The organism is Bradyrhizobium sp. HKCCYLRH2060, assembly GCF_051168135.1.
Taxonomy (GTDB): Bacteria; Pseudomonadota; Alphaproteobacteria; order Rhizobiales; family Xanthobacteraceae; genus Bradyrhizobium.
Genome location: NZ_JBNPUK010000012.1, coordinates 228,926 through 279,731 on the forward strand (window position 1 = coordinate 228,926; position 50,806 = coordinate 279,731).

Below are 50,806 nucleotides of genomic sequence, written 5' to 3' on the forward strand. Positions count from 1 at the left end.
GCGCTCGACGGCTTCCAGATGGCGAAGCAGGGCCGTGCCGGTCCGGCGCTGGCGATCGCCGCGATCGGCTCGTTCTTCGCCGGCTGCGTTGCCACCGTGCTGATTGCGATCCTCGGCGCGCCGTTGACCAAGCTCGCGCTGGCGTTCGGCCCGGCCGAGTATTTCTCGCTGATGGTGCTGGGCCTGATCTTCGCGGTCGTGCTGGCGAAGGGCTCGGTGCTGAAGGCGATCGCGATGATCGTGCTCGGCCTGCTGCTGTCGATGGTCGGCTCGGACATCGAGACCGGTGTGTCGCGCATGGCCTTCAACATTCCCGAGCTCGCCGACGGCCTCGGCTTCGCCACCGTCGCGATGGGCGTGTTCGGCTTCGCCGAGATCATCCGCAATCTCGATGCCGGCGCGGAGATGGACCGCGACCTCGTGCAGAAGAAGATCACCGGCCTGATGCCGACCAGGAAGGATCTGAAAGACTCCACGCCGGCGATCCTGCGCGGCACGCTGCTCGGTTCGATCCTCGGCATCCTGCCGGGCGGAGGCGCGGTGATCGCCTCGTTCGCGGCCTATACGCTGGAGAAGAAGCTCGCGCGAGATCCGTCGCGGTTCGGTCGCGGTGCGATCGAGGGCGTCGCGGCGCCGGAGAGCGCCAACAACGCGGCGGCGCAGACCTCCTTCATTCCGCTGCTGACGCTCGGCATTCCGCCGAATGCGGTGATGGCGCTGATGGTCGGCGCGATGACCATCCACGGCATCGTGCCGGGCCCCCAGGTGATGCAGAAGCAGCCTGATCTGGTCTGGGGCATGATCGCCTCGATGTGGATCGGCAATCTCATGCTGATCATCATCAACCTGCCGCTGGTCGGCATCTGGGTGCGGCTGTTGCGCGTGCCATACCGGCTGATGTTCCCGTCAATCGTGATCTTCTGCGCGATCGGCATCTATTCGGTGAACAACGCGCCGGTCGACGTGGTCCTGGCGGGCGCGTTCGGCCTCGTCGGCTACTGGCTGATCAAGCATGATTTCGAGCCGGCGCCGCTGCTGCTCGGCATGGTGCTGGGCCCGCTGATGGAGGAGAACCTGCGCCGGGCGCTGCTGATCTCGCGCGGCGACTGGTCGGTGTTCCTAACGCGGCCGCTGTCGGCCGTGCTGCTCGCGATCGCGGCGGGGCTGCTCGTGCTGGCGGTGCTGCCGACGCTGCGCCGCAAGCGCGATGAGGTCTTCGTGGAAAGCGAAGGCTGACCAGCGTCGGCGGACCGGACGCCGGAGGCGCTCGGGACCCTGGTCAAGGGCGAGATCGTCAAATGGTCCGCGGTCCTCAAGCCGGCGAGCTGGTACGGAACGGCCATGGATCGGGAGGAGGGCGGAACGTGCGGTCCCGCCCTTGTCAATTGCGGCTGCGGCCGACATTTTTCGGGGTATAATTGGCGACCGGGCCGAGTCGAGGCTAGGGCCGGGCGATCCCTGCCGTTACATTCGCCGCCTTCCGCGAAAGGCCGCCAGCGCGCACCATGCACCAGTATCACGACCTGCTCGAACGCATCCTGTCCGACGGCGCCGAGAAGCACGACCGCACCGGCACCGGCACGCTGTCGGTGTTCGGCCACCAGATGCGCTTCAACCTTGCGGCCGGCTTTCCGCTGGTGACCACCAAGCGGCTGCCGCTGAAGGCGATCGTGCATGAGCTCTTGTGGTTCCTCAAGGGCGACACGAACATCAAATATCTGCACGATCACGGCGTGACGATCTGGGACGAGTGGGCCGATGGCAATGGCGATCTCGGCCCCGTCTACGGCTATCAGTGGCGCTCGTGGCCGACGCCGGACGGCGGCCATATCGACCAGATCGGAGGCGTGATCGACATGATCAGGCGCAATCCGGATTCGCGCCGGCTGATCGTGACGGCCTGGAACCCGGCCGACGTCGAAAAGATGGCGCTGCCGCCGTGCCACTGCCTGTTCCAGTTCTATGTCGTGAACGGCAAATTGTCGTGCCAGCTCTACCAGCGCTCGGCCGACGTCTTTCTCGGCGTGCCCTTCAACATCGCATCCTATGCGCTGCTGACGATGATGGTGGCGCAGGTGACGGATTTGAAGCCCGGTGAATTCGTGCACTCCTTCGGCGACGTGCATCTCTATTCCAATCACATCGAGCAGGCCCGCCTGCAGCTCACCCGTGCGCCCCGTCCGCTGCCGACCATGACGCTCAATCCGGACGTCAAGGACATCTTCGGCTTCCACTACGAGGACTTCGCGCTCGCCGGCTACGATCCGCATCCGCATATCAAGGCCGAGGTCGCGGTCTGACGCATGCCGGTTTCGATCCGTAGCGCCGGGCCTGACGACATCGGAAGCGTATTCGCGCTGATCCGGGAGCTCGCCGACTACGAGAAGCTCTCGCACGAGGTCGGCGCGAGCGAGGCCGACATCGCCGGCGCGCTGTTCTGCGAGCATCCGACGCTGTTCTGCGATCTTGCCGAATGGAACGGCGCGGTGGCGGGCTTCGCGGTCTGGTTCGTCAACTTCTCCACGTTTGCCGGCAAGCCAGGGATCTATCTCGAAGACCTGTTCGTGCGGCCGGTGTTTCGCCGCAATGGCATCGGCCAGGCCCTGCTCGGTCACCTCGCGCGCACCTGCGTCGAAAAGGGCTGGGCGCGGCTGCAATGGTCGGTGCTCGACTGGAATGCTCCTTCCATCACTTTCTACAAATCGCTCGGCGCCGAGTTCATGGACGAGTGGACGCTATGCAAGGTGACCGGCGAGGCTCTGGCTCAACTGGCGGAGAGGGCGCCGTGATCGAGATCGTGCTGATCGTCGCGGTCGCCGACAACGGCATCATCGGCGCCGCCGGTGCGATCCCGTGGCGGCAGAAGAGCGACATGCAGCGCTTCAAGGCGATGACCATGGGGCGCCCGATCGTGATGGGCCGCAAGACCTTCATCTCGTTTCCGCGCCGGCCGCTGCCGGGCCGCACCAACATCGTCGTCACCCGCGATGCCGGGTTTCGCGCTGACGGCGCGATCGTGACCCATACCGTCGATGGAGCGCTCGGCATCGCGCGTGGTGATGCGCTGCGGCGTTCAGCCGCGGAGATCGCGGTCATCGGAGGCACCGAGCTCTTTGCTGCGACGATGCCGATCGCCGACCGGCTGGAGATCACCGAGGTGCATGCGAGCCCGCCTGGCGATACCGTGTTTCCGGCGATCGACCCGGCCCGATGGGAGGAGGTGGCGCGGGAGCGCCATGCCTCGGGGCCCGACGATCAGGCCGAATTCTCTTACGTCACCTATCGCCGGCGGCGGTGAGCGTTTCACCGGTGGGACCTGCGCGACGGCCCGTCCAAGACCATCCGTTAATGATGAAGTCGCGCAGTTTGGCCGTGTGGCGGAGCTGAGGCCGCGGCAAACCGGCGCTTCCGGCCCTGTTTACATTGACAAAACCCGGTTCGGGCTTAGCTGGAGCGCTACGTTGTAAGGGGCGGGGCCGTCCCTTATAACCCGGCGACCGTCGGGGCCGGCGTTGGTGTACACTCAGCCTCTCGGAGGAGATCGATCGATGGCGTGGAAGAATCAGGGCGGAGGCCCGTGGGGTCAGGGTCCGAAGGGGCCCTGGGGCTCGGGACCGCAACCGGTCGGTCCAAGGCCGCCCGACCTGGAAGATCTTCTGCGGCGCGGCCAGGACCGGCTGCAGCAGTTCGTGCCGGGCGGCGGCTTCGGCACCGCGGGCGTGCTCCTGATCGTGCTCGGCGCCATCATCATCTGGCTCGCCTCCGGCATCTACCGTGTGCAGTCCGAGGAGCTCGGCGTCGTGCTGCGCTTCGGCAAATATGTCCGCGATGAGCAGCCGGGCCTGCGCTATCACCTGCCTTATCCGATCGAGACCGTGCTGCTGCCCAAGGCGCTGCGCGTCAACTCGATCTCGATCGGCATCACCGCCAATGATGATCCCGGCCGGCGCGGCCGCAGCGGTCGCGATGTCCCGGAGGAGAGCCTGATGCTGACCGGCGACGAGAACATCGTCGACGTCGACGTCACCGTGCTCTGGCGCATCAAGCCGAAGGGCGCGGCCGACTTCCTGTTCAACATCCAGAACCCCGAGGGCACCGTGAAGGCGGTGGCCGAGAGCGCGATGCGCGAGGTGATCGGCCGCTCCAACATCCAGCCGATCCTCACCGGCGCCCGCACCGTGATCGAGCAGAACGTGCAGGAGCTGATGCAGAAGACGCTCGACAATTACGGCTCCGGCATCCAGATCACCCAGGTGCAGATGCAGAAGGTCGATCCGCCGGCCCAGGTGATCGAGGCGTTCCGCGACGTCCAGGCGGCGCGTGCCGACCTCGAGCGTCTCCAGAACGAAGCCCAGACCTACGCCAACAAGGTGGTGCCGGATGCGCGCGGTCGTGCCGCGCAGATCCTGCAGGTCGCCGAAGGCTACAAGGAGCAGGCGATCGCCGAGGCCAAGGGCCAGAGCGCGCGCTTCCTCAAGGTCTATGACGAGTACAAGAAGGCGCCCGACGTGACCCGCGAACGGATCTATCTCGAGACCATGGAGCGCGTGCTCGGTGGTTCGGAGAAGCTCGTGCTCGACTCTGGCGCCACCGGCGGCCCTGTGCCGCTGCTGCCGCTCGGCGATCTCTTGCCGCGCCGTCCGGCGCCGGCCGCTCAGCAGGGAGGCGTCCGATGAGGTCCCCCGTTGCAGGCATCGTCGCGCTCGTCGCCGTGCTCGTGCTCGTCGTCATCGGCTACAGCTCGCTGTTCACCGTGAACCAGACCGAGCAGGCGCTGGTGGTGCGGTTCGGCAAGCCGGTCGACGTCGTCACGGAGCCCGGCCTGAACTTCAAGGCACCGTTCATCGACAACGTGATCTCGATCGACAAGCGCATCCTCGACCTCGAGAACCCCTCGCAGGAGGTGATCGCGTTCGACCAGAAGCGGCTCGTGGTCGACGCCTTCGCGCGCTACAAGATCAAGAACGCGCTGCAGTTCTACCAGAGCGTCGGCTCGATCCAGACCGCCAACGTCCAGCTCGGCACGCTGCTGAACGCCGCGCTGCGCCGCGTGCTCGGCGAGGTCACCTTCACGCAAGTCGTGCGCGACGAGCGCGAGGCGCTGATGCGCAAGATCCGCGATCAGCTCGACAAGGAGGCCGACGCCTATGGCATCCAGGTGGTGGACGTCCGCATCCGCCGCGCCGACCTGCCGGAGGCCAACAGCCAGGCGGTGTACAACCGGATGAAGACCGAGCGGCAGCGTGAGGCCGAGGAGTTCCGGGCGCTCGGCGGCCAGAAGGCCCAGGAGATCAGGTCCAAGGCCGATCGCGAGGCTACCGTGATCGTCGCCGAGGCCAACTCGCAGGCGGAGCAGACCCGCGGCGCCGGCGATGCCGAACGCAACCGGCTGTTCGCCGAGGCCTACAGCAAGGACCGCGACTTCTTCGCCTTCTACCGCTCGATGACGGCGTATGAGAACGGCCTCAAGTCCGGCGACACCCGCTTCCTGCTGCGGCCCGATTCGGAGTTCTTCCGCTACTTCGCCAACCCCTCAGGGAAGCCGGCGGGGGAGACGCCGTCCACCGCCAGTAGCTCGACCGCGGCGGCCGCGGTGCCGGCGCCCAAGCCCTGATGCATCGGCCCCGATGACCAGGGCGGTTGATCCGGGTGAATAAGAGTTGACATGGACGGGGCGAAGCCGTTGCTTCGCCCCGTTACATATCAAGAAGATCGAACGGGAGGTCCGGGTCCGATGAGGTCCATTGCGTTTTCCGATTTCCTCATCGGATTAGGTATCCTGTTCGTGCTCGAAGGCCTGTTGTTCGCGGCCAGTCCGGAGTGGATGCGGCGGGCCATGAAGACCGCCATGACCACGCCCGACAACGTGCTGCGCGCGGTCGGCATCGGCTCGGCGGTGGCCGGTCTGGTCCTGATCTGGGTGATCCGGCGGCCGATCTGAGGTGTGCATCGCCGTCTGCCTGCGCGCCGCCGCACAGGAACGAGGTCCGGCCGCGGCAATGACCGTCAACCGCCCGGCCAACGCCATTGTGAGGCGATGGCTGCGCCATTTTGCCGTATTAGGTCGCCCTCAATGATGAATCTGCGGTCCGATCCGGCGTGCTTGCGTCCTCCGCCGGTTCCGGCGCACTGTAACGGTTGAATTTGCCGACTTTTCTGGAGATCCGCCCGATGACCGCGACCCCTGCTTTCAGCCGTCGACTGCGCCCGATCCTGACCGCGGCGGTTCTTGCCGCGGGCTGGGCGCTCGCGCCGGCCCCGGCCTCGGCGCGGGGGCCGGAGGGGATCGCCGATGTCGCCGAAAAGGTGATCGACGCCGTCGTCAACATCTCGACCTCGCAGACCGTCGAGCCCAAGGGCGGCTCGTCCGAGAACCGCAACGCCAATCCGCAGGTGCCGCCGGGATCGCCGTTCGAGGAGTTCTTCGACGATTTCTTCAAGAACCGCCGCGGCGGTCCGGGCGGCCGGGGTGGTGCCGACAACTCGCCGCGCCGCACCAACTCGCTGGGCTCCGGCTTCATCGTCGACGAGTCCGGGGTCGTGGTCACCAACAACCACGTCATCGCCGATGCCGACGAGATCAACGTGATCATGAACGACGGCACCAAGATCAAGGCCGAGCTGGTCGGCGTCGACAAGAAGACCGACCTTGCGGTGCTCAAGTTCAAGCCGCCGCGGCCGCTGACGGTGGTCAAGTTCGGCGATTCCGACAAGCTGCGGCTGGGCGACTGGGTGGTCGCGATCGGCAACCCGTTCAGCCTCGGCGGCACCGTGACCGCCGGCATCGTCTCGGCCAAGAACCGCGACATCTCGTCGGGGCCCTATGACAGCTACATCCAGACCGACGCCGCCATCAACCGCGGCAATTCCGGCGGCCCGCTGTTCAATCTCGATGGCGAGGTCATCGGCGTCAACACGCTGATCATCTCGCCGTCGGGCGGCTCGATCGGCATCGGCTTCGCGGTGCCCTCGAAGACCGTGGCCGGCGTCGTCGACCAGTTGCGCCAGTTCGGCGAGCTGCGCCGCGGCTGGCTCGGCGTCCGCATCCAGGGCGTCACCGATGAGATCGCCGAGAGCCTCAACATCAAGCCGGCGCGCGGCGCGCTGGTCGCCGGCGTCGACGACAAGGGACCGGCGAAGCCCGCCGGGATCGAGCCGGGCGACGTCGTCGTCAAGTTCGACGGCCATGACATCAAGGAGCCGAAGGACCTGTCGCGCATCGTTGCCGACACCGCCGTCGGCAAGGAGGTCGACGTCATCGTCATCCGCAAGGGCCAGGAGCAGACGCTCAAGGTCAAGCTCGGCCGGCTCGAGGACAACGAGAAGGTGCAGCAGGCGGCGATCAAGAAGGACGAGCCGGCCGAGAAGCCGGTGACCCAGAAGGCGCTCGGGCTCGATCTTGCCGCGCTGTCGAAGGACCTGCGTACCCGCTACAAGATCAAGGACAGCGTCAAGGGCGTCGTCGTCACCGGCGTCGACCAGGCCTCCGACGCCGCCGAGAAGCGGCTGTCGGCCGGCGACGTCATCGTCGAGGTCGCCCAGGAGGCGGTGACCTCCGGCGCCGACATCAAGAAGCGCGTCGACCAGCTCAAGAAGGACGGCAAGAAGTCGGTGCTGCTGCTGGTGTCGAACGCCGACGGCGAGCTGCGGTTCGTGGCGTTGAGCCTGCAGTAGGGACCTGCTGCGGTCGCAATCGTCAGGCTCCGCACCGTAGCCATGAGCAAGAGCGCGGTGCGCATGAATGCGCCCTCTCCCCTTGTGGGAGAGGGCATGTACGCTGGTGCGTCAAGCTCGGTCGGGTGAGGGGTCTCTTTCAACGAGCGACGTCCGCGGAGAGAGACCCCTCACCCGAGTGCGCACGTGGATAGGACGGCGATGCCCTCTCCCACAAGGGGAGAGGGCGCTGTATCTGACAGCGCCGATGACCTCGCGTAGTAGCTGTAGGGTGGGCAAAGGCGCGCCCCACCTCGCGCTAGAGATGACGCTCCATCGCGCGCCGTGCCCACCACATCTGGCTCCGAGCTCGCGGCACGACGGTGGGCACGCGACCGCCCTGCGGGCGGCTGCTTTGCCCACCCTGCGGCAGCTACAAACTCCGCTGTCGTCCCGGCCTTGCGCCGGGACCCATAGCCACAGGGAGTGGTTTGAGGCAGGCGAGCCGTTATCAGCTCGCCCATGACCTCCGCCGCGGAGTATAGGTCCCGGATCGGCGCCGTGCCGCGCTGGAGCGCGTCACGGCTTGTCCGGGACGACGGTGGAGAAACATCCGATTTACATCTCAAACAGCGCAGGCGACGCTATCGGCATGAGGACGTAAGATCACATTCCCGCGGCGCATGGCGCCCGAGGTCTGCGATCAGTTCGTCCCTCTCGAAATGCAGAGGGCGCAGGGAATGCCGGGTGAAGGCCTCACCCATGGCCCGCCTGCGAAAAAAATGCAGGCGGCAGGTACCACAGGTGGTGCCGAACACTCCGGCATTCCCTGCGCGACGGTCTTCACGCTTATACGCAGTCTCCCTGGTGCGCCGGGCTTGTTGGCCACCATCACCACGCGGCGCATCAGCACCATCGCGGCTTGATACCAGCGTCGGGGTATCAGGACGCTGCGATTTCACGTCCGCAGCAAAGCCGTTCGTCGGCGTGCCCGAAGACACGCTGCGGCTTCATCGCGGCCATCGCATCCCCGCCTCGCGTGTCGTGACGATCGCGCGCTACGCCCCTCAGCGGTGAGGCGGGATGCGCGGAGATAATCATGATTTCAGATAAAGCGCAAGAAGATTATTTTTTTCAGAAGCTCCTGCAACGCCTCCGCCGGCCGGCGACGACGTTCCGGGCTGGGTGGAGCGCGCGGCCGGAGCCTCACAGCGATCGCTGGTTGACCCGCGTCGACAGCGCCTCGGCATTCTCCTTGCGCTCGGAATAGCGGTCGACCAGATACTCCGCCCGGTCGCGCGTCAGCAGCGTGAACTTGACGAGCTCTTCCATCACGTCGACGACGCGATCGTAATAGGGCGACGGCTTCATGTGGTCAGCGTCGTCGAACTCCGCGAAGGCCTTCGGCACCGAGGACTGGTTCGGAATGGTGATGAGGCGCATCCAGCGGCCGAGCACTCGCAGCTGATTGACGGCGTTGAACGACTGCGATCCGCCGCTGACCTGCATCACGGCCAACGTCTTGCCCTGCGTCGGCCGGACGGCCCCGAGCGACAGTGGGATCCAGTCGATCTGGGTCTTCATCACGCCGGTCATCGCGCCGTGCCGCTCCGGCGAGCACCACACCATGCCTTCGCACCAGGTCACGAGATCGCGCAGCTCGCGGACCTTCGGATGATCGGGCTCGGCGTCGTCGACCAGCGGCAAGCCATGCGGATCGAAGCTCCGTGTCTCCGCGCCGAAGCGTACGAGAATGCGCGCCGCTTCCTCGGTCAGCAGCCGGCTGAACGAGCGCTGCCGGAGCGATCCGTAGAGCAGCAGGATTCGCGGAGGGTGGGAGGAGAGAGCGGGCTCCAGCAGCTTCGCGCGGTCGATGGGATGGAAGGAGGTTTCGTCCAATTGAGGCATCGTGTCAGACAACGCGGTATCCTCCGGCAAAATGATCGGCGTCGGCCGTCCTCGTTCGAGATCCGCCGGCAGAAGCGCTCGGAACGCCAAGCCGCCCAGAACGCCAAGAGCTCAGAATGCGATGTCCGCGGCGACCGCTTCGATGCCGGCCTTCGCGCAGATGTCGTCGTTGTCGCCTCCGGGCGCACCGGATACGCCGATCGCTCCGACCTGCTGGCCAGCAGCCTCTATTGGCATGCCGCCGCCGACCATGACAACGCCGGGAACGTTGACGATGGCCCGCTCCGCGGCGTCCGGTCGTGCCAGCCGGGCTGCGAGCGTGCTCGTCGCCTCGCGCCAGCTCGCCGCCGTCCGCGCCTTGCCCGTCGCGGCCTCCAGCGTATGCCAGCCAGCGAAACGGTCGCGCAGGGTGACCAGCGCAAGCCCCGACGGATCGCTCACGGTCACGGCAGCCTGCCAGCCGCGTTTGCGGCACTCGGCGAGCGCCGCCTGTGCCGCCTTGAGCGCCGTGTCCGGCGCGATGATCCGCCGCGTCCACGTGGGCTCATCGGCGCGCGCAACGACAACCGGGCCGAGCAGGAGGACGGCTGCGAGCAGCAGACGCAACATCACGTCGACAGCCATTTCGCCATGTCCTCTGGTTTCGGCAGGCCGCCCGCATGGACGACCTTGCCGTCGATTACCACGCCCGGCGTCGAGGCGATGCCGAACCTGGCGATGTCGGCGAAGTCCGTGATCTTTTCCAGCTCGATCTCGATGCCGAGCTTGCTTGCTTCCGCGGAGACCATTGCTGCGGTCTGAACACATCGCTTGCAGCCGGAGCCGAGGATCTTGACGTTCTTCATGGGGCTTGTCCTTTCATCAGAACAGGGCGTTGAAGAGATAGCCGACGGCGACGATGCCGGCGGCGACGACGCCCGCGAAGACGGCGATCAGCCGGAGCGTCAGCACCTTGCGCAGAATGAGCATCTCGGGAAACGAAAGCGCGATGACGCTCATCATGAAGGCGAGCACCGTTCCCAGCGCCGCACCCTTGCCGAGCAGTGCCTCGACGACCGGAATGATGCCCGCAGCGTTGGCGTACATCGGCACGCCGATCAGCACCACGGCCGGCACGGACCACCATTGGTCCTTGCCCATGATCGAGGCGAGCAGGTCGTTCGGGACATAGCCGTGAATGAATGCGCCCGCCGCGATGCCAATGATGATCCAGGCCCAGACGCGGCCGACGATGTCGCGCACCGCGTCGATCCCGGCCCGGATCCGATCGGCGACGGTCTGTGAATCCGGCTGCAGCTCCGCCTGTCCTGCGCGCACGTTGCGAACCCATTCCTCGAGCCAGCCTTCGAGACGCAGTCGCCCGATGATCCATCCCGCCACGATCGCGACCGCCAGGCCGAAGGCCAGATAGATTGCGGCGATCCTCCAGCCGACCAGCGCGAACAGCAGGCCGAGCGCGACCTCGTTCACCATTGGCGCCGCGATCAGGAACGAGAAGGTCACGCCGAGTGGGACGCCAGCCGAGACGAAGCCGACGAAGAGCGGCACCGCCGAGCACGAGCAGAAGGGAGTGAATACGCCGAGGATCGCAGCCGCGACATTGCCGAGGCCCTCGCGCTTGCCGGCGAGCAATGCGCGAGTTCGCTCGGCTGAAAAAAAGCTGCGCACGACGCCCATGCCGAACACGACCAGCGTCATCAGCATCAGGACCTTGGGCGCGTCGAACACGAAGAACCGCGCGGCTTCTTCCAGATGGCTGTCGCGGGGCACCGGCAGCGACGACACCAGCCATGCCGAGAACGCTTCCAGCTGCCAGTAGACCGCAAACCACATCGCGACCGCAGCGGCCGTCGCGACGATCCAGATCACAGCCGATGCCGACCCGTCAGGATAGGTTGAAATTTCGGTTTTCATGCTGCGTTCCTGTTCGGCTCAGCCATGGCCGCCATGACGGCGTTGACGATGGCGCGGCGATCGGGCGCCAGGTCAGGGTTCAGCCGATACCGGACCCACTGGGCGTCACGCCGGTCGACGACGAGACCGACGGCCTTGAGGGCGGACATGTGCCGGCTCATGCGCGATGCGCTGGCTCGGAGCTGCCGCATGAGCTCGCAGACGCAATGCTCGCCGCCATCCCACAGGATGCGCAGGGCTGCGAGGCGGGTCGGCTCGGCCAGAGCGGCGAGCAGCGCGACGGGATCGGACATGGCGGCGATATATGCGTATTTTCGTATTTGCGCAATAGCGCATATGATATCCTTTGTCTTGGCACGCCGCTGCCGGCGATGACAATTCCCGGACCCGTCGAGGGGATGATGCAAACTGGGCTCAGCGGCTTGCGGGCTGTATGTCTGCGCGCACCGGCGATGCCGGATCAGGCGAGCTGAGTGATGTCAGGCCAATGCACGCGCAGGACGGTCTTTCCGTCAGCCGCGGGAATGCTGGAGGGCTTGGTGTCGACGATGCGGCCGCCAAGCCGCCTGTAGAACCGGAGGCCGGCGACATTGGCCTCGAAGACCCAGAGGTGCAATCCAGAGTGTGACGCGCCTGCCGAAAGCAGGCGAGCCGCGCCGCGAAGCAGCCGCTCTCCAAGCCCCGAGCCTCTGGTCTCGGCCGCGACGTGAAGATTGTCGACCAGATGTCCCCACACCGGGTCGGCGTCGCGATAGCAGCAGATGAAGCCGCGCATCAACCCGGCCGGGTCGCGTGCGACGTTGACGAGTTGATCCACGGCCGGCGTGCCGAGCCGCTGCGTCCAGACCGCGCGCCGGTCGGCGTCGATGGCGCTGCTGAGAAACTCCGGCGCGAGGATGTTGGCATAGGCGTCGCGCCAGCTCGCCGCATGGAGCGCCGCGACGGCCGGCGCGTCTTCGCTGGTCGCGGCGCGGATGATGATGTCACTCAAGAAATCTTCTCCATATCCTGTCTACGCATCACTCACTATCGGAGAGCAGCGCTGCTTCGCTCGCGAGCCAGTTCGTGAAAAACCGGACGCGCGTATCGCTGCTGAGCACGGCCGGCCAGCGCACGACATGCACCTTGCTGGACGGCACGTCCCATTCGGCCGAAACGACGCGCGTCAGGCGGCGCTCGGCCAGTGCGTCATGCACGAGCAGCGATCGTCCCAGCGCCACGCCGGCGCCCTCGATCGCTGCGGCGAGCGCCAGGCTGATCGTATCGACCCGAATGCCGACGGGAGCCTCCGCGCCGAGGCCGAGCCTCTCGAACCATGCGGGCCATGACCATTCAGCGCCGTCGTCGCGGCCGGCGCGCCCCTTGTGAATGATGGAGTAGTTCGCGAGATTGCGGACATCGTGCAAGGCGCGGCCGCGCGGCAACAGGCGCGGCATGGCGACCGGAAAGACGCGCTCTCTGAACAGCAGCCGTTGCGTCGAGCTCGCGCGCGCCGCAGCCTTCGGCAACCACAGCACCTGGAGATCGACATCAGCTGCGCGCGCCTGAGCCTCGCTCTCGGCGACGACGAGTTCGACGCCGACATCGCCGTGTCTGGACAGAAAGCCGGGCAACCGACGCACCAGCCAGTAGTGCGACAAGGCTGCGCTCACGCCGACCTTCAACACCGCGGGCTGCGCGGCGGCGCGGTAGCGCGCGCGCAGCAGCGCCATCTCGTCGAGCAGACCAACGATCTCCGTGAGCAGCGAGGTGCCGGCCGTCGTCGGCGACAGTCCGGTCCCGCTGCGGTGGTTGAACAGCTTGGCGCCGAGATAGGTCTCGAGCTTGCGCAGCCGGTGGCTGACAGCACTCTGCGTCAGCCCGAGCTCCGTCGCTGCCAAGGTCATGCTACGGTGGCGGGCGGTGGCCTCGAAGGCAACGAGACCGTCGAATGGCGGAAGAGATCGCATCGGCCAAGTATGAACGAGATTCATGCTGACGTGAATGGGTGCGCCGGCCATATCTTTGGCCCGTCCCTCTCCATGACGAAGGCCGCCAAATGCCGACAGCCCGTTCCACGTCATCGTCGGCCGACGTCGCAACGGCGCCGTCCATGTGGCCGGCGCTCGCCCTGAGCCTGGCGGCTTTCCTCACCAATTTCGATGTGACCGCCGTGGTGGTGGCCTTGCCCACCATCGCGGACGAGCTTGGGCTTGGGATCGCCGGCCAGGCCTGGATGATGGACGGCTACAGCCTCGCCTTCACGGCGGCGCTTCTGGTCGCGGGCGCTCTCGCCGACAGCCTGGGCCGTCGCCGAGCGATGCTCGGCGGCAACCTCGTTTTTGCCGCCGCATCGGTCGTGTGCGCGCTGTCGGCCGACGGCCTGACCCTCGGGCTCGCGCGGGTGTTGCAGGGACTGGGCGCGGCTTTCGTGATGACCGGCGGCATTGCGCTGATTGCCGCTCTCTATCCGCAGGCCGCCTTGCGCACGCGCGTGTTGGGGGGGCTCGGCGTCGTCTCGGGCGTTGCGATGGCGGTCGGACCGAGCATCGGCGGCGGCATTTCCGCGTGGATCGGTTGGCGCTGGATCTTCGCCGCCAATCTGCCGGCGTGCCTGCTGGCGGCCTGGAGCATTCCCCGGCTCGTTCCCGAAATGCGCAGTTCGGCGCGGCGTCCGCTCGATTATCTCGGGATGGGTCTTCTTAGCGCGGCGCTCTGCATGCTGATTGCAACCCTGCTGCACGGTCACGGCGGACCGGAACTGATCCTGGGGGTCGTGCTGGCGGCGCTTTTTTGGGCGACTTTCCTCTGGCAGCAGCGGCGCCGCACGCAGCCGATCTTCGATCCAGCGATCTTCCTCAACCGCGCGATGGTTGCCGTCGCGCTGCTGTTGAATGCCGTATCGCTCGGCTACTGGGCCGTGCTGGTCTTCCTGCCGGGTTTTCTCCGTGCGACGTTCGGCTGGACTGCCTCCGAATGCGGGTTTGCGATGCTCGCGGCGACGTTGCCGATGCTGGTCTTGCCGCCGCTCGGTGCAAGACTGGTCGTCCGGTGGGGATGGCGGCGGCACTTCACGGTCGCGCTGGCTATCATCGCCCTGGGCAATCTTGTCTTCGTCGGCGCGCTGGCCATGCCCGATCCGGCGCTCCGGTCGTGGCTCGTGCACATCGCAATGGCCGTGATCGGAAGCGGAGCCGCGCTGGCCCATCCGCAATTGTCGGGGGCCGTGGTTGCGCTGGTCCCGGCCGATCAGGCTGGGATGGCCGCGGCTGTGACGGTCGTCATGCGCCAAGCCGGCTTTGCGATCGGCATCGCGGTGCTCGGCGCGGTGTTGGGGAGATCAGGCGAAGTACCGAACTACGCGTGGGTATTCTGGGTCGCTGCGCCGGTCTGCGCGGCGGCGAGCGCATCAGCACTCCTGCTGCTGCCCTCGGCCACGGTCGCGCCGACCTGCGGGGAGAAGCAGCAGCAAGTTGCCTGATGGCGGAGACGGCCTGTCGATCAGTTGCGAACGCTGCCGACGGTCGCCGGCACGGCGAGAGCGGCGCTGCGACGATGCTGGGTGAGCACAGAGAGCTGGACCGGGGTGGCGGTGCTGTCCGCATTGATCGCAACGGTCTGCTGCGCGGCGGATGCACCGACGACGGAGAGCTGGTGCGGGGTGGCCGGCAGCGCGCCGACTTCGTAGCTCGGCAGCTCGCCGGCTACGGCAGCGCCACTCAGCAGCGCGAGGGCAAGGAGAGAGCCGGGAAAGATGTGCTTGATGGTCATCGGGAGGTCCTTTTGTGACGATGATCGATTGCATCACCTGCAATCGCTTTCGCTTCCTTGGACACTCCCTAGCGTTGTCAGCTTTATATGCGCTGCAGCATGATTTGACAATTCATGGATTGGTGATGCGGTTAAAATGGCAGTTCGCGTGCCGCCTTGATGCGGAAGGTGAATGATGTGATTTGCGATCTGAAATGAGATTGGAATGGAGTTGCGTGCGAGTGCGCTGGATTGAAACAAAATCCTGATGATGCGCTGATCGAGAGCCGATGAAGGCAGGGCTTTGGTAACGGCTTTGCTTGGGCGGCGATTCGCCCATGGACAATACGACTGCAATCTTCGAGCGTTCGCAAAACCATTGATTAATGGCCTGCCGCGCGGCCGCAGTCTCGTCAGTCCACGAACTGATCGCGCGTGTAGCCCTGGGCATAGAGCAGGGCGGTGAGGTCGCCGTGGTCGATGCGGGCCGAGGCGGCGGCCGAGACCGCGGGCTTGGCGTGATAGGCGACGCCGAGGCCGGCGGCCTCGATCATGCCGAGGTCGTTGGCGCCGTCGCCGACCGCGAGCGTGTCGATCGCGTCGAGATCGAACGCTTCGCGCAGCTCGATCAGGGTGGCGAGCTTGGCGTCGCGGCCGATGATCGGCTCGCGCACCTCGCCGGTGAGCTTGCCGCCGTCGACGACGAGCTCGTTGGCGCGGTTCTCCTGGAAGCCGATCTTGGCCGCGATGGCGCTGGTGAACAGCGTGAAGCCGCCGGAGATCAGGCAGGTATAGGCGCCGTTGGCGCGCATGGTCATTACCAGATGACGGCCGCCCGGCGTCAGCTTGATGCGCTTGGTCAGGACTTCGTCGACGACGCTCACCGGCAGGTCCTTCAGCAATGCGACGCGTTCGCGCAACGCCGGCTCGAACGCGATCTCGCCGCGCATGGCGCGCTCGGTGATGGCGGCGACGCGCGGCTTCAGCCCGGCGAAGTCGGCGAGCTCGTCGATACATTCCTGGCCGATCATGGTCGAGTCCATGTCGGCGAGAAAAAGCTTCTTGCGCCGGACCGCTTCCGCCTGCACGACGATGTCGATCGGCATGTCGCCCCGCAGGTCGCGCAGGCGCGCCTCGAGCTTGTGGACCTCGCCGTCATGGGCGAACGGGATGTCGATCGCGACCTCGTCGAACAGCCAGCGCGGCGTGCCCGGCTGTGGCAGTACGGCCAGGAAGGCCTCCACGATCGTGGTATCAAGCGCGGGATCGGCAGGATTGCAGATGAAGGTGGCGACGAGAGACATCGGGTGACTTTGCCAGGGATCAACAAAGCGGTGCTTATCGCAGGGCCGACCGCCAGCGGCAAGTCGGCGCTGGCGATGGAACTTGCGCAAAAAGCGGGCGGGGTCGTCATCAACACCGATTCCATGCAGGTCTACCGCGACCTGAGGGTGCTGACGGCAAGGCCGACCTGCGACGAAGAGGCCACCGTGCCGCACCGGCTCTACGGCCATGTTGATGCCAGCGTGAACTACTCGGCCGGCCATTATGTCCGGGATGCCGCGGAGATCCTGGGCGAGGTGCAGCGGGCCGGACGGCTGCCGATCTTCATCGGCGGCACCGGCCTGTATTTCAAGGCGCTGACATCAGGGCTTTCTGCGGTGCCGTCTGTGCCGGATGAGGTGCGCGACGCGGTGCGCCTCAGGCTCGATCGCGACGGCGTCGAGGCCTTGCATGCCGAGCTGGCGCGACGCGATCCGGCGGCGGCCGCGCGGCTGAACGTCCGCGACCGCACCCGCGTGGCCCGCGCGCTGGAGGTGATCGAGGCCACCGGTCGGCCATTGGCCGACTGGCACGCCGAGACCACGCCGCCGCTGCTGCCGGCGGGTAGCACTCGGGCGCTGTTCATCGCGCCGGACCGCGAGGCGCTCTATGCGCGGATCGACGCGCGGTTCGATCTGATGCTGGAGCGCGGCGCGTTGGAAGAGGTCGAGCGGCTGGCCGCGCGCGGCCTGGACCCGCTGCTGCCGGCGATGAAGGCCCACGGCGTGCCGGCGCTGATGCGCTATATCAGAGGGGAGATCACGCGGGAGCAGGCGGCCACCATCGGCAAGGCCGACACCCGCCATTACGCCAAGCGGCAGTTCACCTGGTTCCGGCACCAGTTGCCGGAGTTCGAGTGGATGAGCCCCGAGGCGGCGCGGGCGTGGGTGGCATCCCTCTGATCGTCATCGCGAGGAGCGCAGCGACGAAGCGATCCCGAGTTGTCGAGTGGGGCCCCTGGATTGCTTCGCTTCGCTCGCAATGACGGCGTGATGGCCAAATTACCGCTCGCCGAACGGAAAATTCCGCGTTAACATCCATAAATCGCGCAGCAGAGCCGGCTTTGCCTTGACATCGAGGCAACCATGGCTATGTTTCGCGCAACCTTTGGGAAGCTTGCTCGGCATCATGCGCAACTTTATTGCCCTCCTTATCGTAGTCGTACCCAGGCGCATCGCCGGGGATGGCTAGCGGCCATCCATGATCCGAGCGGTGCGCAGGGCCTTCCAGGGCCCTTTTTTATTGCCCGAAGCGACCCGACCACGCTGAACCAACAGAAAACCAGCCGACCGAACCGACCGACCAAAACGACAAGCCGCTGAGACCCAGCGATCCGGAGCCCGCCATGACCGACAAGAGCCACGATCCGAACCAGATGACCGGCGCCGCGATGATCGTGCGCGCGCTCATCGACCACGGCGTGCAGCACCTCTTCGGCTATCCTGGCGGCGCGGTGCTTCCGATCTATGACGAGATTTTCCAGCAGAGCGAGGTCCAGCACATCCTGGTCCGCCACGAGCAGGGCGCCGGCCACGCCGCCGAAGGCTATGCGCGCTCGACCGGCAAGCCGGGCGTCGTGCTGGTGACCTCGGGCCCGGGCGCCACCAACATGGTGACGCCGCTGGCGGACGCACTGATGGATTCGATTCCCCTGGTCTGCATCACCGGCCAGGTGCCGACGCACCTGATCGGCAACGATGCCTTCCAGGAATGCGACACGGTCGGCATCACCCGGCCCTGCACCAAGCACAATTGGCTGGTCCGCGATGTCAACGACCTCGCCAAGGTGCTGCACGAGGCGTTCTACGTCGCCACCACGGGCCGTCCCGGCCCGGTCGTGGTCGACGTGCCGAAGGACGTGCAGTTCGCGACCGGCACCTATCATCCGCCGCGCAAGTCGGACGTCCACGTGTCCTATTCGCCGCGCGTCAAGGGCGACGCGATGCAGATCCGCAAGGCCGTGGCGCTGCTGGCCTCGGCCAAGCGGCCGGTGATCTATTCCGGCGGCGGCGTCGTCAATTCCGGACCCGACGCCTCGAAGCTGCTGCGCGAGCTGGTCGAGGTCACGGGCTTCCCGATCACCTCGACCCTGATGGGGCTCGGCGCCTATCCGGCCTCTGGCAAGAATTGGCTGGGCATGCTCGGCATGCACGGCACCTACGAGGCCAACATGGCGATGCATGATTGCGACGTCATGCTGTGCGTCGGCGCGCGCTTCGATGACCGCATCACCGGGCGCACCGATGCGTTCTCGCCCGGCTCGAAGAAGATCCACATCGACATCGATCCGTCCTCGATCAACAAGAACATCCGCGTCGACGTGCCGATCATCGGCGATTGCGGCGACGTGCTCGCCGACATCCTGCAGGTGTTCAGGGCCGAGGCGAAGAAGCCCGACATCAAGTCGTGGTGGCAGGAGATCGCCGTCTGGCGTGCGCGCAACTCGCTGGCCTACAAGCCGAACCGCGACGTCATCATGCCGCAATATGCGATCCAGCGGCTGTTCGAGCTGACGCGCGGGCGCGACACCTACATCACGACCGAGGTCGGCCAGCACCAGATGTGGGCGGCGCAGTTCTACGGCTTCGAGGAGCCGCACCGCTGGATGACCTCGGGCGGTCTCGGCACCATGGGCTACGGCCTGCCGGCCGCGATCGGCGTCCAGGTCGCCCATCCCGACAGCCTCGTCATCGACATCGGCGGCGACGCCTCGGTGCAGATGACGATGCAGGAGATGTCGACGGCCGTGCAGTACGAGCTGCCGGTCAAGATCTTCATCCTGAACAACCAGTACATGGGCATGGTGCGCCAGTGGCAGCAGCTGCTGCACGGCAACCGCCTGTCGCATTCCTACTCGGAGGCGCTGCCGGACTTCGTCAAGCTCGCCGAAGCCTATGGCGGCGTTGGTCTGCAGGTCAGCAAGCCCGGCGACCTCGACGGCGCGATCAAGGAGATGATCTCGGTCAAGAAGCCGGTGCTGTTCGACTGCCGCGTCGCGGCGCTGGAGAACTGCTTCCCGATGATCCCGTCGGGCAAGGCGCACAACGAGATGATCCTGCCGGCGGAAGCGTCCGATCCGGCGGCGGCGTTCGCCGGCGGCAAGGCGCTGGTGTGAGTTCGACAGGAGTGATGGTGCGGTGATGGCACGCGCGTTCGGCAGTCTGGCTCTCAACCTCTCCCCGCTTGCGGGGGCGCGACGAGCTTCGCTCGCGCTGAGAGGTCGGATCGCATCGCCAGATGCGATCCGGGTGAGGGGGTACAGGTCTCACCACGCGCAAGTCCCGTGCGTCTGCCCCTCACCCCGACCCTCTCCCCGTAAGAACGGGGAGAGGGAGCGCAGCGGCGCCTGGAGCTGTCCGCTTCTGACAAATGAGCAATTCCATGTTCACGCTCGCTGAGCTCGAAGCCGCCCACGCCATCGTCGCCGCCGCGGTGCCGGCGACGCCCGCGCATGCGTGGCCGTTGCTGGCGCAGCGGCTGGGGACGCACGTCGTCGTCAAGCACGAGAACCACACCCCAGCCGGGGCCTTCAAGGTGCGCGGCGGGCTGGTCTATGTCGACAGCCTCAAGCGCACGCAGCCCGATGTCCGCGGCCTGATCACCGCGACGCGCGGCAATCATGGCCAGAGCATCGCCTTCGCCGGCCGCCGCAACGGCCTGCCGGTGACGATCTACGTGCCCCGGGGCAACTCGGTCGAGAAGAACCGCGCGATGGCGGCGTTCGGCGCTGCGCTGATCGAGCATGGCAGCGACTTCCAGGAGGCGCGCGAGGAAGCCGGGCGTCACGCTGCGCGCGACGGCCTGCACATGGTGCCGTCGTTCCATCGCGATCTCGTGCGCGGTGTCGCCACCTACGCGCTGGAGCTGTTGCGCAGCGCCCCCGATCTCGACGTGCTTTACGTCTCGATCGGGCAGGGCTCCGGCATCTGCGGCTGCATCCTCGCGCGCGATCTCCTGGGCCTGAAGACCGAGATCGTCGGCGTGCAGTCGACCGAGGCGCCGTCCTACGCGCTGTCGTTCGCCGCGCGGACGGTGGTGACGACCAACAGCGCCGACACCCACGCCGATGGTCTCGCCACGCGCAGCCCGGATGCGGATGCGCTCGCGATCATCCTGAAAGGCGCCTCGCGGATCGTGCAGGTCAGCGACGCCGAGATCGCCGAGGCCGTGCGCATCCTGTGGACCGACACGCATAATCTCGCCGAAGGCGCTGGTGCGGCGTCGCTCGCAGCCGCCTTGCAGGAAAAGGGCAGGCTGGCCGGCAAGCGCGTCGGTCTGGTGCTGACCGGCGGCAACATCGATCTCGATTTGTTCAGGCGCTGGGTGCTGCCGGCAGCAACCGAAGAAATGGCGGAGTTGTCGTAATGGGCACTCCGCTCACTCCACATACCGCCGTCATGCCCGGGCTTGACCCGCCTGCGCGGCCGAAGCCGCTTCGGCGCGGCGAAGGCCCGGGCATCCACGATGCCGCACGCGCGACGCTCGACGTGGATGGCCGGGACAAGCCCGGCCATGACGGATGAAATTCTAAGGGGACACCAATGAACCAGCCAGCCTCCGCCTATTTCATCGAAGACCGCCACGATCCGAACGAAACGCACACGCTTGCCGTGCTGGTGCAGAACGAGCCCGGCGTGCTGGCGCGGGTCATCGGCCTGTTCTCGGGGCGCGGCTACAACATCGAGAGCCTCACCGTCTCCGAGACCGAGAGCCAGAAGCACCTGTCGCGCATCACCATCGTCACGACCGGCACGCCGATGGTGATCCAGCAGATCAAGCATCAGCTCGACCGCATGATCCCGGTCTATCGCGTCGTCGACATGACGCTGACGAAACGCGCGATCGAGCGCGAGCTGGCGATGGTCAAGGTGCGCGGCATCGGCGAGCCGCGCGTCGAGGCGCTGCGGCTGGCGGATGCGTTCCGCGCCCGCGTGATCGACGCCACGACCGAGAGCTTCGTGTTCGAGATCACAGGCAACACCGACAAGATCACGCAATTCATCGATCTGATGCGTCCGCTGGGCCTGGTGGAAGTCGCCAGGACCGGCATTGCGGCGATCGGGCGGGGACCGGAAGGGATGTGAGCCATGCTGGCGCGCGACTGGTACTACAACGAACGCAACCGGATCGGTCTCGATCATGCCGTGGCCTCGATCTACGGTTCGGGCGACGATGCCGACGAGCGTGCGCGCGCCGCGTTGAAGATGCTCGGTGTCAAGCCGGGCTGGCGGGTGGCCGACATCGGCTGCGGCAATGGCGTGCTGGCGACGGAAGCGGCGCTGATGGGGGCCGTGGTGGACGCCATCGACATCTCGCCGGCGATGCTGGCGCTGACCAAGATCTACACCCGCGACCGCCGTACCGCGGTGCGGATGCATTCGGCGGGGCTGCTGTCGTTCGCCTATGAGCCTGCCACCTATGACCTGATCGCCAGCGAGTTCACGCTGCACCACCTGCCGGATTTCTGGAAGGCGGTGGCGCTGGCACGGATCTTCGCGGCGCTGAAGCCGGGCGCGCAGTTCTTCCTGCGCGACATCGTCTATGTCTCCATGCCCGACGGCGCGGAGCGCTCGGTTGAGCAATGGGCGGATTTCAACATCAAGAACCACGACCTCGCCCGCGACAGCGTCATCACCCACATGCGCGACGAGAACTCCACCTTCGCCTGGGTGATGGAGCGCATGCTGACCGAGGTCGGCTTCGTCACGGTGTCCGCCGACTATCACGCCCCGATGCACGCGACCTACGTGCTGCAGAAGCCGGCGGGGCAGGGCTAGCTATGAGCGGCAGATTGGTGAGTCTCACTTTCGCGCAGGCGACGGTGCGCTCCCTCTCCCCGTTCTTACGGGGAGAGGGTCGGGGTGAGGGGCAGCCGCACGGGGAGCGTTCGCCGTTAGACCTGTACCCCCTCACCCGGATTGCATCTGGCGATGCAATCCGACCTCTCCCCGCAAGCGGAGCGAGGTTGCACTGCCCGCGCCGCGACAGGCGCGGCCGCCATGCGCAGGTGACCGCAAGTCAGTGCTTGCTTGCGGCGAGAACGTCCTGATGTCCCAGCAGCTCCTCATCGCTTTCGTCACCTTCGCCTTCGTGATGGCGTTCACGCCGGGTCCGAACAACATCATGCTGCTGTCGTCGGGCGTGACCCATGGCTTCCGCCGCACGGTGCCGCACATGATGGGCGTCAGCTTCGGCTTCGCCTTCATGGTCGGCGCGGTCGGCTTTGGGCTGGCCACGGTGTTCATCCGCTATCCCGTGCTGCAGGACGTGCTGAAATATCTCGGCGCCGCCTATCTGATCTACCTCGCGGTCGCGATCGCCTTCTCCGGATCGGCCAAGCCGGAAGATACCAAGCCGCGCGGCCCGATGTCGTTCTGGGGCGCGGCGCTGTTCCAGTGGGTCAATGGCAAGGGCTGGGTGATGGTGATCAGCACCATCACCGCCTATGCCGCGATTGCCAGCTTTCCGGCCAATGTCGCGCTGCAGGTCGCGATCAGCTTCGTGATGGCGATCGGCTCGACCATCACCTGGACCCTGTTCGGCACGGCCTTGCGGCCGCTGCTGAGCTCCGAGCGTGCGGTCCGCGCCTTCAACATCCTGATGGCCGCGCTGCTGCTCGCCTCGCTCTATCCCGTGTTCATGGACGCATGAAAGGCGCCGTCGCCATGCGAGATCGGGGTTTCCAAGCGGGGCCAAAATGCTCTAGACACGGGCCGGATTTCGTCCGGGCGCAGCCGCCCGTGCCTCACCCAAGCGTCTGACTTTTCAGCCAATTCCGGCCATCTCAAAGAGGAAACGACAATGCGTGTCTACTACGATCGCGACGCCGATCTGAACCTGATCAAGGGCAAGAAGGTCGTCATCGTCGGCTATGGCAGCCAGGGCCATGCCCACGCGCTCAACCTGAAGGATTCCGGCGTCAAGGACGTCGCGATCGCGCTGCGCAAGGGCTCGGCCTCGGCCAAGAAGGCCGAAGGCGCCGGCTTCAAGGTGATGGAAGTCGCCGAGGCCGCCAAGTGGGCCGACCTCGTGATGATGCTGACCCCGGACGAGCTGCAGGGCGACATCTACCGCGAGCACCTGCACGACAACATGAAGCAGGGCGCCGCACTGGTGTTCGCCCACGGCCTGAACGTCCACTTCAACCTGCTCGACCCGCGCGCCGATCTCGACGTGCTGATGATCGCGCCGAAAGGCCCCGGCCACACCGTCCGCTCCGAGTACCAGCGCGGCGGCGGCGTGCCCTGCCTGATCGCGATCGCCAAGGATTCCTCGGGCAACGCCCATGACCTCGGCCTGTCCTACGCCTCGGCGATCGGCGGCGGCCGCGCCGGCATCATCGAGACCACGTTCAAGGAAGAGTGCGAGACCGACCTGTTCGGCGAGCAGGCGGTGCTGTGCGGCGGCCTGGTCGAGCTGATCAAGGCCGGCTACGAGACCCTGACCGAGGCCGGCTACGCCCCGGAGATGGCCTATTTCGAGTGCCTCCACGAGGTCAAGCTGATCGTCGACCTGATCTATGAAGGCGGCATCGCCAACATGAACTACTCGATCTCCAACACCGCCGAGTACGGCGAGTACGTCACCGGCCCGCGCATCATCACGCCCGAGACTAAGGCGGAGATGAAGAAGGTGCTCGGCGACATCCAGTCCGGCCGCTTCGCGCGCGACTGGATGCTGGAGAACAAGGTCAACCAGACCTCGTTCAAGGCGACCCGCGCCAAGCTTGCCCAGCACCCGATCGAGGAAGTCGGCGCCCGCCTGCGCGACATGATGCCCTGGATCAAGAAGGGCGCGCTGGTCGACAAGAGCAAGAACTGAGCTCTTGCGACGACGATCGGATATGAGAACGGCGGGCCGAGGCCCGCCGTTCTTGTTTGGTGGCTAGGAGATGGCCGCCGGTCAGGAGGCCGCGCGGCGCGAGACCAGCGGGGTCAGCAGGCGGACGATCTCGCTGACGGCGACGAGGCCGACCAGCCAGGCGGCGCTGGTCAGGCCGAGGCGGGCGACGATCGGGAGGGCGAAGCTCGTCGCACCGCCGAGCGCGGGCGTGGCGGCCAGCAGCACCAGCTCATAGGCGGCGTAGGCACTGAGGAGCGCGACGGCAAATGCGAGCGGCGCTGGTGCCGTGCGCAAGGTCGCCAGCGCCAGGCGGGCCACAACGGTGGCGCTCAGCGCCGCGACGCCGATCATGGCGCCCCAGGCCAGCGTGTTGGCATCCACCGGATAGTGCAGCGCGCCGAAGCCGATGCCCTGGTTGACCAGCCAGGCGCCGAGCATCGCCGGCAGCGCCGAGCGCAGCGGCAGCATGGCGGCGGCGATCACGGCGAAGGCCGCAAACGGCGTCGCGCAGGCGAACACAAAGCTCGCCAGCGCGCAGGCCGCTGTCAGCAGCGCAAAGCAGAATGTCGCGGCATGCGCTTGCGGGACGGGCGCAAGGCGAACTTCGGAAGGGGAGCGGTCGAGAGTGTCTAGAGCCATGGAACATCTCCTGTTGGTGGAATTGTAGTCCAGTTTCGCGGTGGCTGTCAGCCGCCGCGGTATGCCGTCAGTGCACGCCTGATGTCGCCACCCGGATGCCGCCGAACACACCGAAGCCGGGCGCCAGGAACCCGGTCGGGTTCTGGTACTGGCGGTTGAATAGATTATCGATCCGGCCGAACAGCTTGACCTGGTTGGACAGCGCGTAGTCGCCGCGCAGGTTCACGACCGTGTAGCCGGGCGCGACGAGGCCCGTGGTCATGCCGTCGCGGCTGACGTCGAGCCAGTTGCCGATGCGCAGCACGGTGGCAGACAGCGTCAGCGCATCGAGTGGTGTCCACACCGCCGTGGCGCTCCATTTCTCCTTCGGCCGCCGCAATAGCTGCTGGCCGGTGGCCGCATCGACCGCGCGGGTGAAGGTGTAGTCCGCACGCAGCGAGATCCGGTCGGTCAACTTCGCCGCCACAAAACTCTCGGTGCCTTCGGTGGTCGCGAGGCCGACATTGGCATAGGAGGTGAAGGTCGCGTTGAAATTGATCAGGTTGGTGATGCTGTTGTGGAAGTAGGTCGCGCCGAAGCGGATGCGATCGGAAAACAGCGGCTGTTCGAAGCCGGCGTCGTAGCCGGTGCTCTGCTCCGGCTTCAGGTTGGGATTGGCGAAGAAGTTGAACGCCGGAAAATCCTGGTGCAGCTGACTCAAGGTCGGTGCCTTGAAGCCGGTGCCGTAGCTGGCCTTCATCTTGGTCCCGGTGAGCGGCAGGATCACCGCCGGCGCGATGCGGTAGGTGCCATGGCCGCCGAACTGGTCGTTGACGTCGTTGCGCAGGCTCGCGACCACAAACCAGCGTTTCGCGAACTCCGTCTGCAGCTCGATGAAGCCGGCCTTGTTGCCGTTCTCGGCGGAAAGATCAGTTGTTTTCAGCCGCTCGGTCTGCCGCTCGAGGCCGACGACGAGATTGTTGTGCGGCGCCAGTTCGGTCACCGCGTGCCAGTCATATTTGATGCGCTCGCCGGTTGCGACCGCGGCCACGGGATTGCCCGCCGTCAGATCGGACGACCAGTTGTTCACGTAGTTGACACCGAAATAGTTCCTGATGCGGCCGCCGAGCAGCGACCACACGGCTTCCTCGCGCGTCCCCAGCTGGTGGACGGTGTGGTTGCTCCTGATAGCATCGGGAACGCCGGGAAAGCCGCTGTCGCCGGTGAACAGCAGGGTGGCGTCGGTGTATCGAATCACCGAGTTCAACGTCCAGGCCTCGTTGAGATCGACGCCGAGCTTGGACGAGGCGGTCACGTTGTCGTAGGCGTTGCCGATCGCCTTCTGCCCGGCCGGGAGCAGTTGCCATGGCGTCACCGGCACATCGCCGGCGTGCAGATGCGCGACATTGACCGCGTAGTTGACATTGTCTTGTGAGCCGCTGACGCCGGCCGACTGGTTGAAGGTCTTGAACGACCCGCTCTCGACCGAGGCGGTCGCCCGCGCCGGGCCGTCGCCCTTGCGCGTGATCACCGAGATCACGCCGCCGATCGCATCGGAGCCGTACAGCCCGCTCTGCGGCCCGCGCAGCACCTCGAGCTGCTGGATGTCGGCAGCGAGCAGATGCGCGAAATCGAACGCACCGTTGCCGTTGGTGACGTCGCCGACGTCGATGCCGTCGATGATGAGCTTGGTGTGGTTGGCATTGGTGCCGCGCATGAAGACGTTGGTCTGGCCGCCCGGGCCGCCGGCCTGCACGACGTTCAATCCGGGGACGGTGCTCAGGATGTCCGGCACGGTGCGGGCCTGCTGCGCGGCGATGTCCTTGTCGGTCACCACCGTGATCGCATTCGCGACGTTGGCGACCGGCGTCACGATGCCGGCCGGGCTGACCGCGACGGGCGGGCTGGCCGGCGATTCCGGCTTTGCCGCCGGCATCTGTTGATGCGCGGCGTTGCCGGCTCTGCGGGGGATGGCCGGTTTCGGAGCGATCGGCCGGTGCGGCGGGTCGACCTCGACCGGCGGCAGCAGATCGGGCGAGGCGGATTGCTGCGCCGTTGCGGGGGAGGGACCGAGCAGCGCGAACGACGAGAGGAGGCAGAACGACGACAGAAGGGCGCGACGGCGCCTGGCATGGGGAACGGGAGACACGAGTGACCTCGGCATGACGTCAGTGGCACGTCACCGCGAACGAGGTCTCATGCACGCCTTTGCAGGCCTGCCTGAAAACGATGCCAATAACGCCCCGACCGGCATCCTCGCGTGTGACCACGGCTGACGGCAGGTCTCCTGGCTCGCGGGTCGTCACCTCCACGTCGCCTTCCCGGGACCGAGATTTCCCAGTGGCCTCTGACGCGAGATTCGCCGCTTACAGTTGCGGGGGCAGCTGCGGCCTTCGGTCACGTCCCTTGCGAGACGTCTCCGGCACCGCATTCCCTATTGAGCCCCGGTCGAGGGGCACCGTCGCCGTCACCGTAGGAGTGCGGGCGCACCAAAGTCAATCCGGCGCCCGGTGATCTCCTGGCGATAACGCGCTGGCGTGGATTGCGTGTGGCGAACTCTCTCGGCCGCCGCGTTCGGCGTGAGATACCCGGCGCCCGCGACGCCCCACAGCTGTCGTTCGCAGGGACGACAGCGGGATGTGAGGCGCGAATCAATTCCGGCGCGGATCGCTTGCGAGCGCCGCTTACTTCTCGACCTTGTTGTGCACCATCCAGAACCGCAGGGTGCGCTGGGCGGTGTCGAGGGACAGGCGGGAATAGTCGCGTTCCGCGAGCTTCAGCGTGTCGCTGTCGATGGCGTGCTTGATCGGCCGGTGGGTCAGGATCTTCGCCACCACCGACCAGGCCAGCCCGGCGGCACGGCAGGGGATCAGCACGATGTCGGTGCGCGGGCCCTCCAGCACCTTGGCCATCATCTCGGTCGGGACGTTGTTGAGCAGGCCGAGTGCGGCGGACACCTCGCCGAAGCGGCGGGTCTCGGCGAAGAAGGCGATGGCGGCATCGTTGAGCTCGTTCAGCCCCTTCATGCGCTTGACGGCCTCTTCGGCCAGCGTGAAGTCGCGCCCGATCAGGCCGCCGTCGCTGCGCGCAACGTCGGCGATCGCCTTGAGGATCTTCTTGATCTCCTGCTGCAACGCCGGCGGCGCCGAGGCCATCAACTTGGCGCGCACGGCTTCGGTTGCGCGGCGCAGGAGGTCGCGCAGATGCTTGGTAGGCAGGTCGATGCGCAGCCCGATGATCTCGGACAATTCGTCGTCGTCCTCGGCATGCGCCATCATCCCGGAATAGCCGGTCTCGGAGAAGCGCGCGGTCTGGTTGTTGGCGAGCTTGCGGATGACCCGGCGCTCGCCGCGGTCGACGATGATGTCGGTCACCGCCTCGGTCAGATGCGGGCGGCTGGAGATCGCCATCAGGTGATCCTGGCCCTTGGTCGCCGCGACCTCCACCAGCGTATGCTCGGTGAGCCGGCTCGAGTGCATCAGCACGTTCTCGGCCACCGAGATTTCATCGTCGCGGGCGAGCTGCTGGATCAATTCGACGGGCGCATAGTCGACCGGCGCGAGATGCTTGCTGAGCTCGGCCCGCGCGCGGGTCTCGACCCGCGAGACCAGCATGCACAGCACGTTGTCGAACACCTTGATCTGGTCCTCGCTGAGGCGTTCGCCGTCATGCAGGAACAGGTTGGTGACCTGGCGCAGCGTGTTGACGCGCTTCGCCGAGGAGCCGCTGCGGACGGCTTCTTCGAGTTCGGTGATGATGGAGTTTTCTGAAAGCGGAAGCTGTTCTGGCTGTGACACGATCGCGCTCGTTGGTCCGGATTGCCGGAGCGACAGCAACGCGTGTGGGATCCGCTGCAAGGCTTTCGGCCGGGGCAGTTTTCGGCACGGGCGATAACAATGCGTTAGGGGCGGAGGGCGTAGTACTCCGGAGAAACACGGATACGGAAAATTAAGACGATACGCATAGAGGGGAAGACGGGTCGGAGCCCGGCCTTTCGGAGATTCGCCGGACAATCGATGGAATGAGGTGCGATCACCTCCTTGCAGACCCGGCGAAGACAGGCGAGCGAGGCGGAAAGGTTAACGATCTCATAAGGTCACAAACCTTCCTTCATCCAGTTTGGCCGCTGCCCTCGATCTCACGTCAGCTCTCATCCTCCCAAGCATTGAAAGCTAAATCCCATTCTTGCCACGGTCGGTCTCGCCGATGCGCCGTGCAAAGCGTGCCGTCGCCCGGTGTTCCCGGGACAGGCTCGGCATGCGATGACCTCGCGCGAAAAATCAGCGCCAGCATCCTGCCGCATCCCGTGCGATAATCGCCGCGCAAATCGTTGAGGTCCCCATGAAATCCGTCGTCGTCACCGGCGCATCCACCGGCATCGGGTTCGCCTGTTCGAAGCTCATGCTCGCGCGCGGCTTTCGCGTGTTCGGCAGCGTTCGCAAGCAGGCCGATTCAGACCGTCTGCGCAGCGAGCTCGGCGCCAACTTCACGCCGCTGCTGTTCGACGTGACCGACGAGGCGGCGGTGAAGGCGGCCGCGCAGGAGGTGCGAGCGGCCCTCGCCGGCGAGGCGCTCGCCGGCCTGGTCAACAATGCCGGCATCGCCGTCGCGGGGCCGGTGACGGAGCTGCCGATCGCGCAGTTCCGCCATCAGATGGAGGTCAACGTCATCGGCCCGGTGATCGCCACCCAGGCGTTCGCGCCGCTGCTCGGAGCGGATCCGGCCATGAAAGGGGAGCGGGGCCGGATCGTGATGGTCAGCTCGGTGGCCGGGCGCAACGGCAACCCGCTGTTGGCGCCGTATTCGACCTCGAAGCACGCGATCGAAGGGCTGTCCGAGAGCCTGCGCCGTGAGATGATGCTGTTCGGCATCGACGTCATCATCATCGCGCCGGGCGCGGTGAAGACTCCGATCTGGGCCAAGGCCGACGACGTCGACCTGTCGCCTTATCGGGCCTCGCCGTTCTTCCCGGCGCTGCAGAAGATCCGCGCCTTCATGCTGAATCTCGGCAAGTCCGGGCTGCCGGCCGAGACCATCGCCGCGCGGGTGGCCGACGCCTTGACCTTGCCGGCGCCCAAGGTGCGCTACGAGATCGCGCCCGACGCCATGAGGCAATGGATCGTGCGGGTGCTTCCGAAACGGACCGTCGATCGCATCATCGCCAAGCGGCTCGGCCTGATGCCCGCGACCAGGCCCTGATGCCGGCGATGACGACCATCGGCAAGACCCAGGCGGAGCTGACCCGCCTGGTCGAGGAGGACCTTCGCGCGCAGCCGGGCTGCGAGACCGCGCGCGTGCCGGCGGTTCATGCGCTCGACGTGCGCAGCGGCCGCAACTGGGAGATCCCGCACGTCGTTCTCGGCGACAGCCTGATCAGCGACGTCGACCGCGCCGTGATGAGCGTGCAGCGCCGGCTCGGGCGCGCGTTTCACCTGATCGACGATCCGGTCACGGCGCCGGAAGCCGCAGCAACGCCGCAGGGCGACTCCTGAGCTTTCTCGCGGGGATGTAAGCCCCGCCGGCTCAGCTCAGCAGGCCCTGCCGCAGCGCCAGCCGCACCAGCTCGATGTCGGTGGCGACGCCGAGCTTGTCCTTGATCAGCGAGTGCAGGTTGGCAACCGTCTTCGGGCTGAGATGCAGCGCGGACGCGATCTCGTCCGTCGTCCGTTCGGCCAGCAGCATCTGCATCACCTCAAACTCGCGCGCGGACAGCACGTCGGCGGCGGCGCGCTCGCCGGAGAGGCGGCTGAGCGCGAGCTCGTGATCGATGTCGGGGCTGATCGCGATGCGGCCTGCCAGCACGTCCATGACGGCGCGCACGAGAGCCTCCGGCGGGCTGCTCTTGGTGACATAGCCGCGGGCGCCGGCGCGGATCGCCTGCACCGCGAAGCCGGCATTCTCATGCATGGTGAACACGAGGATGCGCGCGCCGCGATCCCATTGCCGGATGCGGCGGATGCCCTCGATGCCGCCGACGCCCGGCATCGTCAGGTCCATGATGACGAGATCGGGCCTGACCTCCTTGAACAGCCGGTAGGCTTCGGCGCCATCGGCGGCTTCGGCGACCACGCGCAGCCCCGGCTGCTTCTGCAGCATCGACCTGTAGCCCTCGCGGACCACGGCATGGTCGTCGACCAGCAGGATGGTGCCGGCGGACGTCGTCATGCCGCGTAGGCCGTTTCCGGCTGCGCAGGCGAGAGGCCGGGCAGGGCCGGGAGCGGAATCTCGACGCGGAGGCGCGCGCCGCCGGACGTGGCCGCAAAACTCATCTGACCCCCCATGGAGGCGACGCGCTCGCGCATGCCGAGCAGGCCCATGCCCGGCTTGTCGGGCGCATCGCCGGCAGGACCGTCATCTTCGACGGTGAGCACGGTCGTGCTCTCGGGCGCCGACTGGGCCGGCCCGTCCTGAAGCGTCAACTGCAATCGCACGCGCGTCGCGCCGGCGTGCTTGACGGCGTTGGTGAGCGCCTCCTGCGCGATGCGGTAGACGTTGCTGGCGACGATGCCGGGCAGCCGGTCGACGTCGCCCGACAGGCTGATCTCGAACACGGTGCGGCCGTGCTGCCGCCGGTTCCAGCCGGCCACGAGGCCTTCGAGGCTGCCGGCGAGGCCGAGCTCGTCGACATCAGGCGGACGCAGCCGCATCAGCGCGCCGCGCAACTGCTCCATCATGTCGCTCGCGGTGCGCGCGATGCCGTCGCATTCGCCGACCAGAGCGGGGCAATCCTGCGCCGCGCTTTGACGGATCGACGCTGCGAGCGCCCGGATCGCCGCCAGCGACTGGCCGAATTCGTCATGCAGCTCGCGGGCGAGGTGGCGGCGTTCGTCGTCTTCCAGGGCAATCAGGCGCCGGGTCAATTCGCCGCGCTGCGCCAGCGCCGTCTCCAGCCCCTCGGCGAGCTGATTGAAGGCATCGCGGATCGCCGAGAGCTCGGCGAGGTCGAACGGTGGCAGCCGCGCCGACAGATCGTTGGCGGCGATCCGCTCCAGCCCGGCGCGGATCAGCCGCGTCGGGCGCAGCGCGCGGGCCAGTGCGGCGTAGGCCAGCACGCACAGCAGCACCAGCGCCGTCCCGAGTACCGGCAGCAGCCGGCCGAGCTCGCGCCAGGCGTCCGCGGTCATGACGCCGGCATCGATCCAGACGACCGCATCGCCGGTCCTCTCGCCGCGAAACCTGACCGGCCGTGCCGCTTCCCGGCCCGGCTCGAACAGCCGCCGATACGGCATCGCGAAGGCGCGGGGCGGATCGTCCGCCTGCGCGTCCGCGCCGCCGCAGATCCGCTGCACGATCACGCCGTCGACGCCGCGATAGGCGATGCACAGCCCCGGTCCCATCGCCGCGGCCGCGACCGCGTCGAGGTCGGGAAAGCCGGCCGGCGGGCTGCTGACCCAATGCATCTTGCTCTGCTGCAGTTGCAGCGTCCGGGCCGTGATCTCGGCGATCCGCGCGTTGCGCGCATGCACCGAGCGGTCGGTGTCGAACAGCACATAGGCGCAGATCGCCGCGAAGCAGAGCGCCGAGACCGCCGCGATGCGCAGCGTCAGGCGGTATTTGAGGTCGTAGCGGCTCCACATCTTCGGCGCGTCCATGGCAGCCCAGCCCGCCGGCATTTAACGGCAGAACCGCCCGGGCCAAAAGCGCCGCGGCCCGGTGGACAATGCGGTCGTGAAATTTTCCCGTGCCTCGCCGGGATCCTCGCCGCTGCAGCCATGCCGCGCCGGCATCTAGCTTCGGAGCGCCAGACATCGTTGCAGGGGAATCTCATGTCGAACCGCCGCCTCGTCCGTTGCCTCGTTCTCGCGCTTGCTCTCGCGGCCGGCCCGGTCCGCGCCGCCTCTGGTGATGTCCCGGCCGTGTTGGTCGATGATTTCAGCTATCTCGACACGTCCGGCGAGCCGGTCGATCAGACCGCAGCGCATCAGCGGCGGCTGGATGCGTTCATGGCCGCGCTTCGCCGAGACGTCGCCGCGGATGCTCGGCTGCGTCCGGTCAGCCCGTCCTGCGCTCTGTCCTGTCCGACTGATGCGTCGCCGGAGGCACGGTTGCAGATGGCGGCCGCGGCCGGCGCCACCGTCGTGGTCACCGGTGGTGTCCAGAAGCTCTCGACCCTGGTGCAGTGGGCGCGGGCGTCGGCCATCGACGTCACCTCCCATCGGGTGCTGTTCGACAAGGTCTTCACCTTCCGCGGCGACAGCGACGAGGCCTGGCAGCGCGCCGAGATGTTCGTCTCGCGCCAGGTCCGTGACGCGCTGGCGCCGCCGGAGCCGATCCGGCTGGCGCTCTTGCCATTCGAGCTCGACGACACCAGCGCAGGCGCTGCGCTCGGCGCGACGGAGTCCGACCAGAAGGGGCTGCAGGAGGCGACCGACGCGGTGCGGCAGCTGCTGGCGCAGTCCGGGCGTTATCGCCTCGTGGACGCCGCCGGCGAGATCAAGCCGGGGCAGCCGGTGCGTGAGTGCGACGATTGCGAGGCGCGAGTGGCGCGCGCGGTCGGCGCCCAGCAGTCGCTGCTCGGCATCGTCAGGCGGATCGGCCGCACCGAATACATCATCGGTTTTCGCGTCCGCCAGGCCGACAGTGGCGCACTCGTCGTCGCCGGCGACAGCGGGCTGCGCCTCGGCGCCAATTATTCCTGGAGTCGCGGCGCGGTGCGTCTGGTGCGCGAGCGGCTGCTCGAGACCGGCTCGGAGCACTGATCGCGGCCCGGCCATCGCTCCGGTCCCGGAGCCGTCGCCGGGAGCTGCGCCGGTCCGCCATGCCGGACGATCGGCGCGCGGCTCCGTGCAAATCCGGGCTGTTGTGATTTGTGACGATTTCATTACGGTCGAATGACAGGATCGGCTTCCTTGATCTGTCGGCATGCGCCGGCGAAGGGCGCCTGCTTTCGACCGGCTGATGTCACTGACCCCGAACGACCAACCGATCACCACGCTCACTGCTGTGAGCGCAACACGCTCTGCCACCGTCCGGCTGTCCGCCGTCGCCGCGCCGCATGTGGCGGCGCTCGCTCTGATGCTGCACACCGAGAACGATTTCGGCTCGCGGCTCGGCTTCGTGCTGGCCTGGGGCATCCTGAACGGCTTCTGGCTGGTGCTGCTGCGGCGGCCTGCGGTGTCGGCCGCGCTGGCGCTGACCATGGTCGTGGTGCTGGTGCTGCTGTCGCAGCTCAAGCACGCTGTGGTCCAGATGACCGCGAACTTCGTCGACGTGATGCTGATCGATCACGACAGCGCGGCATTCCTGTTCACGATCTTTCCGAATCTCAAGCTGTCGGTGCTGGTGGCCGTCGCGGTCGTGTTGCCGCTGTTGGGGCTGCTGTGGTGGGCCGACCCGTTCCGGATCGCGCGGCTGCCGGCGCTCGCCGGCAAGCTCGCCTGCCTCGCGGCGCTGACGCTGTATTCGCTTAACTGGCGCGACGAGGCCTGGCGCGGCTACTATGACGACGGCTATCTGTCGAAATTCGCGCGCTCCGGCGTCACGGCGGTGTCCGACTTCCTCGCCAACGGCTTCATGGAATCCGACGCCACGGCTGATCGAAGTCTGGCTGCCTTCGTCCCGGATTCCTGTCATCCGGCCGCGCGCCGGCCGAACATCGTGCTGATCCACGACGAATCCAGTTTCGACATCCGCTCGGCTGAGGGCATCAAGGTGCCCGATGGCTATGGCAGCCACTTCAAGTCGTTCGACGGCAAGGCGCGGCAGTTCATGGCCGAGAGCAATGGCGGCCCGAGCTGGTTCACCGAGTACAACGTGCTCGCCGGCCTGTCGTCGCGATCGTTCGGCCGTTTCGCCTATTTCGTGACGCGGATCGCGTCCGGCCGGGTCGAGCGCGGCCTGCCGCTGGCGCTGCGCAATTGCGGCTACGACACGGTGTCGCTGTATCCCGCGCAGGGCGCCTTCATGAGCGCGCGCAGCTTTCAGACCACTGTCGGTGTCGATCGTTTCCTCGACGCGCGCGATCTCGGCGCCAAGGGCGTCGAGCCCGACGGCTTCTTCTACGACGCCGCGCTCGACCTGATGCAGCACCGGCCGCGCGGCAAGCCGCTGTTCATGTTCGTCTATCTCGCCGCCAACCATTTCCCGTGGGAGACGACGTTCCGGCCCGATTTGACGCCGTCCTGGCGTGCGCCCGGCAATCTGCCTTCGATCGACGAATATCTGCGCCGGCAGATGATGAGCGCAGCGGACTATCAGCGCTTTCTTGCGAGCCTGAAGAAGAGGTTCGGCGACCAGCCGTTCCTGATCGTCCGCTATGGCGATCACCAGCCGGAGTTCTCGCCGCACATTCTCGATCCCAAGCTCGACGAGGCCGGCATCGGCGAGAAGCTCGAAAGCTACGATCCGCGCTATTATCGGACGTATTACGCGATCGATGCCGTCAATTTCGAGCCGCGCCAGAGCGCGGTCGTGATGGACCGGATCGACGCCGCCTATCTGCCGCTGGTCACGCTCGAGGCCGCCGGAATTCCGCTCGATCCGTCCTTTGCCGAGCAGAAGGAGATCATGCTCCGCTGCAAGGGCGTGTTCTATGCCTGCGGCGACGGCGCCGAGGCGCGCCGCTTCAACCGCATGCTGATCGACGCCGAGCTGATCCGGGGGTTGTGACCGGCCGACGCCGAGGGGCGGCCGGTCTGGGGCGCAGCCGCCGCTGCTAATCCGCGGCCGCGTCGGTGACGATGCCGCCGATGTTCTGCCAGTGCGCGCCGTCGAACTGGATCATCTGCAACTGCTTGTTGACGCGATAGTCGGTCGGCGAGGTCGTGATGCTGATGCCCGGCAGCAGCATGCCGAGCTCGACATGGTCGAGATGGGTGGCCTGCTTCAGCACGTTCTCCCGCGTCAGCTCGTCGCCGCACTGCTTCAGCACCTGAACAAGCAGCTCGGCGGTGATGTAGCCATAGACGTTGAAGTTCGAGCCCTTGTCGCCGTCGGGATAGTATTTCTCCATGAAGGCGAGATAGCGCTGCACGCCGGGGTCGTTCTTGAAGCCCTCCTCGAGCGGGTCCTTGACGTAGCCGACGCTGATCAGGCCCTTGGCATTCTCGAGCCCGGCGGGCTTCAGGGTGGCGCCCAGCGAATTGGCATTGATGTCGACGATGTGGACCGGCTTCCAGCCGAGCTCGGCGACCTTCTTGATGGCCTGCGCCGCCTGCTTCGGCGTGGAGGCGCTGAACAGCAGATCGGCGCCGGCGTCCTTCAGCTTCAGGATGTGCGAATCGATCGTCGGCTCGGTGATCTCGTACGACGATTCGGCCACGATCATCTTGGCGGCCTTGTCGCCCAGCCCGGCCTTCAGGCCAGCGAGATAGTCGCGGCCGAGATCGTCGTTCTGGTAGAGCACGCCGATCTTGGCGTCGGGATGGGTCTTGAGAATGTACTGGCCGTAGATGCGTCCTTCGACGACGTAGCTCGGATTGAAGCCCATCGTCCAGGGAAAGTTCTTGGGATCGGTGAAGCGCGAGGCGCCGGTGGCCGCGAACAGTTGCGGCACCTTCTTCGCGTTGAGATATTTCTGCACGGCGACGTTCGGCGCGGTGCCGATGATCTGGAACGTCAGGAGCACCTCGTCGCTCTCGACCAGCTTGCGCACCTGCTCGACCGTCTTCGGCGGCGAGTAGGCGTCGTCATACTGGATCAGGTTGATCTTGCGGCCGTTCACGCCGCCCTGGTCGTTGATCATCTTCATATAGGCGGCCTGCGCCTTGCCAATCGTGGCATAGGCCGAGGCCGGGCCGCTCAGCGGCACGGTCTGGCCGACCTTGATCTCGCTGTCGCTGGCCCCGGTGTCGTACTTCTTCTCGGCCGCCGAAGCCGTCGCGGCGAGCGACAGCAGGGCAAGCGCGGCCAGCGCGGTGGTCCCAATCCTCATCACATCCACTCCCTGATCATTTTTTGTGAAACTCATTCGGCCTTGATGGCGGCGTCGCGGATGACCGCGCTCCATTTTTTGGTTTCGTCGGCGATGAACTGGCCGAACGCCGTGGGGTCGCGCGGCTGCACGTCGAGCCCTTGTGCGAACAGCTTCTGCTTCACCTCGGGAGCGGCGAGATCGGCGATGATCTCGCGCGACAGCCGGTCGACGATGGCTTGCGGCGTCGCGCCCGGCGCCATGAAGCCGTACCAGCCCGACGCGACCACGTTCGGCAGGCCCTGCTCGCGCAGCGTCGGCGCCTGCGGATAGATCGCGCTCGGCTCGGTGGCGGCGACGCCGAGCACGCGAAACTGGCCGGCCTGGATATAGGGCAGCGCCGTGCTGATCGCGGTCAGCGTCGCGTCGACGCGGCCGGCGAGCAGCTCGGTGTAGGCCATCGAGTCGCCGCGGAAGGGAATGTTGAGGCCGGTCACCTTGGCGTCGCGGAACAGCAGCTCGGCGGCGAGATGCGGCTGCGAGCCGGCGCCCGGCGAGGCGAAGGTCAGGCCTTCGGGCTTGGACTTGCCGTAGGCGATCAGCTCGGCGAGCGTCTTGAACGGCGCGTTGGCGCTGATCATCAGGAAGATCGGCGCGACGACGGTGCCGGCGACGGGGCGCAGATCCTTGACCGGGTCGTAGGTCAGCTTGCCGAACAGCGCTTCGGCGGTGACGTAGGGCGCAGCGGCGTAGAGCAGGGTGTAGCCGTCGGGCGCGGCGCGGGCGACGACGTCGTTGGCGATGCGGCTGCCGGCGCCCGGCTTGTTCTCGATGATGAACTGCTGACCGAGGTGATGTTCGAACTCCGTCGCCAGAAGGCGCAGTGAGATGTCGCTGGCGCCGCCGGCGCCATAGGGACAGATCAGCCGCACCATGCGGGTCGGCCACTCGCCCTCGGCGCGTGCGGGATGGCTGCGGCCCAGGGCCAGCGCGGCTCCGGCACCGAGCAGGCCACGGCGCGTCATCGTCAACGGTCTCATCGCGCATCTCCCTGTCTGCTGCATCCCTTGTCCGGGCTGCTCCGGCGCGTTCTTCGCTGCGCCTGGTCGTATCTGCTCGCGCCGCGTCAGATCACCTTCCTGCGCGCGAGATCGTCCATCTCCTGGTCTGACAGTCCAAGCCAGCCCTGATAGATCTCCAGGTTGTCCTGGCCGACGTCGCCCGCGGCATGGCGCAGCGCCGCGGGATCGTTGCCAAAGCGCGGTACGACGTTCGACATCGCCACCGAGCCGAAATCGCGATCGGGCACGCGCGTGATCATCTCGCGCGCGATCGCCTGCGGATCGGCCGCGATCTGGTCGATCGCGTAGATCGGCGCGATCGTTCCCTTGGCCGCGGTGAAGCGGGCGACGACCTCATCGAGGTCATGCGCCGCGCACCAGGCGGCGAAGATCGCGTTGAGCTCGGCCGAATGCTTCACCCGCGAGGCATTGTTCGCGAAGCGCGGATCCTCGATCAGGTCAGGACGGTCGATCGCGCGACAGTTGGCGGCGTAGAGCGCGTTGGTCGAGCCGGCGAGCGTCACCCAGCGATCGTTGCGGGTGCGATAGACCGCGGCCGGCGCCGAGTAGCCGTTGGCATTGCCGATCCGGCTGCGGCTGAAGCCGAGCTGGTCGTGCTCGACGGGCAACACGTCGAGCAAGCGGAAGACAGCCTCGGTCAGCGCCAGATCGATCTCCTCGCCCGGCGCCTCGGGATCGCGCGCCCGCTTCCACAACGCCGCCAGCACGCCGAGTGCGCCGAAGGCGCCGCCGATGGCATCGCCGATCGGATAGCCTGGATGGGTCGGCTCGCCCTCGGCCTCGCCGGTGATGTAGGTGAGCCCGCCCATTGCCTCGAAGATGCGGGCAAAGCCCGGACGGTCCTTGTACGGCCCGTCCTGCCCGAACGCGGTGGCGCGCAGGATGACGAGGCGCGGCTGGATCGACCACAGCACCTCCTTCGTCAGTCCCCAGCGATCGAGCGTGCCGGGGCGGAAGTTCTCGATCAGCACGTCGAAGCGCGGCAGCAGCCGCTTGAACAGCGCGAGCCCGTCGGGCGTGCGCAAATCGAGCGTCGCGAAGCTCTTGTTGCGGTTGGCGGTCTTCCACCACAGCGGCTTGCCGTCCTTGAACGGCGGGAAGGTGCGGACACCGTCGCCTTGGCCCGGCATCTCGATCTTCAGGACGTCGGCGCCATAGTCGGCGAGCAGCGTGGCCGCGAACGGCGCCGCGATGATCGTTGCGATGTCGAGAACGCGCAAACCCTGGAGTGGCCCGGCCATGTCGTGATGCACCTGTCTCAGCCGGCTTCGGCCGCAAGCGCCGGCTCCGGCGCGCGCCTGATGATCTCGGGCTCGGCTTCGTTGATGAGCGCCCGGATGCTGGCGGCGAGCGCCGTGATGCGCGGGCCGATCTCGGCCTCGAGCTGGCCCGGCTGCAGCCGGAAGGCGGGAATGCCGCAATTGATCGCGAAGGCGCGGCCGGAGCTGTTCGCGTAATGCAGCGGCGCGGCGACGGCGTGAATCGCGGGCATGTATTCGCCGATGCAGGTGCAGAAACCGCGCTCGGCACATTGCGTGATGCCGCCGAAATAGAGCGCGGAAAAATCGCTCCATTGCTCGGCGTCGCCGGCGGCGAGCTGCGCGTCGAAACGCGCGGCCGCGCCGGGCGGCAGGATCGACGACGCGGCGCGCCCCATCGCGGTCGCGACCACCGAGATCGGCATGCCGATGTCGGGAACATGCGGGCCGACGTCGCCGGAGCGCGCGGTCTCGACATAGACCACGGCGCTGCCGTCGAGCAGGCCGATCGACACCGTGCCGCGGACGCTCGCGGCGAGATCCTGCATCAGCGGCCGCGCGATCTGCCGGAACGGCATGTCGGCGAGCAGCGGATGCGCCATCCGCAACGCGCGGATGCCGAGGCGATACTTCGCGAGCGCCTGATCGAACGAGAGATAGCCGAGCTCGGTGAGGGTGTGGGTCAGCCGGGCCACGGTCGGCCGCGGAATTCCGGTCCGGACCGAGATGTCCATGTTGCCGAGCACCGCCGATCCGGTCCCGAACGCCTCCAGCACGAACAGGCCCTTGGCCAGGGTCGTGGCAAAGGCGGCATCGCTGGCGCTGTCCGCGAGCATCGTTTCGACGGCGCGGTCGCGGCTGATCGGGAGGGGGCGGGAAATGGACATGGTTGAAGAATGACCGATGACACCGGTGGAGTCCATATGCTTGTTATTTTCGGCTATGATCGTCCACTATGTGGACAAAGCGGCTGCAGTTTCCTTTGCTGCGCCCCGCGCCGGTCCCCTGATCGAGGGTTGTGAACCGGCCGGCGGACCGCTACCGCTGTCTCGTCAACGTCCGGGAGGAAATCGATGTCGACCTCAGTCAAGCAGATGCTGGAAGCCGCCAACGCCGCGGTGCCGAAGATCACGCCGGCCGAGGCGCAGGCGATGATCGCCAAGGGCAACACGCTGGTGCTCGACGTGCGCGATGCGCCGGAGGTCGAGAAGAGCGGCAAGATCGAAGGCGCGCATCACGTCTCGCGCGGCATGCTCGAATTCCGCGCCGATCCGGACTCGCCCTATCACGACAAGAATTTCAGCAAGGACAAGAGCGTCATTCTGTATTGCGCCTCCGGCGGCCGCTCGGCGCTGGCAGGGAAGACGCTGAAGGACCTCGGCTACGACAAGGTCTTCAATGTCGGCGCGTTCAAGGATTGGGCCGAGAGCGGCGGCGCGGTCGAGAAGCCGATCGAGCCGGGGATGTGAGATCACGTTCGATGCGGCGTTCGCATCGCTGCGATGGCAACGAGCGCGGCAGCGAGACCTGACGCCGCGCCGACGCCGAGTGCCCAGCGCGGGCCGAGGCTGTCGGCCACCCAGCCCACGATCGGCGCGCCGATCGGCGTGCCGCCGAGTGCGACGCCGACGCGCAGCGCCATCACCCGGCCGCGCATGGAGGGCTCGGTCGCAAGCTGCATCAGGCTGTTGGTGGTGTTGGTGAACATGAGCGCCGCGACGCCGATGACGACGAGCGCGGCGCCGAACAGCCAGATGGTCGGGGCGAGCGCGGCCAGCGTGCAGCCTAGTCCGAACAGGCCGCTGCCTGCGAGCAGCGCGCCAAATCTCGGCCTGCGCCGGCTGGCGTTGAACAGGGCGCCGGCAACCGTGCCGACGGCCATGACCGAGGACAACAGGCCGTAGCCGCGTGCATCGCTGTGAAAGACCTTGATCGCCATCGTCGAGACGAAGATCTGGAAGTTGAGCCCGAACGTTCCGATCAGGGCGAGCATGATCAAAGTGGCCCGGAGCTCCGGGTGGGACCATGCGTAGTGAAAGCCGGCGGTGACGCTCGCCAGGACGTTTCCCTTGGCGTGCTGCGCCCGCGGGTTCGGACGCAGATCGGCGATGCGGAGCAGGTTCAACGACGCCAGCACGGCCATGAACGACGCGCCGTTGATCAGGAAGGCCCAGCCGGTGCCGAACGCGGCGATCACCATGCCGGCGATTGCCGGGCCGATCATCCGCGCGGCGTTGAACGATGTCGAGTTGAGCGCGATCGCGTTGGGCAAATCGTCGTTCCCGACCAACTCGGCGACGAACGTCTGGCGCACCGGAGCGTCGAAGGCTGCCGCGCAGCCGAACAGGAATGCGAACACGTCGACTTGCCAGAGCTGGACGACGCCGGTCACGGTGAGAAGGCCGAGGATGAGCGCGAACGCTCCCATCGTCGCCTGGGTGGCGATCAAGACCCGTCGCTGATTGAAATGGTCGGCCACGTAGCCGGTCAGAGGTAACAGCAGGAGCTGCGGCCCGTACTGCAGCGCCATCACCGTGCCGACGGCGGACGCGTTATGCGAGGTGAGCTGGATCAGCACCAGCCAAGTCTGGGCGGTGCGTTGCATCCAGGTGCCGATATTGGAGACGAGCGCGCCGGCCGCCCAGACCCGGTAGTTGAACTTGTGCAGCGACCGGAACATGCCCGGCGCCTTGCCCGTCATGATCGCTTCCGCAGATCGCCACCATGGAGCGCGCCGAAGTGTCGCGCGAGCATCAGGCCGATGGCGAGCGAGCCGAGGCCGAGAGCCACGACATCGCTTGTGTTTCTCAGTTCGAAATCGCCGACGCGGCAGACCAGCAGATAGCCGACGGCGACGTTGAACAGGCCCCAGAGCACGTTCACCGTCGACGAGGAGAGGCCGCGTCCCGAAGGTTTCGCGAACGGGCTCTGGAACGGCTGACCCATCAGGCCGGCCACGACATGCGGAACGGCGTTGGCCAGGAAGGCGCCGCCGAAGAAATAGGAAAAGAGATCAAGCCAGGTCATGTCAGGGGGGTCCTCGCGTCGAGCAGTCGGATGATGTCCGCAGACGTGCCGGTTTCGCCCAGTCGCGGAAAGACATGGGTGAGGCTGTACTGGTGCGCCTCGGGGCGCGTGTCGGTCATGGCGTCGACGGCGAGCGTGACGTTGAAGCCCTGCTCATACGCTTGCCGCGCCGTGGACTCGACGCCGGTGCCGGTGGCCACGCCGGCAACGACCACCTGCGTCACGTCGCGCGCCTTCAATCGTGTCTCCAGATCGGTGCTGGCGAAGGCGCCCCAGGTCCGCTTGGTCACCACGATGTCGTGCGGTTGCCGGTTCAGCTCGGGGATGAGATCGGCCCAGTCCGCAGGGAACGGCGCGGTGAGACGTGTCGGCCGCTCGGTCCGTCCCGGGGCGGTGCCGGCGACATTGACCAGCACGACCGGAAGCCTGAGCGCGCGGAAACGTTCCGCCAAGGCGGAAGCGCGTGCGATGACCTCGCCGATCGGATGCAGCAAGCATGCGCCGACGATGCCTTTCTGCAGATCGACAACGATGAGCGCGGTATTCAGATCGAGCTGCGTGAGCGCCATTGATGATCTCCTCTTGCACGCGGCGCGCGTTTGCGCGCGGCCGTCACGCGTCAGTCGTCGACCAGGCGCCTGAGCAGCACGATGGCTGAAGCGAGTTGCTGCTGCTCCGCTGGCGAGAGCCGCGCCGCGATGGTGCGCGACAGCCAGTCCTGCCGCGCGGCGCGTCCTTCGTCGATCCGGACGCGGCATGCCTCTGTCAGCGAAAGGATGGTCTGCCGGCCGTCCCCCGGGTCCGGCGATCCGCGCACCAGGCCGGCGCTTTCCAGCGCTGCAATGATTGGCCCCATCGATTGCGGCCGCATCCCCTCGATCCGCGCGAGATGCGAGGCCGTCGTGGGCCCGTCTTTTTCGAGGCGAAGCAGCACCGATACCTGAGACGGCGGCAGATCGCCCGCGTCAGCCTGCTCGCGCAGCCGGCGCTTCAGCTTGCCGGCGACCGCCCGCAGCTCGCCAGCCAGGGCATGGGTAGCGGGCGGGGGGACCTTCCGGGGTGACTGTCGGCTCATGCCGCAAGGCTATGGCAGGTCAGTTATGAAGTCAATCTTATAAGTTTAACTGATGATATGCGCGGTCCCCGGGGCGTTGTGGCTCGAACACGTTCGCTCGCTCTGCAAGAGCCCTTATCGGGCTCGCGCGCGAGAGATGATTGCGATTGAATTGGCCGGACAAGCAGTCGTAACGTCGGGAGCGATCAGGCAGAACTCGGAAAGCGGATGATCTACTTCCCGATCTTCGCCCACAGCCAGCGCGCCACCGCCTGCGGCGAGGACTCCGCGTCACTGCCGGAGGCGCGCAGATTGGCCTGCTGCATCGTCGCGATGTCGATGCGGCCGAGCAGCGGTCGTAACGCATCCTGCAACGCGCGGTCCTCGGCACGCTTCGGCGACAGCAGCAGGATCGCGTCGTAAGGCGGGATCGCCTGCTTGGGGTCGTCGAGCACGACGAGATCGTATTTCGCGATCAGGCCGTCGCTGGTGTAGCCGGCGATGACGTCGACCTCGCCGGAGGCGGCCGCGGCATACATGAAGTCGGGCTGCATCTGGCGCTGGGCGCGGAAGGCGAGGCCATAGGCGTCGCGCAAGGCCGCCCATTCCGGGCGCGAGAAGAACTCGTAGTCGCCGGCGATCGACATGTCGCTGGTGTGACGCGCGAGGTCGGCGATCGAGCGGATGCCGAGCGCCTCGGCCGTCTTGCGCGGCATCACCAGCGCGTAGGCGTTCTCGAAGCCGAGCTCGCCGAGCAGGCTCACCTTGTCCTTGGCGAGATCCTGCTTCAGCGCATCGAGCAGCGCGGCGCGCGGCAACGGCTCCTTGTGGTGAAACTGGTTGGCCCACAGCGTGCCGGAATAGTCGACATAGGCATCGATGTCGCCGTTCTTGAGCGCCTCATAGATCACGCTGGAGCCAAGCCCGGCGCGTGTCGTCGCCGAGAGACCGGTTGCCTGCAGCCGCTCGCTGATCAAGGCCGACAGCACATATTGCTCGGTAAAAGTCTTGGCGCCGATCACGTAGCGTGCCGAGCTGCCGGCCAGCGAGGGCAGGAGACTGGCGCCGACCATCAGCGCGATGGTTGCGGTGCCAAGCCCGACACGGGCACGGCTGCGCCTGCGCAGGCCATGCTCGATCAGCGCCAGCAACTGATCGATGGCAAGCGCCAGCACGGCGGCGGCGACGCAGCCGAACACGACCAGCACCCAGTTCTGGGTCTGCAGCCCGGCAAAGATGTAGTTGCCGAGCGAGGTCTGGCCGATCGGCGTCGACAAGGTCGCGGTGCCGATCACCCACACCGCAGCGGTGCGGATGCCGGCCATGATCACCGGCAGCGCCAGCGGCAGCTCCACCATCGTGAGCGCCTGGCGCTCGGTCATGCCGACGCCTTTGGCGGCCTCGATCAGGCTTGCGTCGACGCCGTTCAGCCCGGTGATGGTGTTGCGCAGCACCGGCAGCATCGAATACAGCGCCAGCGCCAGCACCGCGGGCAGGAAGCCGAAGGCCGAGAACGAGAGCCCGAACCAGCGCAAGGTGAGTGCCGTCAGCGCCAGCAGCAGCGGATAGAACAGCGCCAGCAGCGCCAGTCCCGGCACCGTCTGCACCACGCTTGCCGCGCCGAGCAGCAGATTGCGCAGGGCAGGGCGATTGCGCGCGAGCAGCGCCAGTGGAAAGCTCACGGCAAGGCCGAGCGCCAGCGCGGCGAGGCTCACGCGCAGATGGCTGCCGAGATAGTCAGGGAGATGCGACAGCGCCTCGGTGAAGCGTGGATCGGACAGGGCGCTCATGCTGCGCCGCTTTCGGGCAGCAGCGCGGCCAGCCGCGCCGCCTGCCGGCGCGGCGTCGTCATCAGCTCCGTCACGTAGGGTTCGCGGCTGGCCGCGAGCTCGGCCGGCGTGCCGATCTCGATTAGGCGTCCGCCGCGCATCACTGCGATGCGGTCGGCGAGCAGCAGGGCCTCGGTGATGTCGTGCGTGATCATGATCGTGGTCAGCGCGAACTGCTCGTGCAGGGCGCGGTAGTCGCTGCCGAGCGCATCACGCGTCAGCGGATCGAGCGCGCCGAACGGCTCGTCCATCAGCACGATCTTCGGCCGCGCCGCGAGCGCGCGGGCGACGCCGACGCGCTGGCGCTGGCCGCCGGAGAGCTCGTGCGGCAGCCGGTCGCGATGGGCCTTGCGGTCGAGCCGCACGAGGTCGAGCAGCTCGCCGACGCGCGTGGCGATCTCGGCCGGCGGGGTCCCCAGCAGCCTGGGGGTGATGCCGATGTTGGCGGCAACCGTCATGTGCGGAAACAGCGCCCCGTTCTGGAACACGGTGCCAATCCGGCGACGCAGGCTGACAGGATCGAGGCCGGCGATATCCTCACCGGCAATCCGGATCGCGCCGCCGTCCAGCTCGATCAGGCGGTTGGTCAGCCGCAGCAGCGTGGTCTTGCCCGAGCCGGAGCCGCCCACGATCGCCAGGAACTCACCCTCGGCGACCTCCATCGATACGCCGTCGACCGCGGTCACGGTGACCGACGGACCAGGAAAGCTCTTGCGGACGTTGGCGTAGACGATGAACGGCGTGCGCGGCATGCGGCCTTGCGGAACGGTTGGCCGAGGTGTTGGCGGAGGTGTTGGCCTTGGGCTCAGTCAGATGACCTAGCACGTCCGGGCCGCGCGTTGAACTTCGCCGCGCAAGCGGCTAAGCCGTCCCGGCCATTCTCCGGGGAGGAACTTGGACGTGACGATGCCCACGGCCGCCGCGGTCGCGCTGGAGCGAACGACGGTGGCATTCCGTCTCGCCGGCGGACGCACCTACACCGCCGTCGAGACGGCGGATCTGGCCGTCGCCGACGGCGAGTTCGTCGCCATCGTCGGGCCGACCGGCTGCGGCAAATCCACCCTTCTCAACGTGGCGGCGGGACTGCTGAAGCCGGCCGCCGGCCAGGTGCGCATCTTCGGCCAGCCGCTGGCCGGCCTCAATCGCGACGCCGGCTATCTGTTCCAGGCCGATGCGTTGTTCCCATGGAAGACCGCGCTGGAGAACGTCGCGATCGGGCTCGAGGTCGCGGGCTCGCCGTCGAAGGATGCGGCCGCCAAGGCGCAGCAATGGCTGACCTCGGTCGGCCTCGGCGCCTTCGGCAACCGCTATCCGCACATGCTGTCTGGCGGCCAGCGCAAGCGCGTCGGGCTCGCCCAGGTGCTGATCCGCAATCCCCGCATCATCCTGATGGACGAGCCGTTCGGGCCGCTCGACGCGCAGACCCGGCAGATCATGGGCAATTTGCTGCTCGATCTCTGGAATGCCGACCGCAAGGCGGTGCTGTTCGTCACTCACGATCTGGAGGAGGCGATCGCGCTCGCCGACCGCGTCGTCATCATGTCGGCCGGCCCCGCCTCGCGCATCATCGGCGACTGGCGCGTGACCCTGCCGCGTCCGCGCGACATCTTCGAGGTGCGCATGAAGCACGAGTTCCACGAACTGCATCGCGAGATCTGGCAGACGCTGAAGTCCGAGGTCGAGAAGACCTACAAGCAGGCGGAGGCGGTGTGATGGGGGCGGCAATGAGCTTCGTGGGAGCCCCGCTGTTTCGGCGCGTGCAGTGTGCTCCCTCCCCCCTTGTGGGGGAGGGTCGGGGAGGGGGGTACCCCGGAAAGACTGGTGGTTGGGGGACCCCCCTCCCCAGCCCTCCCCCACAAGGGGGGAGGGAGCGCAGCGGCGCAAGTGGCGTCGGCCGTGGACCCCTCACGCAGCGCGAGGCGGCCTGAATGTCGCGTCTTGGTTTGCTCGCGCTGCAGCTGCTGGTCGCCATCGTCGCGATTGCGCTGTGGCAGTTCTTCGCCACCGTGCCGGTGTTCGGGCGCATCTGGCTTCCGCCATTCTTCTTCTCCAATCCGGTCGACGTATCAGCGCAGGTCGTCAAATGGTTCTCGACCGGCGCGATCTGGAAGCACCTCGCGATCACCCTGTGGGAATCGATCCTGGCGTTCGCGATCGGCTCGCTCGGCGGCGTCCTGGTCGGCTTCTGGTTCGCGCGCAAGCCGCTGGTGGCCGCCGTGTTCGATCCCTACGTCAAGATGGCCAATGCGCTGCCGCGCGTGGTGCTGGCGCCGATCTTCACGCTGTGGCTGGGCTTGGGGATCTGGTCCAAGGTCGCGCTCGGCGTGACGCTCGTCTTCTTCATCGTGTTCTTCAACGTCTATCAGGGCGTGAAGGAGGTCTCGACCGTGGTGCGCGACAATGCCCGCATGCTCGGCATGAGCGAGCGGCAGTTGATGCGCCACGTCTATTGGCCGTCGGCGCTGTCCTGGATGTTCTCGTCGCTGCACACCTCGGTGGGCTTCGCCGTCGTCGGCGCTGTCGTCGGCGAATATCTCGGCTCGGCCGCCGGCCTCGGCTATCTGATCCAGCAGGCCGAAGGCATCTTCGACGTCGCCGGCGTGTTCGCCGGCATGTTCGTGCTGTCGGCGTTCGTCATCCTGATCGACATCTGCGTCACGCTGGTGGAGCGGCGGCTCCTGGTGTGGCGGCCTGATGCGGCGGATGGGCGGTGAGGGGCGCGGTGCTCCCACATCCTCCGCCGTCGTCCCGGCGAACGCCGGGACCCATACCGCGTGATATCGCGGTTGGAAAAGACGGGTCGTCCCGTGTGCCCCAAACCACTCCCTGGGGTTATGGGTCCCGGCGTTCGCCGGGACGACGGCGGTGGGTGGCGCAGCCTTCTAAAGCCACATCAACACGCCTAATCTGACCAACGACAGAACGGAGGAAACACATGAACAAGATCATCGGCCGGGTCACCGGCGCGCTGCTGGCGCTGACGCTGAGCACCGGTCTCGCCAGCGCGGCCACCAAGGTTACCATCGCAATCGGCGGCGGCGCGTGCCTGTGCTATCTGCCGACCGTGCTGGCCAAGCAGCTCGGCGAATACGAGAAGGCCGGGCTCGACGTCGAGCTGGTCGATCTCAAGGGCGGCTCGGATGCGCTGAAGGCGGTGCTCGGCGGCAGCGCCGACGTCGTCTCCGGCTATTTCGATCACTGCGTCAATCTCGCGGCCAAGAAGCAGGAGATGCAGTCCTTCGTCGTCTACGACCGCTATCCCGGTCTCGTGCTGGTGGTGGCGCCGTCGCACAACAAGGAGATCAGCTCGATCAAGGATCTCGCCGGCAAGAAGGTCGGCGTCAGCGCGCCGGGCTCCTCGACCGACTTCTTCCTGAAGTACATGCTGAAGAAGAACGGCCTCGATCCGTCGGGTACCGCCGTGATCGGCGTCGGCCTGGGCGCGACCGCGGTGGCGGCGATGGAGCAGGGCCAGATCGACGCGGCCGTGATGCTCGATCCCTCGGTCACCGTGCTGCAGGGCAAGCATCCTGACCTCAAGATCCTCAGCGATACCCGCACCCAGCACGACACGCTGGAGGTGTTCGGCGGCGAATATCCCGGCGGCGCGCTGTACTCGACGGCGGCCTGGATCGCCGGCCATGACAAGGAGGCGCAGGCGCTGACCAACGCCATCGTGGCGACGCTGGGCTGGATCCATTCGCATACGCCGGAGGAGATCATGGCGAAGATGCCGGAGGAGCTCGTTGGCAAGGACAAGGCGCTGTATCTCGCGGCGCTGAAGAACACCATTCCGATGTACTCCCAGACCGGCAAGATGGATCCGAAGGGCGCCGACGCCGTGCTCGCGGTGTTCTCGACCGGCTCGCCCGACGTCGCCAAGGCCAATGTCGACGTCAGCAAGACCTTCACCAACAAGTTCGTCGAGCAGGCGAAGGGCGCGAAATAGCGGATGACGGACGTCGTCATCCAGCGCGTCACCACGCTCGACCTCAAGGTCGAGCCGTGGGACTGGCCGTTCGCGAACCAGCGCCGCGACGACATCGCGGCGCATTTCGCGGAATGCCAGCGCGCGAGGCCCGGCCTGTGGAACGGCCGTGTGCTGCTCGGGCGCAATCCGCGCATCGCGGATGGACGTTTTTCGGCGAGCTATTTCGAGACCGATTTCGCCAGCCTGCTGGCGTGGCGCGACTGGGGCTTTCCGGATCGCACCGCCTTCAACGGCTTCGGCATGGGCGCGCTGCGGTCCGCGGACGGCGCCTTCGTGCTCGGCGAGATGGGCGCGCATACCGCCAATGCCGGCCGGCTGTACTTTCCCGCCGGCACGCCGGATCTCGACGACGTCAGCGACGGTGTGCTCGATCTCGCCGCCAACGTCGCGCGCGAGGTCGAGGAGGAGACGGGACTCGCGCCATCGGACTATCAGGCCGCGGCGCATTGGGACTGTGTCGTGACCGGCGCGTCGATCGCGCTGATGCGCGTGCTCGACGCCTCTGACATGGGCGAGGCTCTGCAGCGCCGCATCGAGGCCAACCTCGCGGCCCAGGACGAGCCGGAACTCTGCTCGATACGGCTGGTTCGAAGCAGGAATGATCTGACTGCGGCGATGCCGCGCTTCGTGACCGCCTTCCTCGAAACGCAATTCAGCCCCGGAGAGCCGTCCTCATGAGCAAGAAACCGCGCACGCTGGCCGATGAGCTCGATGGTTTCATCTCGCCGTTCCGGATCGATGGCGGGCACAAGTTTCATCTCAAGTCGCATAAGACCAAGGTCAAGGGCGGCCTCGCCAAGGAAGAGGGCGAGGCGATCATCGAGCGGAACCGCCAGCGGCTCGCCGACTTCCAGGAGAAGCTCTACGCGCAGGACCGCTGGTCGGTGCTGGTGCTGCTGCAGGGCATGGACGCCTCCGGCAAGGACAGCGCGATCAAGAGCATCTTCGAGGGCGTCAATCCGCAGGGCTGCGAGGTCACCTCGTTCAAGCAGCCGACCTCCAAGGAGCTCGACCACGACTTCATGTGGCGCAGCGCCATCGCGCTCCCCGAGCGCGGCCGCATCGGCATCTTCAACCGCTCCTACTACGAGGAATGCCTGGTCACGCGCGTGCATCCGGAGATCCTGAAAGCGGAGAAGCTGCCGCCGCGGCTCGTCACCAAGAACATCTGGCACGAGCGCTTCGAGGACATCTCCGCGTTCGAGCGCTACCTCACGCGCAACGGCACCGTGATCCTGAAGTTCTTCCTCAACATCTCCAAGGAGGAGCAGCGCGAGCGCTTTCTCGACCGGCTGGAGGAGCCGGCGAAGAACTGGAAGTTCTCGATGGGCGACGTCACCGAGCGCGCGAGGTGGAATCGCTACCAGGCGGTCTATCAGGACATCGTGCGCCACACCTCGACGCCCTATGCGCCGTGGCATGTCGTTCCGGCCGACCACAAATGGTTCGCCCGTGTCGTCATCGGCTCGACCATCGTCGCCGCGCTGGATGGCCTGGACCTGCATTTTCCGCGCGTCGACGCCGGCTCGCGCGAGGAGTTCAAGGCGGTGCGCAAGGCGCTCGAGAGCGAAGGCAAGGGCGGCAAGAAGGGCTGAGCGCGAAGCGCTCATCGCACTCTCTCGTTCGTCCGTGGCACCCGCTCGTCAGCTCGTCATGCCCGGGCTTGACCCACGGCTGTCCGGTTCAGCTTCCGCATATTGCGAGGCTCAACTGTTGTGGGTTTTTG

The 50,806-nt window shown here is 66.8% G+C and carries 50 protein-coding genes and 1 riboswitch (1 of these 51 only partly in view); of the genes, 26 read left to right on the top strand and 24 right to left on the bottom strand.

Going from position 1 to position 50,806, the window contains the following annotated elements; genetic code table 11:
- The 8 genes from ACQR10_RS23310 to ACQR10_RS23345 form a co-directional block, all read left to right on the top strand.
- Positions 1–1,236, top strand: partial view of a tripartite tricarboxylate transporter permease gene (locus ACQR10_RS23310; protein WP_315805550.1) — the 3' portion only. It extends 279 nt beyond the left edge of the window; only the last 1,236 of its 1,515 coding nucleotides appear in the window; the start codon falls outside the window, past its left edge; its stop codon occupies positions 1,234–1,236.
- 269 nt (positions 1,237–1,505) lie between these two features.
- Positions 1,506–2,300, top strand: a complete 795-nt coding sequence (locus ACQR10_RS23315; RefSeq protein ID WP_316183603.1) for a thymidylate synthase — start codon at positions 1,506–1,508, stop codon at positions 2,298–2,300.
- A gap of 3 nt (positions 2,301–2,303) precedes the next feature.
- Positions 2,304–2,789, top strand: a complete 486-nt coding sequence (locus ACQR10_RS23320) for a GNAT family N-acetyltransferase (protein WP_316217691.1) — start codon at positions 2,304–2,306, stop codon at positions 2,787–2,789.
- Positions 2,786–3,298 (top strand): dihydrofolate reductase, encoded by a 513-nt coding sequence (locus ACQR10_RS23325; RefSeq protein WP_316217690.1) that lies wholly within the window; start codon positions 2,786–2,788, stop codon positions 3,296–3,298. The genes ACQR10_RS23320 and ACQR10_RS23325 overlap by 4 nt, the downstream gene beginning before the upstream one ends.
- Positions 3,299–3,548: 250 nt before the next feature.
- Positions 3,549–4,676 carry an FtsH protease activity modulator HflK gene (hflK, locus tag ACQR10_RS23330; protein WP_315805554.1) on the top strand — a complete coding sequence of 376 codons (1,128 nt, stop codon included), beginning with the start codon at positions 3,549–3,551 and terminating at the stop codon, positions 4,674–4,676.
- Entirely contained in the window at positions 4,673–5,614 is a 942-nt protein-coding gene (gene hflC, locus ACQR10_RS23335; RefSeq protein ID WP_316183602.1) for a protease modulator HflC, read from the top strand. Before hflK ends, hflC begins: the two co-directional genes overlap by 4 nt.
- A gap of 120 nt (positions 5,615–5,734) precedes the next feature.
- Positions 5,735–5,941: a DUF2065 domain-containing protein gene (locus ACQR10_RS23340; protein ID WP_315713359.1), complete on the top strand. Its 207-nt coding sequence runs from the start codon at positions 5,735–5,737 to the stop codon at positions 5,939–5,941.
- Positions 5,942–6,171: 230 nt separating this feature from the next.
- On the top strand, positions 6,172–7,674 hold the full coding sequence (locus tag ACQR10_RS23345; RefSeq protein ID WP_316217689.1) for a Do family serine endopeptidase: 1,503 nt from the start codon (positions 6,172–6,174) through the stop codon (positions 7,672–7,674).
- 1,185 nt (positions 7,675–8,859) lie between these two features.
- On the opposite strand, the gene arsH is transcribed toward ACQR10_RS23345, so the two are convergent.
- The 7 genes from arsH to ACQR10_RS23380 all read right to left on the bottom strand — a co-directional run bounded on the left by arsH (position 8,860) and on the right by ACQR10_RS23380 (position 13,424).
- Entirely contained in the window at positions 8,860–9,561 is a 702-nt protein-coding gene (gene arsH / locus ACQR10_RS23350) for an arsenical resistance protein ArsH (protein WP_316217079.1), read from the bottom strand.
- Positions 9,562–9,672: 111 nt separating this feature from the next.
- A complete protein-coding gene (locus ACQR10_RS23355; RefSeq protein WP_316183573.1) occupies positions 9,673–10,185 on the bottom strand; it encodes a GlcG/HbpS family heme-binding protein in 513 nt (170 codons plus the stop codon).
- On the bottom strand, positions 10,170–10,406 hold the full coding sequence (locus tag ACQR10_RS23360) for a thioredoxin family protein (RefSeq protein ID WP_316183572.1): 237 nt from the start codon (positions 10,404–10,406) through the stop codon (positions 10,170–10,172). Before ACQR10_RS23360 ends, ACQR10_RS23355 begins: the two co-directional genes overlap by 16 nt.
- A 16-nt stretch (positions 10,407–10,422) precedes the next feature.
- On the bottom strand, positions 10,423–11,475 hold the full coding sequence (locus ACQR10_RS23365; protein WP_316217067.1) for a permease: 1,053 nt from the start codon (positions 11,473–11,475) through the stop codon (positions 10,423–10,425).
- Positions 11,472–11,768, bottom strand: a complete 297-nt coding sequence (locus tag ACQR10_RS23370; RefSeq protein WP_316217066.1) for an ArsR/SmtB family transcription factor — start codon at positions 11,766–11,768, stop codon at positions 11,472–11,474. Before ACQR10_RS23370 ends, ACQR10_RS23365 begins: the two co-directional genes overlap by 4 nt.
- 167 nt (positions 11,769–11,935) lie before the next feature.
- Positions 11,936–12,466, bottom strand: a complete 531-nt coding sequence (locus ACQR10_RS23375) for a GNAT family N-acetyltransferase (protein ID WP_315805561.1) — start codon at positions 12,464–12,466, stop codon at positions 11,936–11,938.
- Between the two features lie 28 nt (positions 12,467–12,494).
- Positions 12,495–13,424 carry a LysR substrate-binding domain-containing protein gene (locus tag ACQR10_RS23380; RefSeq protein WP_434863726.1) on the bottom strand — a complete coding sequence of 310 codons (930 nt, stop codon included), beginning with the start codon at positions 13,422–13,424 and terminating at the stop codon, positions 12,495–12,497.
- 143 nt (positions 13,425–13,567) lie between these two features.
- On the opposite strand from ACQR10_RS23380, the gene ACQR10_RS23385 reads away from it, so the two are divergent.
- Positions 13,568–14,935 (top strand): MFS transporter, encoded by a 1,368-nt coding sequence (locus ACQR10_RS23385; protein ID WP_315805563.1) that lies wholly within the window; start codon positions 13,568–13,570, stop codon positions 14,933–14,935.
- Positions 14,936–14,955: 20 nt separating this feature from the next.
- Here ACQR10_RS23385 and ACQR10_RS23390 read toward each other — a convergent pair whose 3' ends face one another.
- Positions 14,956–15,225, bottom strand: coding sequence for a hypothetical protein (locus tag ACQR10_RS23390; protein WP_434863727.1), 270 nt, complete (start codon positions 15,223–15,225; stop codon positions 14,956–14,958).
- A gap of 392 nt (positions 15,226–15,617) precedes the next feature.
- Positions 15,618–16,508 (bottom strand): phosphoserine phosphatase SerB, encoded by an 891-nt coding sequence (gene serB / locus ACQR10_RS23395; RefSeq protein ID WP_434863728.1) that lies wholly within the window; start codon positions 16,506–16,508, stop codon positions 15,618–15,620.
- A gap of 3 nt (positions 16,509–16,511) precedes the next feature.
- Here serB and miaA point away from each other — a divergent pair, with 3 nt between their 5' ends.
- From miaA to ilvC, 7 genes are all read left to right on the top strand, one after another.
- Positions 16,512–17,429, top strand: coding sequence for a tRNA (adenosine(37)-N6)-dimethylallyltransferase MiaA (miaA, locus tag ACQR10_RS23400; RefSeq protein ID WP_434912080.1), 918 nt, complete (start codon positions 16,512–16,514; stop codon positions 17,427–17,429).
- A gap of 443 nt (positions 17,430–17,872) precedes the next feature.
- The gene (locus tag ACQR10_RS23405) at positions 17,873–19,642 is read left to right on the top strand and encodes an acetolactate synthase 3 large subunit (protein ID WP_316183566.1); all 1,770 of its coding nucleotides are present in this window, start codon (positions 17,873–17,875) and stop codon (positions 19,640–19,642) included.
- Between the two features lie 266 nt (positions 19,643–19,908).
- A complete protein-coding gene (locus tag ACQR10_RS23410; protein ID WP_434894002.1) occupies positions 19,909–20,892 on the top strand; it encodes a threonine dehydratase in 984 nt (327 codons plus the stop codon).
- Between the two features lie 176 nt (positions 20,893–21,068).
- Positions 21,069–21,611, top strand: coding sequence for an acetolactate synthase small subunit (ilvN, locus tag ACQR10_RS23415; protein WP_315805569.1), 543 nt, complete (start codon positions 21,069–21,071; stop codon positions 21,609–21,611).
- Positions 21,612–21,614: 3 nt separating this feature from the next.
- Positions 21,615–22,304, top strand: coding sequence for a class I SAM-dependent methyltransferase (locus ACQR10_RS23420; RefSeq protein WP_315805570.1), 690 nt, complete (start codon positions 21,615–21,617; stop codon positions 22,302–22,304).
- Positions 22,305–22,575: 271 nt separating this feature from the next.
- Positions 22,576–23,178: a LysE family translocator gene (locus ACQR10_RS23425; protein ID WP_434912081.1), complete on the top strand. Its 603-nt coding sequence runs from the start codon at positions 22,576–22,578 to the stop codon at positions 23,176–23,178.
- A gap of 150 nt (positions 23,179–23,328) precedes the next feature.
- Positions 23,329–24,348 (top strand): ketol-acid reductoisomerase, encoded by a 1,020-nt coding sequence (gene ilvC, locus ACQR10_RS23430; protein ID WP_434912082.1) that lies wholly within the window; start codon positions 23,329–23,331, stop codon positions 24,346–24,348.
- A gap of 81 nt (positions 24,349–24,429) precedes the next feature.
- Here the strand turns inward: ilvC and ACQR10_RS23435 are convergent, their stop codons facing one another.
- The 3 genes from ACQR10_RS23435 to ACQR10_RS23445 form a co-directional block, all read right to left on the bottom strand.
- A complete protein-coding gene (locus ACQR10_RS23435) occupies positions 24,430–25,008 on the bottom strand; it encodes a hypothetical protein (RefSeq protein ID WP_434912083.1) in 579 nt (192 codons plus the stop codon).
- A 67-nt stretch (positions 25,009–25,075) separates the two neighbouring features.
- Positions 25,076–27,136 carry a TonB-dependent receptor domain-containing protein gene (locus tag ACQR10_RS23440; RefSeq protein WP_434912084.1) on the bottom strand — a complete coding sequence of 687 codons (2,061 nt, stop codon included), beginning with the start codon at positions 27,134–27,136 and terminating at the stop codon, positions 25,076–25,078.
- Between the two features lie 111 nt (positions 27,137–27,247).
- A riboswitch (cobalamin riboswitch) is annotated at positions 27,248–27,465 on the bottom strand.
- Positions 27,466–27,671: 206 nt separating this feature from the next.
- On the bottom strand, positions 27,672–28,784 hold the full coding sequence (locus ACQR10_RS23445; protein WP_316183560.1) for a DUF2336 domain-containing protein: 1,113 nt from the start codon (positions 28,782–28,784) through the stop codon (positions 27,672–27,674).
- A gap of 544 nt (positions 28,785–29,328) precedes the next feature.
- On the opposite strand from ACQR10_RS23445, the gene ACQR10_RS23450 reads away from it, so the two are divergent.
- Together ACQR10_RS23450 and ACQR10_RS23455 are read left to right on the top strand one after the other, a co-directional pair.
- Positions 29,329–30,186: an SDR family oxidoreductase gene (locus tag ACQR10_RS23450; protein WP_434912085.1), complete on the top strand. Its 858-nt coding sequence runs from the start codon at positions 29,329–29,331 to the stop codon at positions 30,184–30,186.
- Entirely contained in the window at positions 30,186–30,479 is a 294-nt protein-coding gene (locus tag ACQR10_RS23455; protein ID WP_434912086.1) for a hypothetical protein, read from the top strand. Before ACQR10_RS23450 ends, ACQR10_RS23455 begins: the two co-directional genes overlap by 1 nt.
- A 31-nt stretch (positions 30,480–30,510) precedes the next feature.
- Here ACQR10_RS23455 and ACQR10_RS23460 read toward each other — a convergent pair whose 3' ends face one another.
- Both ACQR10_RS23460 and ACQR10_RS23465 read right to left on the bottom strand, forming a co-directional pair.
- Positions 30,511–31,152, bottom strand: coding sequence for a response regulator (locus tag ACQR10_RS23460; protein WP_434891159.1), 642 nt, complete (start codon positions 31,150–31,152; stop codon positions 30,511–30,513).
- Positions 31,149–32,564 carry a HAMP domain-containing sensor histidine kinase gene (locus tag ACQR10_RS23465; protein WP_434912090.1) on the bottom strand — a complete coding sequence of 472 codons (1,416 nt, stop codon included), beginning with the start codon at positions 32,562–32,564 and terminating at the stop codon, positions 31,149–31,151. The genes ACQR10_RS23460 and ACQR10_RS23465 overlap by 4 nt, the downstream gene beginning before the upstream one ends.
- Positions 32,565–32,753: 189 nt before the next feature.
- Between ACQR10_RS23465 and ACQR10_RS23470 the strand changes: the two genes are divergently transcribed.
- Both ACQR10_RS23470 and ACQR10_RS23475 read left to right on the top strand, forming a co-directional pair.
- Positions 32,754–33,686, top strand: coding sequence for a DUF2380 domain-containing protein (locus tag ACQR10_RS23470; RefSeq protein ID WP_434912087.1), 933 nt, complete (start codon positions 32,754–32,756; stop codon positions 33,684–33,686).
- A gap of 199 nt (positions 33,687–33,885) precedes the next feature.
- A complete protein-coding gene (locus ACQR10_RS23475) occupies positions 33,886–35,595 on the top strand; it encodes a sulfatase-like hydrolase/transferase (protein WP_434912088.1) in 1,710 nt (569 codons plus the stop codon).
- Between the two features lie 46 nt (positions 35,596–35,641).
- Here the strand turns inward: ACQR10_RS23475 and ACQR10_RS23480 are convergent, their stop codons facing one another.
- From ACQR10_RS23480 to ACQR10_RS23495, 4 genes are all read right to left on the bottom strand, one after another.
- Positions 35,642–36,859, bottom strand: a complete 1,218-nt coding sequence (locus tag ACQR10_RS23480; RefSeq protein ID WP_434894388.1) for an ABC transporter substrate-binding protein — start codon at positions 36,857–36,859, stop codon at positions 35,642–35,644.
- Positions 36,860–36,891: 32 nt separating this feature from the next.
- Positions 36,892–37,878: a Bug family tripartite tricarboxylate transporter substrate binding protein gene (locus ACQR10_RS23485; RefSeq protein WP_316217051.1), complete on the bottom strand. Its 987-nt coding sequence runs from the start codon at positions 37,876–37,878 to the stop codon at positions 36,892–36,894.
- Positions 37,879–37,964: 86 nt separating this feature from the next.
- On the bottom strand, positions 37,965–39,161 hold the full coding sequence (locus tag ACQR10_RS23490) for a CaiB/BaiF CoA transferase family protein (RefSeq protein WP_316217050.1): 1,197 nt from the start codon (positions 39,159–39,161) through the stop codon (positions 37,965–37,967).
- 17 nt (positions 39,162–39,178) lie between these two features.
- On the bottom strand, positions 39,179–40,066 hold the full coding sequence (locus ACQR10_RS23495) for an IclR family transcriptional regulator (RefSeq protein ID WP_316217049.1): 888 nt from the start codon (positions 40,064–40,066) through the stop codon (positions 39,179–39,181).
- 186 nt (positions 40,067–40,252) lie between these two features.
- Between ACQR10_RS23495 and ACQR10_RS23500 the strand changes: the two genes are divergently transcribed.
- The gene (locus ACQR10_RS23500; RefSeq protein ID WP_315805584.1) at positions 40,253–40,648 is read left to right on the top strand and encodes a rhodanese-like domain-containing protein; all 396 of its coding nucleotides are present in this window, start codon (positions 40,253–40,255) and stop codon (positions 40,646–40,648) included.
- A gap of 2 nt (positions 40,649–40,650) precedes the next feature.
- Here ACQR10_RS23500 and ACQR10_RS23505 read toward each other — a convergent pair whose 3' ends face one another.
- The 6 genes from ACQR10_RS23505 to ACQR10_RS23530 all read right to left on the bottom strand — a co-directional run bounded on the left by ACQR10_RS23505 (position 40,651) and on the right by ACQR10_RS23530 (position 45,841).
- Entirely contained in the window at positions 40,651–41,880 is a 1,230-nt protein-coding gene (locus ACQR10_RS23505) for an MFS transporter (RefSeq protein ID WP_316183552.1), read from the bottom strand.
- Entirely contained in the window at positions 41,877–42,206 is a 330-nt protein-coding gene (locus tag ACQR10_RS23510; RefSeq protein WP_315805586.1) for a hypothetical protein, read from the bottom strand. Before ACQR10_RS23510 ends, ACQR10_RS23505 begins: the two co-directional genes overlap by 4 nt.
- A complete protein-coding gene (locus tag ACQR10_RS23515) occupies positions 42,203–42,775 on the bottom strand; it encodes an isochorismatase family protein (RefSeq protein WP_316217048.1) in 573 nt (190 codons plus the stop codon). Before ACQR10_RS23515 ends, ACQR10_RS23510 begins: the two co-directional genes overlap by 4 nt.
- Positions 42,776–42,825: 50 nt before the next feature.
- Entirely contained in the window at positions 42,826–43,281 is a 456-nt protein-coding gene (locus tag ACQR10_RS23520; RefSeq protein ID WP_316183550.1) for a MarR family winged helix-turn-helix transcriptional regulator, read from the bottom strand.
- A 212-nt stretch (positions 43,282–43,493) separates the two neighbouring features.
- On the bottom strand, positions 43,494–45,050 hold the full coding sequence (locus tag ACQR10_RS23525) for a glycine betaine ABC transporter substrate-binding protein (protein ID WP_316217047.1): 1,557 nt from the start codon (positions 45,048–45,050) through the stop codon (positions 43,494–43,496).
- Entirely contained in the window at positions 45,047–45,841 is a 795-nt protein-coding gene (locus ACQR10_RS23530; protein ID WP_315805590.1) for an ATP-binding cassette domain-containing protein, read from the bottom strand. Before ACQR10_RS23530 ends, ACQR10_RS23525 begins: the two co-directional genes overlap by 4 nt.
- A gap of 154 nt (positions 45,842–45,995) precedes the next feature.
- On the opposite strand from ACQR10_RS23530, the gene ACQR10_RS23535 reads away from it, so the two are divergent.
- The 5 genes from ACQR10_RS23535 (at position 45,996) to ACQR10_RS23555 (ending at position 50,675) form a co-directional block, all read left to right on the top strand.
- Entirely contained in the window at positions 45,996–46,802 is an 807-nt protein-coding gene (locus ACQR10_RS23535; protein WP_315805599.1) for an ABC transporter ATP-binding protein, read from the top strand.
- A 215-nt stretch (positions 46,803–47,017) separates the two neighbouring features.
- Positions 47,018–47,803: an ABC transporter permease gene (locus tag ACQR10_RS23540; protein ID WP_315805591.1), complete on the top strand. Its 786-nt coding sequence runs from the start codon at positions 47,018–47,020 to the stop codon at positions 47,801–47,803.
- A 221-nt stretch (positions 47,804–48,024) separates the two neighbouring features.
- The gene (locus ACQR10_RS23545) at positions 48,025–49,038 is read left to right on the top strand and encodes an ABC transporter substrate-binding protein (protein WP_315805592.1); all 1,014 of its coding nucleotides are present in this window, start codon (positions 48,025–48,027) and stop codon (positions 49,036–49,038) included.
- A 3-nt stretch (positions 49,039–49,041) separates the two neighbouring features.
- Positions 49,042–49,758 carry an NUDIX hydrolase gene (locus ACQR10_RS23550; RefSeq protein WP_316217046.1) on the top strand — a complete coding sequence of 239 codons (717 nt, stop codon included), beginning with the start codon at positions 49,042–49,044 and terminating at the stop codon, positions 49,756–49,758.
- Entirely contained in the window at positions 49,755–50,675 is a 921-nt protein-coding gene (locus tag ACQR10_RS23555; RefSeq protein ID WP_316217045.1) for a polyphosphate kinase 2 family protein, read from the top strand. Before ACQR10_RS23550 ends, ACQR10_RS23555 begins: the two co-directional genes overlap by 4 nt.
- The last annotated feature ends 131 nt before the right edge of the window (positions 50,676–50,806 follow it).

Coding starts and splice junctions, on each gene's coding strand:
- ilvN (WP_315805569.1), top strand. CDS start 21,069: ATGAACCAGCCAGCCTCCGCCTATTTCATCGAAGACCGCCACGATCCG.
- ACQR10_RS23530 (WP_315805590.1), bottom strand. CDS start 45,841: ATGCCGCGCACGCCGTTCATCGTCTACGCCAACGTCCGCAAGAGCTTT.
- ACQR10_RS23425 (WP_434912081.1), top strand. CDS start 22,576: ATGTCCCAGCAGCTCCTCATCGCTTTCGTCACCTTCGCCTTCGTGATG.
- ACQR10_RS23470 (WP_434912087.1), top strand. CDS start 32,754: ATGTCGAACCGCCGCCTCGTCCGTTGCCTCGTTCTCGCGCTTGCTCTC.
- ACQR10_RS23360 (WP_316183572.1), bottom strand. CDS start 10,406: ATGAAGAACGTCAAGATCCTCGGCTCCGGCTGCAAGCGATGTGTTCAG.
- ACQR10_RS23475 (WP_434912088.1), top strand. CDS start 33,886: ATGTCACTGACCCCGAACGACCAACCGATCACCACGCTCACTGCTGTG.
- ACQR10_RS23480 (WP_434894388.1), bottom strand. CDS start 36,859: ATGAGGATTGGGACCACCGCGCTGGCCGCGCTTGCCCTGCTGTCGCTC.
- ACQR10_RS23435 (WP_434912083.1), bottom strand. CDS start 25,008: ATGGCTCTAGACACTCTCGACCGCTCCCCTTCCGAAGTTCGCCTTGCG.
- hflC (WP_316183602.1), top strand. CDS start 4,673: ATGAGGTCCCCCGTTGCAGGCATCGTCGCGCTCGTCGCCGTGCTCGTG.
- ACQR10_RS23345 (WP_316217689.1), top strand. CDS start 6,172: ATGACCGCGACCCCTGCTTTCAGCCGTCGACTGCGCCCGATCCTGACC.
- ACQR10_RS23370 (WP_316217066.1), bottom strand. CDS start 11,768: ATGTCCGATCCCGTCGCGCTGCTCGCCGCTCTGGCCGAGCCGACCCGC.
- ACQR10_RS23380 (WP_434863726.1), bottom strand. CDS start 13,424: ATGCGATCTCTTCCGCCATTCGACGGTCTCGTTGCCTTCGAGGCCACC.
- ACQR10_RS23520 (WP_316183550.1), bottom strand. CDS start 43,281: ATGAGCCGACAGTCACCCCGGAAGGTCCCCCCGCCCGCTACCCATGCC.
- arsH (WP_316217079.1), bottom strand. CDS start 9,561: ATGCCTCAATTGGACGAAACCTCCTTCCATCCCATCGACCGCGCGAAG.
- ACQR10_RS23315 (WP_316183603.1), top strand. CDS start 1,506: ATGCACCAGTATCACGACCTGCTCGAACGCATCCTGTCCGACGGCGCC.
- ACQR10_RS23535 (WP_315805599.1), top strand. CDS start 45,996: ATGCCCACGGCCGCCGCGGTCGCGCTGGAGCGAACGACGGTGGCATTC.
- ACQR10_RS23525 (WP_316217047.1), bottom strand. CDS start 45,050: ATGAGCGCCCTGTCCGATCCACGCTTCACCGAGGCGCTGTCGCATCTC.
- ACQR10_RS23500 (WP_315805584.1), top strand. CDS start 40,253: ATGTCGACCTCAGTCAAGCAGATGCTGGAAGCCGCCAACGCCGCGGTG.
- ACQR10_RS23515 (WP_316217048.1), bottom strand. CDS start 42,775: ATGGCGCTCACGCAGCTCGATCTGAATACCGCGCTCATCGTTGTCGAT.
- ACQR10_RS23355 (WP_316183573.1), bottom strand. CDS start 10,185: ATGGCTGTCGACGTGATGTTGCGTCTGCTGCTCGCAGCCGTCCTCCTG.
- ACQR10_RS23420 (WP_315805570.1), top strand. CDS start 21,615: ATGCTGGCGCGCGACTGGTACTACAACGAACGCAACCGGATCGGTCTC.
- ACQR10_RS23450 (WP_434912085.1), top strand. CDS start 29,329: ATGAAATCCGTCGTCGTCACCGGCGCATCCACCGGCATCGGGTTCGCC.
- serB (WP_434863728.1), bottom strand. CDS start 16,508: ATGTCTCTCGTCGCCACCTTCATCTGCAATCCTGCCGATCCCGCGCTT.
- ACQR10_RS23455 (WP_434912086.1), top strand. CDS start 30,186: ATGCCGGCGATGACGACCATCGGCAAGACCCAGGCGGAGCTGACCCGC.
- ACQR10_RS23550 (WP_316217046.1), top strand. CDS start 49,042: ATGACGGACGTCGTCATCCAGCGCGTCACCACGCTCGACCTCAAGGTC.
- ACQR10_RS23320 (WP_316217691.1), top strand. CDS start 2,304: ATGCCGGTTTCGATCCGTAGCGCCGGGCCTGACGACATCGGAAGCGTA.
- ACQR10_RS23365 (WP_316217067.1), bottom strand. CDS start 11,475: ATGAAAACCGAAATTTCAACCTATCCTGACGGGTCGGCATCGGCTGTG.
- ACQR10_RS23555 (WP_316217045.1), top strand. CDS start 49,755: ATGAGCAAGAAACCGCGCACGCTGGCCGATGAGCTCGATGGTTTCATC.
- ACQR10_RS23390 (WP_434863727.1), bottom strand. CDS start 15,225: ATGACCATCAAGCACATCTTTCCCGGCTCTCTCCTTGCCCTCGCGCTG.
- ACQR10_RS23495 (WP_316217049.1), bottom strand. CDS start 40,066: ATGTCCATTTCCCGCCCCCTCCCGATCAGCCGCGACCGCGCCGTCGAA.
- ilvC (WP_434912082.1), top strand. CDS start 23,329: ATGCGTGTCTACTACGATCGCGACGCCGATCTGAACCTGATCAAGGGC.
- ACQR10_RS23460 (WP_434891159.1), bottom strand. CDS start 31,152: ATGACGACGTCCGCCGGCACCATCCTGCTGGTCGACGACCATGCCGTG.
- ACQR10_RS23465 (WP_434912090.1), bottom strand. CDS start 32,564: ATGTGGAGCCGCTACGACCTCAAATACCGCCTGACGCTGCGCATCGCG.
- ACQR10_RS23510 (WP_315805586.1), bottom strand. CDS start 42,206: ATGACCTGGCTTGATCTCTTTTCCTATTTCTTCGGCGGCGCCTTCCTG.
- ACQR10_RS23490 (WP_316217050.1), bottom strand. CDS start 39,161: ATGGCCGGGCCACTCCAGGGTTTGCGCGTTCTCGACATCGCAACGATC.
- ACQR10_RS23410 (WP_434894002.1), top strand. CDS start 19,909: ATGTTCACGCTCGCTGAGCTCGAAGCCGCCCACGCCATCGTCGCCGCC.
- ACQR10_RS23485 (WP_316217051.1), bottom strand. CDS start 37,878: ATGAGACCGTTGACGATGACGCGCCGTGGCCTGCTCGGTGCCGGAGCC.
- ACQR10_RS23540 (WP_315805591.1), top strand. CDS start 47,018: ATGTCGCGTCTTGGTTTGCTCGCGCTGCAGCTGCTGGTCGCCATCGTC.
- ACQR10_RS23405 (WP_316183566.1), top strand. CDS start 17,873: ATGACCGACAAGAGCCACGATCCGAACCAGATGACCGGCGCCGCGATG.
- ACQR10_RS23545 (WP_315805592.1), top strand. CDS start 48,025: ATGAACAAGATCATCGGCCGGGTCACCGGCGCGCTGCTGGCGCTGACG.
- hflK (WP_315805554.1), top strand. CDS start 3,549: ATGGCGTGGAAGAATCAGGGCGGAGGCCCGTGGGGTCAGGGTCCGAAG.
- ACQR10_RS23385 (WP_315805563.1), top strand. CDS start 13,568: ATGTGGCCGGCGCTCGCCCTGAGCCTGGCGGCTTTCCTCACCAATTTC.
- ACQR10_RS23340 (WP_315713359.1), top strand. CDS start 5,735: ATGAGGTCCATTGCGTTTTCCGATTTCCTCATCGGATTAGGTATCCTG.
- ACQR10_RS23505 (WP_316183552.1), bottom strand. CDS start 41,880: ATGACGGGCAAGGCGCCGGGCATGTTCCGGTCGCTGCACAAGTTCAAC.